Source organism: uncultured Roseobacter sp. (genome assembly GCF_947491795.1).
Classification (GTDB): Bacteria; Pseudomonadota; Alphaproteobacteria; order Rhodobacterales; family Rhodobacteraceae; genus Roseobacter.
The window spans coordinates 560,156-616,442 of the sequence record NZ_CANLKW010000001.1; the positions used below are offsets into that span (position 1 = coordinate 560,156).

Annotated in this window: 55 protein-coding genes, 3 tRNA genes and 1 other RNA gene (1 of these 59 only partly in view); 21 read left to right on the top strand and 38 right to left on the bottom strand. The window is 58.2% G+C overall.

Features of this window, described 5'->3' with window-relative positions:
- The 19 genes from Q1A34_RS02785 to Q1A34_RS02875 form a co-directional block, all read right to left on the bottom strand.
- Window positions 1–1,171 carry the 5' portion of an efflux RND transporter periplasmic adaptor subunit gene (locus Q1A34_RS02785; RefSeq protein WP_300030437.1) on the bottom strand. 74 nt of this gene lie to the left of the window's left edge, so 1,171 of the gene's 1,245 nt are visible here — the first part of the coding sequence; the start codon lies at window positions 1,169–1,171; its stop codon lies beyond the left edge, outside the window.
- 97 nt (window positions 1,172–1,268) lie between these two features.
- Window positions 1,269–1,514: a MoaD/ThiS family protein gene (locus Q1A34_RS02790; protein ID WP_300030440.1), complete on the bottom strand. Its 246-nt coding sequence runs from the start codon at window positions 1,512–1,514 to the stop codon at window positions 1,269–1,271.
- 3 nt (window positions 1,515–1,517) lie between these two features.
- Window positions 1,518–3,761 (bottom strand): xanthine dehydrogenase family protein molybdopterin-binding subunit, encoded by a 2,244-nt coding sequence (locus tag Q1A34_RS02795; protein ID WP_300030443.1) that lies wholly within the window; start codon window positions 3,759–3,761, stop codon window positions 1,518–1,520.
- Window position 3,762: 1 nt separating this feature from the next.
- A complete protein-coding gene (locus Q1A34_RS02800) occupies window positions 3,763–4,239 on the bottom strand; it encodes a (2Fe-2S)-binding protein (protein ID WP_300030446.1) in 477 nt (158 codons plus the stop codon).
- A gap of 3 nt (window positions 4,240–4,242) precedes the next feature.
- On the bottom strand, window positions 4,243–5,100 hold the full coding sequence (locus tag Q1A34_RS02805; protein ID WP_300030449.1) for a xanthine dehydrogenase family protein subunit M: 858 nt from the start codon (window positions 5,098–5,100) through the stop codon (window positions 4,243–4,245).
- Window positions 5,101–5,494: 394 nt separating this feature from the next.
- Window positions 5,495–5,584: transfer RNA gene (locus Q1A34_RS02810), tRNA-Ser, on the bottom strand.
- Window positions 5,585–5,654: 70 nt separating this feature from the next.
- Window positions 5,655–6,377, bottom strand: a complete 723-nt coding sequence (locus Q1A34_RS02815) for an alanyl-tRNA editing protein (RefSeq protein WP_300030452.1) — start codon at window positions 6,375–6,377, stop codon at window positions 5,655–5,657.
- A complete protein-coding gene (locus Q1A34_RS02820; RefSeq protein ID WP_300030455.1) occupies window positions 6,374–8,692 on the bottom strand; it encodes a DUF3772 domain-containing protein in 2,319 nt (772 codons plus the stop codon). The genes Q1A34_RS02815 and Q1A34_RS02820 overlap by 4 nt, the downstream gene beginning before the upstream one ends.
- A complete protein-coding gene (locus Q1A34_RS02825) occupies window positions 8,689–9,717 on the bottom strand; it encodes a cysteine synthase A (protein WP_300030458.1) in 1,029 nt (342 codons plus the stop codon). Before Q1A34_RS02825 ends, Q1A34_RS02820 begins: the two co-directional genes overlap by 4 nt.
- A 54-nt stretch (window positions 9,718–9,771) precedes the next feature.
- On the bottom strand, window positions 9,772–10,881 hold the full coding sequence (locus Q1A34_RS02830; protein ID WP_300030461.1) for an NUDIX domain-containing protein: 1,110 nt from the start codon (window positions 10,879–10,881) through the stop codon (window positions 9,772–9,774).
- 12 nt (window positions 10,882–10,893) lie between these two features.
- A complete protein-coding gene (locus Q1A34_RS02835; protein ID WP_300030464.1) occupies window positions 10,894–11,334 on the bottom strand; it encodes a TrgA family protein in 441 nt (146 codons plus the stop codon).
- Window positions 11,335–11,456: 122 nt separating this feature from the next.
- Window positions 11,457–12,668, bottom strand: coding sequence for a cyclopropane-fatty-acyl-phospholipid synthase family protein (locus Q1A34_RS02840; RefSeq protein ID WP_300030467.1), 1,212 nt, complete (start codon window positions 12,666–12,668; stop codon window positions 11,457–11,459).
- A 65-nt stretch (window positions 12,669–12,733) separates the two neighbouring features.
- Window positions 12,734–14,152, bottom strand: coding sequence for a deoxyribodipyrimidine photo-lyase (locus tag Q1A34_RS02845; RefSeq protein WP_300030470.1), 1,419 nt, complete (start codon window positions 14,150–14,152; stop codon window positions 12,734–12,736).
- Between the two features lie 68 nt (window positions 14,153–14,220).
- Window positions 14,221–15,444: an aminotransferase class V-fold PLP-dependent enzyme gene (locus tag Q1A34_RS02850; protein ID WP_300030473.1), complete on the bottom strand. Its 1,224-nt coding sequence runs from the start codon at window positions 15,442–15,444 to the stop codon at window positions 14,221–14,223.
- Between the two features lie 203 nt (window positions 15,445–15,647).
- Window positions 15,648–16,640: an acryloyl-CoA reductase gene (acuI, locus tag Q1A34_RS02855; RefSeq protein ID WP_300030476.1), complete on the bottom strand. Its 993-nt coding sequence runs from the start codon at window positions 16,638–16,640 to the stop codon at window positions 15,648–15,650.
- An 82-nt stretch (window positions 16,641–16,722) separates the two neighbouring features.
- Window positions 16,723–17,826, bottom strand: a complete 1,104-nt coding sequence (locus Q1A34_RS02860) for a dimethylsulfoniopropionate demethylase (RefSeq protein WP_300030479.1) — start codon at window positions 17,824–17,826, stop codon at window positions 16,723–16,725.
- 1 nt (window position 17,827) lies between these two features.
- The gene (locus Q1A34_RS02865; protein ID WP_300030482.1) at window positions 17,828–18,337 is read right to left on the bottom strand and encodes a DinB family protein; all 510 of its coding nucleotides are present in this window, start codon (window positions 18,335–18,337) and stop codon (window positions 17,828–17,830) included.
- Window positions 18,334–19,041: a DUF1326 domain-containing protein gene (locus Q1A34_RS02870; RefSeq protein ID WP_298835738.1), complete on the bottom strand. Its 708-nt coding sequence runs from the start codon at window positions 19,039–19,041 to the stop codon at window positions 18,334–18,336. Before Q1A34_RS02870 ends, Q1A34_RS02865 begins: the two co-directional genes overlap by 4 nt.
- A 3-nt stretch (window positions 19,042–19,044) precedes the next feature.
- Window positions 19,045–19,833: a DUF2182 domain-containing protein gene (locus Q1A34_RS02875; protein WP_300030486.1), complete on the bottom strand. Its 789-nt coding sequence runs from the start codon at window positions 19,831–19,833 to the stop codon at window positions 19,045–19,047.
- A 71-nt stretch (window positions 19,834–19,904) separates the two neighbouring features.
- Between Q1A34_RS02875 and Q1A34_RS02880 the strand changes: the two genes are divergently transcribed.
- Window positions 19,905–20,642: a GntR family transcriptional regulator gene (locus tag Q1A34_RS02880; RefSeq protein ID WP_300030489.1), complete on the top strand. Its 738-nt coding sequence runs from the start codon at window positions 19,905–19,907 to the stop codon at window positions 20,640–20,642.
- Here Q1A34_RS02880 and Q1A34_RS02885 read toward each other — a convergent pair.
- Window positions 20,634–20,987 (bottom strand): hypothetical protein, encoded by a 354-nt coding sequence (locus Q1A34_RS02885; protein ID WP_300030492.1) that lies wholly within the window; start codon window positions 20,985–20,987, stop codon window positions 20,634–20,636. The two genes, Q1A34_RS02880 and Q1A34_RS02885, sit on opposite strands and share 9 nt — an antisense overlap.
- A gap of 84 nt (window positions 20,988–21,071) precedes the next feature.
- On the bottom strand, window positions 21,072–21,527 hold the full coding sequence (locus Q1A34_RS02890) for a GAF domain-containing protein (RefSeq protein ID WP_300030495.1): 456 nt from the start codon (window positions 21,525–21,527) through the stop codon (window positions 21,072–21,074).
- A 320-nt stretch (window positions 21,528–21,847) separates the two neighbouring features.
- Here Q1A34_RS02890 and Q1A34_RS02895 point away from each other — a divergent pair, with 320 nt between their 5' ends.
- From Q1A34_RS02895 to Q1A34_RS02915, 5 genes are all read left to right on the top strand, one after another.
- On the top strand, window positions 21,848–22,210 hold the full coding sequence (locus Q1A34_RS02895; RefSeq protein ID WP_300030498.1) for a DUF4345 family protein: 363 nt from the start codon (window positions 21,848–21,850) through the stop codon (window positions 22,208–22,210).
- A gap of 78 nt (window positions 22,211–22,288) precedes the next feature.
- Window positions 22,289–22,636: a transfer-messenger RNA gene (gene ssrA / locus Q1A34_RS02900) on the top strand.
- A gap of 147 nt (window positions 22,637–22,783) precedes the next feature.
- Window positions 22,784–23,590, top strand: coding sequence for a sulfurtransferase/chromate resistance protein (locus tag Q1A34_RS02905; protein ID WP_300030501.1), 807 nt, complete (start codon window positions 22,784–22,786; stop codon window positions 23,588–23,590).
- Window positions 23,587–24,834: a chromate efflux transporter gene (gene chrA, locus Q1A34_RS02910; RefSeq protein ID WP_300030504.1), complete on the top strand. Its 1,248-nt coding sequence runs from the start codon at window positions 23,587–23,589 to the stop codon at window positions 24,832–24,834. The genes Q1A34_RS02905 and chrA overlap by 4 nt, the downstream gene beginning before the upstream one ends.
- An 86-nt stretch (window positions 24,835–24,920) precedes the next feature.
- Window positions 24,921–25,436, top strand: coding sequence for a ClpXP protease specificity-enhancing factor SspB (locus Q1A34_RS02915; protein WP_300030507.1), 516 nt, complete (start codon window positions 24,921–24,923; stop codon window positions 25,434–25,436).
- Window positions 25,437–25,439: 3 nt separating this feature from the next.
- On the opposite strand, the gene Q1A34_RS02920 is transcribed toward Q1A34_RS02915, so the two are convergent.
- On the bottom strand, window positions 25,440–25,994 hold the full coding sequence (locus Q1A34_RS02920; RefSeq protein ID WP_300030510.1) for a hypothetical protein: 555 nt from the start codon (window positions 25,992–25,994) through the stop codon (window positions 25,440–25,442).
- A 173-nt stretch (window positions 25,995–26,167) separates the two neighbouring features.
- On the opposite strand from Q1A34_RS02920, the gene fumC reads away from it, so the two are divergent.
- From fumC to Q1A34_RS02935, 3 genes are read left to right on the top strand one after another with little or no spacing between them, the layout of a single operon-like run.
- On the top strand, window positions 26,168–27,559 hold the full coding sequence (gene fumC, locus Q1A34_RS02925; RefSeq protein WP_300030513.1) for a class II fumarate hydratase: 1,392 nt from the start codon (window positions 26,168–26,170) through the stop codon (window positions 27,557–27,559).
- A complete protein-coding gene (locus Q1A34_RS02930) occupies window positions 27,556–27,732 on the top strand; it encodes a DUF4169 family protein (protein ID WP_300030515.1) in 177 nt (58 codons plus the stop codon). The genes fumC and Q1A34_RS02930 overlap by 4 nt, the downstream gene beginning before the upstream one ends.
- Window positions 27,729–27,974: a ribbon-helix-helix domain-containing protein gene (locus tag Q1A34_RS02935; RefSeq protein ID WP_300030517.1), complete on the top strand. Its 246-nt coding sequence runs from the start codon at window positions 27,729–27,731 to the stop codon at window positions 27,972–27,974. The genes Q1A34_RS02930 and Q1A34_RS02935 overlap by 4 nt, the downstream gene beginning before the upstream one ends.
- Here the strand turns inward: Q1A34_RS02935 and Q1A34_RS02940 are convergent.
- Together Q1A34_RS02940 and Q1A34_RS02945 are read right to left on the bottom strand one after the other, a co-directional pair.
- A complete protein-coding gene (locus Q1A34_RS02940; RefSeq protein WP_300030520.1) occupies window positions 27,956–28,846 on the bottom strand; it encodes a fructose bisphosphate aldolase in 891 nt (296 codons plus the stop codon). The genes Q1A34_RS02935 and Q1A34_RS02940 overlap by 19 nt on opposite strands.
- A gap of 560 nt (window positions 28,847–29,406) precedes the next feature.
- Window positions 29,407–30,159 carry a cytochrome c biogenesis protein CcdA gene (locus Q1A34_RS02945; protein ID WP_300030523.1) on the bottom strand — a complete coding sequence of 251 codons (753 nt, stop codon included), beginning with the start codon at window positions 30,157–30,159 and terminating at the stop codon, window positions 29,407–29,409.
- Window positions 30,160–30,251: 92 nt separating this feature from the next.
- Between Q1A34_RS02945 and Q1A34_RS02950 the strand changes: the two genes are divergently transcribed.
- The gene (locus Q1A34_RS02950) at window positions 30,252–30,488 is read left to right on the top strand and encodes a sulfurtransferase TusA family protein (protein ID WP_300030526.1); all 237 of its coding nucleotides are present in this window, start codon (window positions 30,252–30,254) and stop codon (window positions 30,486–30,488) included.
- 48 nt (window positions 30,489–30,536) lie between these two features.
- On the opposite strand, the gene Q1A34_RS02955 is transcribed toward Q1A34_RS02950, so the two are convergent.
- The 6 genes from Q1A34_RS02955 to purC form a co-directional block, all read right to left on the bottom strand.
- Window positions 30,537–33,269, bottom strand: coding sequence for a ribonuclease E/G (locus Q1A34_RS02955; protein ID WP_300030529.1), 2,733 nt, complete (start codon window positions 33,267–33,269; stop codon window positions 30,537–30,539).
- A gap of 454 nt (window positions 33,270–33,723) precedes the next feature.
- Window positions 33,724–35,058 (bottom strand): sigma-54 dependent transcriptional regulator, encoded by a 1,335-nt coding sequence (locus Q1A34_RS02960; protein ID WP_300030532.1) that lies wholly within the window; start codon window positions 35,056–35,058, stop codon window positions 33,724–33,726.
- 4 nt (window positions 35,059–35,062) lie between these two features.
- Entirely contained in the window at window positions 35,063–36,823 is a 1,761-nt protein-coding gene (locus tag Q1A34_RS02965) for an ATP-binding protein (protein ID WP_300030535.1), read from the bottom strand.
- Window positions 36,824–36,859: 36 nt separating this feature from the next.
- Window positions 36,860–37,528 carry a phosphoribosylformylglycinamidine synthase subunit PurQ gene (purQ, locus tag Q1A34_RS02970; protein WP_300030538.1) on the bottom strand — a complete coding sequence of 223 codons (669 nt, stop codon included), beginning with the start codon at window positions 37,526–37,528 and terminating at the stop codon, window positions 36,860–36,862.
- On the bottom strand, window positions 37,528–37,758 hold the full coding sequence (gene purS / locus Q1A34_RS02975) for a phosphoribosylformylglycinamidine synthase subunit PurS (RefSeq protein ID WP_300030541.1): 231 nt from the start codon (window positions 37,756–37,758) through the stop codon (window positions 37,528–37,530). Before purS ends, purQ begins: the two co-directional genes overlap by 1 nt.
- A 25-nt stretch (window positions 37,759–37,783) precedes the next feature.
- Entirely contained in the window at window positions 37,784–38,545 is a 762-nt protein-coding gene (gene purC / locus Q1A34_RS02980) for a phosphoribosylaminoimidazolesuccinocarboxamide synthase (protein WP_300030544.1), read from the bottom strand.
- Between the two features lie 156 nt (window positions 38,546–38,701).
- Between purC and Q1A34_RS02985 the strand changes: the two genes are divergently transcribed.
- The 4 genes from Q1A34_RS02985 to Q1A34_RS03000 all read left to right on the top strand — a co-directional run bounded on the left by Q1A34_RS02985 (window position 38,702) and on the right by Q1A34_RS03000 (window position 41,814).
- Entirely contained in the window at window positions 38,702–39,016 is a 315-nt protein-coding gene (locus tag Q1A34_RS02985) for a DUF1476 domain-containing protein (protein ID WP_300030547.1), read from the top strand.
- Between the two features lie 144 nt (window positions 39,017–39,160).
- On the top strand, window positions 39,161–40,183 hold the full coding sequence (gene bmt / locus Q1A34_RS02990; RefSeq protein ID WP_300030550.1) for a betaine--homocysteine S-methyltransferase: 1,023 nt from the start codon (window positions 39,161–39,163) through the stop codon (window positions 40,181–40,183).
- Window positions 40,184–40,400: 217 nt separating this feature from the next.
- Complete coding sequence (locus Q1A34_RS02995; RefSeq protein ID WP_300030553.1) at window positions 40,401–41,102, top strand: B12-binding domain-containing protein; 702 nt, start codon at window positions 40,401–40,403, stop codon at window positions 41,100–41,102.
- A 73-nt stretch (window positions 41,103–41,175) separates the two neighbouring features.
- A complete protein-coding gene (locus Q1A34_RS03000; RefSeq protein ID WP_300030556.1) occupies window positions 41,176–41,814 on the top strand; it encodes a DUF1638 domain-containing protein in 639 nt (212 codons plus the stop codon).
- Here the strand turns inward: Q1A34_RS03000 and Q1A34_RS03005 are convergent.
- Entirely contained in the window at window positions 41,811–42,221 is a 411-nt protein-coding gene (locus Q1A34_RS03005; RefSeq protein WP_300030559.1) for a SufE family protein, read from the bottom strand. The two genes, Q1A34_RS03000 and Q1A34_RS03005, sit on opposite strands and share 4 nt — an antisense overlap.
- A gap of 112 nt (window positions 42,222–42,333) precedes the next feature.
- Between Q1A34_RS03005 and Q1A34_RS03010 the strand changes: the two genes are divergently transcribed.
- Entirely contained in the window at window positions 42,334–42,858 is a 525-nt protein-coding gene (locus Q1A34_RS03010) for a hypothetical protein (RefSeq protein WP_300030562.1), read from the top strand.
- Between the two features lie 2 nt (window positions 42,859–42,860).
- On the opposite strand, the gene rnd is transcribed toward Q1A34_RS03010, so the two are convergent.
- The 3 genes from rnd to purM all read right to left on the bottom strand — a co-directional run bounded on the left by rnd (window position 42,861) and on the right by purM (window position 45,747).
- Entirely contained in the window at window positions 42,861–44,021 is a 1,161-nt protein-coding gene (rnd, locus tag Q1A34_RS03015; RefSeq protein ID WP_300030565.1) for a ribonuclease D, read from the bottom strand.
- Window positions 44,022–44,107: 86 nt separating this feature from the next.
- Window positions 44,108–44,704, bottom strand: a complete 597-nt coding sequence (purN, locus tag Q1A34_RS03020) for a phosphoribosylglycinamide formyltransferase (RefSeq protein WP_300030568.1) — start codon at window positions 44,702–44,704, stop codon at window positions 44,108–44,110.
- A complete protein-coding gene (gene purM, locus Q1A34_RS03025) occupies window positions 44,701–45,747 on the bottom strand; it encodes a phosphoribosylformylglycinamidine cyclo-ligase (RefSeq protein WP_300030571.1) in 1,047 nt (348 codons plus the stop codon). The genes purN and purM overlap by 4 nt, the downstream gene beginning before the upstream one ends.
- A 128-nt stretch (window positions 45,748–45,875) precedes the next feature.
- Between purM and Q1A34_RS03030 the strand changes: the two genes are divergently transcribed.
- Window positions 45,876–45,952 (top strand) — tRNA-Ile (locus Q1A34_RS03030).
- Window positions 45,953–45,982: 30 nt separating this feature from the next.
- Here the strand turns inward: Q1A34_RS03030 and Q1A34_RS03035 are convergent.
- On the bottom strand, window positions 45,983–47,308 hold the full coding sequence (locus Q1A34_RS03035; RefSeq protein WP_300030574.1) for an ATP-binding protein: 1,326 nt from the start codon (window positions 47,306–47,308) through the stop codon (window positions 45,983–45,985).
- 47 nt (window positions 47,309–47,355) lie between these two features.
- On the opposite strand from Q1A34_RS03035, the gene Q1A34_RS03040 reads away from it, so the two are divergent.
- From Q1A34_RS03040 to Q1A34_RS03060, 5 genes are all read left to right on the top strand, one after another.
- Window positions 47,356–48,270 (top strand): MBL fold metallo-hydrolase, encoded by a 915-nt coding sequence (locus tag Q1A34_RS03040; RefSeq protein ID WP_300030577.1) that lies wholly within the window; start codon window positions 47,356–47,358, stop codon window positions 48,268–48,270.
- A 78-nt stretch (window positions 48,271–48,348) separates the two neighbouring features.
- Window positions 48,349–48,423, top strand: a tRNA-Asn gene (locus tag Q1A34_RS03045).
- 345 nt (window positions 48,424–48,768) lie between these two features.
- On the top strand, window positions 48,769–49,377 hold the full coding sequence (locus tag Q1A34_RS03050) for a thermonuclease family protein (protein ID WP_300030580.1): 609 nt from the start codon (window positions 48,769–48,771) through the stop codon (window positions 49,375–49,377).
- A gap of 182 nt (window positions 49,378–49,559) precedes the next feature.
- Window positions 49,560–50,048 (top strand): hypothetical protein, encoded by a 489-nt coding sequence (locus Q1A34_RS03055; protein ID WP_300030584.1) that lies wholly within the window; start codon window positions 49,560–49,562, stop codon window positions 50,046–50,048.
- A gap of 111 nt (window positions 50,049–50,159) precedes the next feature.
- Window positions 50,160–54,056, top strand: coding sequence for a hypothetical protein (locus tag Q1A34_RS03060; RefSeq protein WP_300030586.1), 3,897 nt, complete (start codon window positions 50,160–50,162; stop codon window positions 54,054–54,056).
- Between the two features lie 176 nt (window positions 54,057–54,232).
- Here the strand turns inward: Q1A34_RS03060 and Q1A34_RS03065 are convergent, their stop codons facing one another.
- The 3 genes from Q1A34_RS03065 to Q1A34_RS03075 form a co-directional block, all read right to left on the bottom strand.
- The gene (locus Q1A34_RS03065) at window positions 54,233–55,441 is read right to left on the bottom strand and encodes a hypothetical protein (RefSeq protein WP_300030588.1); all 1,209 of its coding nucleotides are present in this window, start codon (window positions 55,439–55,441) and stop codon (window positions 54,233–54,235) included.
- 148 nt (window positions 55,442–55,589) lie between these two features.
- The gene (locus Q1A34_RS03070) at window positions 55,590–55,811 is read right to left on the bottom strand and encodes a hypothetical protein (RefSeq protein WP_300030591.1); all 222 of its coding nucleotides are present in this window, start codon (window positions 55,809–55,811) and stop codon (window positions 55,590–55,592) included.
- A 123-nt stretch (window positions 55,812–55,934) separates the two neighbouring features.
- A complete protein-coding gene (locus tag Q1A34_RS03075) occupies window positions 55,935–56,171 on the bottom strand; it encodes a helix-turn-helix domain-containing protein (protein ID WP_300030594.1) in 237 nt (78 codons plus the stop codon).
- Between the last annotated feature and the right edge of the window lie 116 nt (window positions 56,172–56,287).

The following is a 56,287-nucleotide window of genomic DNA, read 5'->3' on the forward strand; positions in this document are numbered from 1 at the left end:
CCTCACCTGCGGAAAGGCCTTCCAGGACGTCAACTTCATCCCCGGCGACATCCCCCAGAGACACCGGCCGCGCGCTTACCGAACTGTCCGTTTCATCGACAATCCAGACAAAAGTGTTTGCACCGGTATCTGTGCCAATCGCGGAAAACGGAATACGCATGGCCGCAGCTGCCTGTTCACCACTGGACACGATAACGGTGCCGACCATACCGGGCAGAACCTGAGCACCCTCAGGCACCGTGATGCCGACGCGGGCGCGGTAGGTCTGTGTGCCCAGATCCGCCTGGGTCGAGAATTCCACCAGTTCTGCCGGGATTGCCTGACCCGGTCTCGCTTCAAGCAGTACGCTTGAGGACACATCCTCCCGCGCGCTCCAGATCAGAACGTCCGGCCCGGGCACATCAAAGACCAGATCAACAGTTTCGAGAGCCTGCAGCAGAACGACACTCTGACCGGCGGATACATTTGTAAAGTTGTCGATATCGCGGCGCGCGATGATCCCGTCAAAGGGCGCGCGCAGAGTTGCATCATTCAGGTTGTCCAGTGCGGTACGCAGCTGACTGTCAAAGCCCCGGATCACGGCTTCGGCGGCCGAGATATCTTCTTCGCGCCCGCCTGCCCGTCCGATTGCGAGTTGTTCCAGCGATGCCTGCAAGGCCGCACGCGCAACCTGGGCTGCCGCATCATCCTGCTCCAGCCGCGCCTCGGAGACGACACCGCGCTCGGCAAGCTGGCGGGTCCGTTCAAGCTGATCCTGGGCCTGGTCGACCTGGGCCTGGGCTGCCGCGACATCGGCCTCAAGGGCTGAAACCTCTTCGTCCCGCGCACCACGGCGCAGGATCTGCAACTGCGCCACGGCCTGGTCACGCTGGCTTTGCAACTGTGCCACAGCTTCCTCAAACGCCCGCTGGTCAAGCCGCGCGATCACATCGCCCTCAACAACGTTCGTGGCACCACGCACCGGCAGCTCCACGACCTCACCCGAGACTTTGAACGACAGAACAGCTTCCTGAGAGGGTTGAACAATCGCGGGATAGCGGCGTTCGATGGTCCGTGCACTTTCCTCAACCGTGATAACCTTGGCCGGTCTTGGTGGCTGGCCGGGTGCGTCCTGCGCCCCACCTGCCGATGCCCAGACCACAGCCATGCTCAGAATTATTGCCAGTCTCATAGATGCCCCCTGTACCTGCTCAAAGAACTACCATGCCTGGCGTGTAAGAACAGAAAAAAACACAAACAACGGTTGCAATGCAGCACGCGCTGCAACCTCAGCCGCCGACCATATAGGGCATCATCACCAGTTCACTGTCTTTGGTGACTTTTGTGAACCAGGCATCACGGTAAATCACCCCGTCCAGCGAGAACGAAACCCCGCGCCTGATCTGTGGCGTGAGACCGGGGTGTTTTTCCGCCAGCTGGTCTAACACCTGGCGGAGATTAGCCGCGTCAACCTCGACGTATTCCTGTCCGTCCGCCAGGCTGCGCAGTGAGCCCCAGAGCTTCACGCGCACCATGGTTCAGCCCTTTTCAGAGAGTGCCCTGAGCAGGCGCGGCGGCGACATGGGCAACTCCGTGAGACGCACACCTGTGGCCCGGGACACCGCATTGCTGATCGCTGCAAGTGGCGGCACAATCGGCGTTTCACCCACACCGCGCACACCGTAGGGGTGTCCGGGGTTCGGGATCTCCAGAATGACCGTTTCGATGGGCGGCAGGTCAGAGGCGACAGGAATACGGTAATCAAGAAAGCCCGGGTTTTGCAGACGCCCGTCTTCTCCATAGATGTATTCCTCGTTCAGCGCCCAGCCGATCCCCTGCACGGCACCGCCCTGCATCTGGCCTTCGACATAGTCAGGATGCACCGCTTTGCCCGCGTCCTGAAAGATCGTGTACCGCAGCACTTTGGTAGCGCCGGTTTCGGGATCAATCTCTGTGTCCACAAGATGCACGCCAAAGCTGACGCCCGCACCGTCTGCATTCACCTCATGATGGCCGGCAATGGGACCGCCTGTGTTGTCGGCCACTGCCGCAATTTCTGCGATGCTCATCGGCTCAAAGTCCCCGGCATTGGGCCCGGAGGGGCGCGCGTACCCGTCCTCCCAGACAACCGCGTCCTCGTCGATATCCCAGATTTTCGCCACACGGCGGCACATCTCGCGGATCGCGGCCCGCGCAGCCTCGATCGTTGCGAGCCCGACGGCAAATGTCACCCGGCTGCCGTCTGTTACGTCGTTAAAGCCCAGTGAGTTGGTGTCTGTGATGACGGTGCGCACCTTTTCATAGGGAATGCCCAGCTCTTCTGCTGCCATCATGGAAATAGACGCGCGCGAGCCTCCGATGTCCGGGTTGCCTTCGACCACGCCCACCGTGCCGTCCGAATTGAGGTTAAGCGATACACAGGTATTCCCCCCAAAGTTGAACCAGAAGCCGCAGGATAGGCCCCTGCCCTGATTTTCTCCCAGAGGTGCCGTGTAGTGTGGATGCGCTTTGGCAGCCTCCAGCGTGGCCACGAGGCCAATCTCGTTAAAGGTCGGGCCATAAGAGGACAGTGTGCCCTTGCGCGCAGCATTCAGAATGCGGGTATCCAGCGGATCGAGATCAAGCGCCAGACACAGCTCGTCTACAACGCTTTCCACGGCATAGATGGCCATGGGAGCCCCCGGAGCCCGGTATGCCACCTCTTTGGGCCGGTTGGTCATCACATTCCAGCCCAGCGTCTGAACCGCCTCCAGATCATAGGCCGCAAACGCTGACTGTGCGCCAAATTCCACCGTACCGCAGGGGAATGCACCGCCCTGATAGCGCAGTTTCGCCTGGGCTGCCGTGATACGGCCGTCCTGTGTCATTCCGATTTTGACGTCTGTTGACGATGAAACTGTCGGGCCGGTTGCGCGGAACACTTCTTCGCGCGTCATGACGATTTTCACAGGCCGGCCTGCTTTGCGCGACAGCGCCAGCGCAACGGGTTCGATAAAGACAGTTGTCTTGCCGCCAAAACCACCCCCGATTTCAGAGGCCGTGACACGCAGCTGGCTGGCATCCATGCCCATCAGCGCAGAACAGATCGTGCGAACGTTGTATTGCCCCTGGGTGCAGCACCACAGGTCACCACGCCCATCCATCCCCATCGACGCCAGACAGGCGTGCGGCTCAATATAGCCCTGGTGGGTCGCAGCTGTTTTAAACGTCCGCTCTATGATTTTGTCGGCTTTGGCAAATCCTGCTTCCAGATCGCCATGCCCGAATTCAAAGTGGCTGGTGACGTTTTCAGACATTCCCGCGCCGACGGATTCGTCCGCGCGCCCGGACTGGACCACGGGTGCATCGGGTTTCATTGCCTCGTCAACATCCGTCACATGCGGCAGCACCTCATAATCGATACTGATCAGCCGGATCGCCTGACGTGCCGTCGCCTTGTCTACGGCTGCAACCGCTGCGACGGCATGACCGTCATAGAGCACCTTTTCTCGCGCCAGACAGTTGTCTGCGATGTCACATAGCCCCTCGTCATCCGGCCGCACCAGATCTTCGGCTGTGACAATCGCCTTGACCCCCCGCAGAGCCTTCGCCGCAGATACATCTATGGACCTGATCCGCGCATGGGCATGCGGGCTGCGCAGAATACGGCCATGCAGCATGCCCGGGGCAGACATATCCGCACCATAGAGCGCTTTGCCGGTGACTTTTTCGATCCCGTCGGGGCGTTCAACACGTGTTCCAACAACCTTGAAACGGCGTTCTGATCCAGCGTCAAAGGCCATGTTAAGCGCTCCTCATTTCAGCGGCAGCAATCTGCACCGCTTTGATTATCTTGTCATATCCGGTGCAGCGACACAGGTTTCCCGCCAGCCAGTAGCGGATTTCCGTCTCTGTCGGATCCGGGTTTTTCTCCAGCAGTGCTTTGGCAGCGACCAGAATTCCGGGGGTGCAGATCCCGCACTGAAGCGCTGCTTTTTCGATAAACACACGCTGCAGTACATGCAGGTTGTCACCGTCGGCCATGCCCTCAATCGTGCCCACTTCTGCACCATCCGCTTCAGCACCCAGCACAAGGCACGAGCACACCAGACGCCCGTTCAGGGTCACAGAACAGGCGCCACAATCGCCGGTGCCACAGCCTTCTTTTGCGCCCGTCAGGTTCAGTCTGTCGCGCAGCACGTCCAGAAGCGTTTCGTCAGGCGCACAGACAAATTCGGTCTCATCGCCATTGATCGTGGTCGAAATATGCAGTTTTTTCATGTCTTATCCCTGCGCCCGGTCCCGGGCAGTCTTTGCGGCACGCACGGCCAGCACACCGGCGGTGCTGGTGCGAAAGGCAACAGTTCCACGTTTGTCATCAATCGGGTTGCAGGCAGCTTCAACCGCAGCCTTCAGCGCCTCAAGCGCGCTGTCCTCCAGGCGGCTGCCAACCAGTGCTTCTGCCGCGGGTGCAACCAAAAGAACCGTCGGTGCAACTGCCCCCACGGCCACGCGTGCGGCTGTTACAATACCATCCGCATCGAGGGTCAGGCTGACCCCGGCGGAGGCGACGGCGATGTCCATCTCTGTCCGTGGAATGAAGCGCAGATAGGCATCTGCTGAGCGTTCAGGCCGCGCAGGCAGGAAAACAGAGGAGATGATATCGCCCGGTTCAAGCGATGTTTTTCCCGGCCCTTTCGGAATTTCGGTCACGGATACTTCGCGCACACCGCCAGTTCCATGAATGCGCACCACAGCGTCAGCAGCAAAGAGCGCGGGAACGCTGTCGGCCGCAGGCGAGCCGTTGCACAGATTGCCAATCATTGTCGCCCGACCCTGCACCTGTGTGGACCCGATCAGATCAAGCGCTTCTGCCACGCCGGGCCACATCGCACAGACGCCCTTGTGTTCATTCAGAGCGGCACCGGAAACACCGGCGCCGATCCGAAAGCCACCATTCTCCGGCGTGATATCGCGCATCCCTGCCAGGTGTTTGACGTCAACGATCAGATCAGGCTCGACAACTTCGGATTTCATCTGCACCAGCACGTCTGTGCCACCCGCGAGTATCCGGGTCAGCCCGGTCTCTGCGACCATCATCGACGACGCCCGCTCCAGACTGTCCGGTCTTTCATATCTCATAGCTGTATTCCTGCTTTGTCACGGGCCACGATGCCCGGTCACAGACCACGCCCCGGGCGTGCCCTGCGGTTTGAACCTTTTTCAACATGGCGAAATCGCTGGTCAATGGCAACGTCGGGAAGTGGGTTTTCTGACAGACTCTGACACCTGGTCGCAGGCCGTTGAACGTATCGCGCCAGACCTGCACCGCGCACCCACAACCGCAAGGTCACATTGCGGACAGTTGCCGTCAAAGCACGGGTTTCAGGGATTTCTGGTGTTGCTGAAACAGGGTTTGTGGCGGAGCGAACGGGATATCGTTCAAACCGTGGACGCTCTCATTGCATCTGAGATGCAACTGCCGCTCCGTTCTCCGATCTGAAGGAAGCAGGCGTTTCTCTTTCAGAAAAGCCTGTGGCGGAGCGACAGGGATTCGAACCCTGGAGACGGTCTCCCGCCTACACACTTTCCAGGCGTGCGCCTTCGACCACTCGGCCACCGCTCCGTTGGCGCGGTTTAACGCGCCCGTGTCATGCTTTGCAAGAGGCAAAATGCGTGCCCGCGCAACACAGCGTTCAGCCGTCCAGATGCAGGTAGATGCGCCGGTTCATCCGGCCCTTCTTTTCCGTCTTGCCCAGACGCACCCGCCCGATTTCGCCGAGACGTGCAACATGTGTCCCGCCGCATGGCTGCAGATCAATCGGTGTGGCCTCGTCACCGATGCGGATCAGACGGATGCGGCCAGAACCGCGCGGCGGCTTTACGGTCAGGGTTTTCACCAGATCGGGCTGCGCGTCGAGCTCTTCTTCGGTGATCCACTCCTCATGTACCCTGGCGTCGGTAGCAATCAGGTCATTGATCGCGCGGGCTATGGCGTCTTTGTCTTCCGGCGGTTCCGCCATATCAAAATCAAGACGACCCTTGTCTGCGCTGATCGAGCCGCCGGTCACGCCGAATGGAATGGCGACTGACATCAGGTGAAGCGCCGTGTGCACCCGCATGTGGCCAAAGCGACGCTCCCAGTCGAGGCGCATCATGACAGTGGCACCAACCGCAGGCAGGATGCTGTGTTCTGCCGGAACGAGGATGATATCCTCGCCCTCGCCTTTGAGGGTCGTTGTGATCTCACACCTGTCACCACCTGCCAGATCCAGCCAGCCACTGTCCCCGGGTTGCCCGCCACCGGTTGGGTAAAACACGCTTTCATCCACGATCAGATGGCCCTGGTCGGTATACCCTGTGACGACGGCCTCAGCCTGCCGCAGGTATGCATCCTCGCGAAAAAGCATGTGGGTCACTTCGGGTCCTCCCTGAGCGCTTCCGGGTTGCGCAACCAGATATCGCGCTGCGCAAAAGGTATCTCGATGCCTTCTTTCGCGAACCGCTCGGCGATGGCGTGATTGATGTCGTTCTGTACGCTGAGCGTCCAGTTCACGTCGCGCAGGATCACCCTGATCTCAAAATCCAGCGAGTCTGCACCAAAGCCAAAGAAAACGATGTTGGGGGGCGGGTTGCGCAGCACCATGGGCTGCGCCTCTGCAATCTCGCGCAGAATGGCATCCACCCGTTTCGTATCCGTGCCATAGGCAACGCCAACGCGGACAATCAGACGGCCCACCGTATTGCCGCGGGTATAGTTTGTGACCGTGCCTGAAATCAGATCAGAGTTCGGCACGATTACATCCGTGCGGTCAAACGTCTCGATCCGCGTTGAGCGCACCGAGATATGCCTGACATAGCCCATCTGACCGCCAACCTCGATCCAGTCGCCCTCGGATATGGGCCGCTCCACCAGCAGGATAATGCCGGACACAAAATTCGACACGATCGTCTGCAGACCAAAACCGATGCCCACCGACAGTGCCCCGGCGACAATGGCAAAAGCCGACAGATCAATACCTGCGCCGGTGATCGCAATAAGGGCCGCAAGAAAGATACCCACATACCCCACGCCGGAGACGAGAGCATTCTGCCCCCCGATATCAATCTTTGTTTTTGGCAGAACGTTCTGGCGCAGCGTGCTCTGGATCAGCCGTGTGATCGTGTAACCAATGGCAAAAATAATCGCAAAAGTCAGGAAATCACCGGGAGAGATGCGCGTTCCGCCAATATCGAAACCGCGCAGGAAAATTGTCCAGAGCTCTGTGAGGTCCGCGACACGGGCACCCCAGGCCAGTGCCAGCATGGGCAGTGCGGCCAGTACAAGAACGAAACCTGCAAAAATGGCGGCGAGGCCTTCCCGGGCCTCGGTGCCCTGACCGGTGACGAGGCCATACACATCCGCAAGGAAGCGCTGCAGGATCATGACCAGGCTCAGAACAACCAGACTGACGATGGTGGGATAGAGCAGCGCATTGCCCGCTTCGGCATAACCCGCAGCAGCCATCACAGGTGCCGTGACCGCAACGACCACCATGATTGTACCAGAAACGCGCAATACGCGCGCGATCCCTGCTCCTCTTGCAGGCTCCTCGCTCTCCGGGTCCGCTTCGACACGGTACCCACGCAGCATGAAGCCCAGCAAAAAGAGAACCATGCCCATCAGCAGAACGATCGGGAAAGCGACGACCGAGAGCGAGGCAGGGGCTGCATTTTCGAGCCCCAGGATCAGATCAACCAGCCCGCGTGAGACGAACAGCAACGACAACAGCAGCATGTAGAACCGCGCACGGGCCCGGTTTTCATCCGACAGAGGGATCAATGCATCGTCTTCGTGCCGCGAAAAGAGCCGTTCGGCCACCCACCGGAACCCCAGCAGAATAGCGCCGAACACCGGAATAAGCTCAAGGATCTGGTCCATCCGGCTGCCTGCCATGCCGGTCAGACGGATCGCATGTGTCAGCAACAACAGACCCAGCAAGGGCAGAATGATCCGGAAAAGCGAAACCAGAAAGCTCCACACCCCGGTACCACGCCCGCCCCATTGCCGCAGCCAGCTCAGCGCCCTGCCCGCCCAGGGGCGTCCGCGGATGATCAGCGTGAGGGCGACAACCATCAAGAGCAGCACCAGAGGCAGTCTGTCGCGCATCTGCTGCTGTCGCACCGGGTCCCCGAGCGAGCGGATCTCGTCGCGGAAATCCGTCAGAACACGCCCCATGTCAGACAGCGCCTGAGGCCAGTGCAGCGGGTTCAGCGGCGATGGCCCCAGCGACAGAAGCCGTCTTGTCTGACGTTCGCGGATGATCGTGTCGATCTCACCGATCAGACCATTGGCCCGGCTGAATGCCTCGTCCGCCACGCGCACCGGTGCCGACAGCGTTTCCAGCTGTGCATTCAGCTCCGCTCGCCTTGACGCTATGTCTTCCGGCTCTTCGCCGCTCTCGGGTACCGGCCCCAGGGCTTCGATCTGCGCCTTCAGCGTTGCAATACGCTCTGCATTGGCAGAGCGGCGGGTCGAAAATTCGGCCCGGAATTCCGCAATCCGCGCACGAAGCTCCTCGAATTCATCGTTGCTGTCGTTTGCGTTCGCCACCCTTTCCTCGGCCTGAGACGCAAAGTTGTCCCAGAAAGGATAGATCGGATTGTCTTCTGCGATGGTACCCTGCGCCGCAGCGGCACATGCCCAGAGCGCCAGACACAACGGCAGCAGTATGCGCAGCAGGATCGTCCTCATGCGTCTTCGAAAACCACAGGAATGTCCGCCGGGGCGCGGGCCAGCCAGTCAGGCACCGGCAGGTCTTTGCTGCGCAGAAACTCCGGGTTGAACAGCTTGGACTGATAGCGCGTGCCATAGTCGCACAGGATCGTCACAATCGTGTGGCCCGGGCCCAGCTCGCGGGCAAGGCGTATGGCACCGGCAATGTTGATACCAGAAGACCCGCCAAGGCAAAGGCCCTCTGTCTGCAACAGATCAAATACGATAGGGAGCGCCTCTGCGTCCGGGACTTTATAGACGACATCAGGCGTAAACCCTTCGAGGTTGGCAGTTATCCGACCCTGCCCGATCCCTTCGGTGATGGAGTTCCCTCCAGCTTCCTGGCCGGTGTAGAGCTTGAAAAGGCCGGAACCCTCGGGATCCGAAAGACCGACTTTGACACCGCGCGGCTGGAGCACTTCACCGACCCCTGCCAGCGTTCCGCCCGATCCCACCGCACAGATAAATCCATCTACCCTGCCCTCTGTCTGCTCCCAGATTTCCGGCCCGGTTGTTTCCACATGCGCACGCCGGTTGGCGACATTGTCGAACTGGTTGGCCCAGATGGCTCCGTTCGGATCAGACTGCGCCAGCCGTTCGGCCAGGCGACCCGAGTACTTAACGTAGTTGTTCGGGTTCGAATAGGGGACCGCGGGCACCTCGATCAGCTCTGCGCCCGCCAGACGCAGCATATCCTTTTTCTCCTGGCTCTGGGTTTCCGGGATGACAATAACGGTCCGAAAGCCCATCGACGCGCCCACCAGCGCAAGACCGATCCCTGTGTTGCCGGCGGTGCCCTCAACAATCGTGCCACCCGGACGCAATGCACCTGTTTCGATGGCATCGCGGATGATGAACAGGGCCGCGCGGTCCTTGACGGACTGACCGGGGTTCATGAATTCGGCCTTGCCGAGGATTTCGCATCCCGTCGCGTCGCTGGCCTGTCTGAGACGGATCAATGGTGTGTTTCCGATGGCCTGTGCCAGATCGCTCATGACATGCATGGATGTGCCCCTTTTGTCTTGCTGTCTGATACCTAGCCTTGCGGACCGGCGACCTCAAGCCATTGCACGCAGCCTTGATCGGTGACGGGCCAGCCAATAGGCCGACGTGATCAGCGGGGCATTCGCCAGTTCCATACGGTCACACATCGCCATCAGCTCCTCAAAGCTGAGGATATGCGAACGGATGTCCTCCTGCTCGCTGATCAGCCCGCCGGTGCCTGATGCTGTATCCGGCAGGTCCGCAAAACCGACATAGATGTAGTAAAACTCAGATGAGTTGCCGGGCGAACAATATGCCTCGGCCACAGAAAACATATCGCCGATCTGCAGCGATGCTTCTTCGAAGGCTTCGCGCCGCGCCGCGTCCTGAGGGGCCTCGCCGGGATCAAGACGACCTGCTACTGGCTCGAGCTGCCACAAAACCCGGTCGCCGCGCGCCAGCGGGCCCATACGCATCTGCTCCACCAGCAGTACCCGGTCGCGTACCGGATCATAGGGCAGAACCAGGGTCGCATCAGGTGCGCGGAAAACAGCACGCATCACTTCCGGCGTTGTGCCGCCATCAAACCTTTCATGCGTCAGATCATATTCATCCAACGCGAAATAATTTGCATAGGGGCGCCGTGTGCGGGCCACAGTGACCTGACCATCCAGCGTGCGGGCACCATGGATACTCTTTTCAGCATTCATGGACGCCCAAGCGCGTGCACGGATCATCGGGAACATCAGACCCACTTCCCCTGGGCTTTTGGTGCCCTGATACGTCATGACCTCAAGCGCGGCCAGAATGCTCAGCCTGCCGTGATCCCGGCTCCAGTCCGTGAGCGACCAGGGACCGTCCGGCGTCCAGAGGTCAGGCTGTGGAAAGTAAACCTGAGCCTGGCGGCCATCATCCAGTGCTTTGCTGTGCAGCGAATAGCCGAAAGCACTCTCATAGTAGTCAAGGCGGGATACGTCTTCCGCCCGCAGCCCCGCGACCAGAAGACCTTCCGCAAACGCTTCCTCATTGGCCAGAATGGTCGGGAAGGGTCCCTCGGCCACCGAACAGACTTCATACCCCGGCAGTTGCGCCGGGGTCAGTGTCACGTGCGAAGAATTACCGATAACGGCATCAAGCAGCGCCGGATCGCGCAGTGTGCCAAAGAAAAAGAAAAGCTGCCCCATAACGGGGGCATATCAGCGCCAGGTGCGCCAGGCAAACTCTGTTGCCAGACCGGCAATAACACCACCACCGACCAGCGTGAATATCACAAGCGGGTCGATCAGCATCAGCGCATATTCAGCCATAAACTGGAAAATCGCGGCCAGCGCAACAAAAGCACCATTGTACCAGTTGTCCATGGCCCGGTCGAACATCTGATAGCACGAGTGGATGAAAAGACCCCACAGCACGAGCATAAAAGCGCCGCTGAAACCGTTGTTGATTGCCGCTGTGATCCCACGTCCGGCGCGCTTGCCCATCACCACCCATCCGGTCATCACGCCAATTACCGCGTTGTACCATGCAAAATTGCCAAAAGCCGTGCTCTCCGGAAACAGAGGCATGACCTGAAAGGACACGATCAGACCCAGAATACCGATCAGTATGCCGGCTATCAGTTTTGCTGCGTCTGGCATGACCACTCCTCTGAAAATCTGCCTGATCCTGGCCGGTGACGCAGGTGTGGCGTCACGGTCCAAACAGCGTTAGCGCAAAGAACTGGCCCAAAAAGGGTCAGTTTGAGGCTTTTTCAGGGAGATTATCCGGCAGGACGCCGCACCGTGATCTGCGTCACGTCGCAATTGGAGCTTTCAAAGGTCGATGCGCAGGAAGTCAGATAGAAATTCCACATGCGCCGGAACCGGTCATCAAAGCCCATGGCGCTGACCTGATCCCATTTTTCATTGAATGTTTCGTGCCAGCGTCGCAGCGTGATCGCATAGCTGTGACCGAATTCCACCGATCGCTCAATGCCCAGACCAGCGCGGTGGATCTGGTGTTTCAGCGCCCCGGGGCTGGGCAGCATACCGCCGGGAAAGATGTATTTCTGGATAAAATCCACACCGCGTTTATAGACCTGCCAGCGGCGATCAGCGACGGTGATAATCTGCAGCGTCGCGGTCTTGCCAGGCTTCAGGCGCTCACGCACAGTCTCGAAATAGGCAGGCCAGTATTTTTCGCCCACGGCCTCAAACATCTCGATGGAGGCAATACCGTCATAGGTGCCCATTTCATCGCGATAGTCCTGGAGCTTGAAGTCTACGACGTCGGAAAGCCCCGCTTTTTCAATTCGTTCCCGGGCGTATTTAAACTGTTCCTCGCTGATGGTAAGACCCGTCACACGCAATCCGCGTTCACGCGCGGCATATTCGGCAAAGCCTCCCCATCCGCATCCGATTTCCAGAATGTGGTCTCCGGGCTCAACACCCATCTGGTCAACCAGGGATTTGTATTTGGCGATCTGAGCCTTTTCCGTGCTTTCCTGACCGGTTTCAAAAAGCGCCGAGGAATAGGTCATCGTGTCGTCCAGCCACAGGCCGTAAAAGTCGTTGCCAAGGTCATAGTGGTAACTGATGTTGCGACGCGCCTGATCCTTGTGATTGCGCTGCAGCCAGAAACGGAATTTTTCATAATTCCGCACCAGCGCCATGCCGGGAAAACCGTCATAGATGTCTTCGTTGTCGGCATGAACCAGATCCATAAAAGCCTGCAGATCCGGCGTGGACCACCAGTTATCCAGATAGGCGTCGCAAAAGCCCAGATCCCCTTCGCGGATCAGGCGCGCGAAAAGATCGTCATTATGGATCTCCATTTCGGCGACAGGCCCGGGCTTTTTACCCTCGGCCCGGAAACGGCGGCCATCGGGCAGCACAAAATCGATACGGCCGTTATTCATCTGCTGAGACAGCGCAAAAACGCGGGCAAAATACCGTGGCAGACCGGACTGGCCGTCAGTGTTGGTGAGGATCATAAATTCGTATTCCGTTCTTGCATTCTGGCGCTCTGCAAAGCCACGTTAACCTGTTGCACAGAGTTTCAGAAGCCCCTGTTTTCATAAGCAGAAAGCGCAATTTTGCGGCCCTCGTCCGCGGGTACAACCGGCGCGGGATATTCGTCATCCGGCGACAGCCCCCATGCGCGCGGCACGGCCTCAAAATAGGACGCTGCGGTCTCGGACGGTGATTTGTAGCCCTCGGCCAGCCAGCGACGCACGTAGGCGCGGTCTTTGTCGAATTTGTCCAGCTGGGTCACCGGATTGAACACACGGAAATAGGGTGTCGCATCGGGGCCCGACCCGGCAGACCACTGCCACCCCATTGCATTGCTGGCCGGGTCCCAGTCGATCAGGCAGTCCTCAAACCATTTCTGCCCGATCTGCCAGTGTGTCATCAGATGCTTGGTCAGGTAGCTGGCCACAATCATCCGGCCCCGGTTGTGCATCCGCCCCGTGACATACATTTCCCGCAGTGCGGCATCCACAAACCGGATACCCGTGCGTCCCTGCCTCCAGGCAACTACTTTTTTGTGCTGCGCGTCGGTGTTCCAGGGAAAGGCGTCCCAGTCTTCTTTCCAGTTTGCATCCAGAATGCGGGGCGTGTGATGCATGAGATGATAAGCAAACTCGCGCCACACGAGTTCCTTGAGGAAAGTCTCCGCACCCTTTTTCCCTTCTTCCAGTGCCCGCCGGCCAGCATGCCAGCACTGATGCGGACTGATTTCCCCAAGTGCCAGGTTTTCAGACAAGCAGGAGGTTCCGTCGACACCGGGCAGATCACGTGTGGTGTCGTAGCCGTCGACAATCCCGGAGATAAACCCGCCCAGCCGGGCCTGCGCCGCCTGCTCGCCCAGACGCACCCAGGGCAGGACGATCCCGGCACCACGGTTCATCGCGGCACCCATCTGCCAGCTTTCAAGCTCATCAGATACAGGCCAGCCGTCAGGAGCTGTCAACACTCCTGGCGCACTGAGAGGGGCATCGACTTCCCTGTTCTTCACCGAATTCCAGAATGGTGTGTAAACCTTGTAGTATCCGCCCGTTTTCGTCTCGACGGTCCAGGGCTCAAACATCAGATGGCCGCCAAAAGAACGCGCGTCTGTACCCGCCTCTTTCAGGGCGCTCTTGATCCGGGCATCCCGTGTCACAGCCGCCGGATCATAGAGCCGCGACCACCACACAGCACCTGCGCCGGTCTCGCGGATCAGGTCCTGCAGAACATCCAACGCATTTCCCTGTCGCAGGACCAGCCGGCTGTTCTTTTCAGCAAGCCGCGCGGCAAAATGCTCCAGTCCGAGACCCAGCCGCCATTTTGGTGCAGCACCAAGCGCCTGCACCTGATCATCATGTATAAATACCGGGAGTACCGGTCTGCCGGATTTGGCCGCTGCCGAAAGTGCCGGATGATCGGTCAGCCTGAGGTCACGCCGGAACCAGACGATAATCGGTGAACTGCTCAAACTACGACCCTTTCCCAAGCCTTAACAGGGATACGTTCATACGTAGCCTGCGGATCAGGAAAATCTGTTCACAGAACCTCATCCAGAGCATTAATCAGCTGATCAATCTCTGCGGCGCTGGTATAATGCGTGAAACTGAGGCGCAACACGCCCAGCTCCGCATCCACGCCCATCGCATCCAGCGCGCGTCCGGCATAGAAATCACCTCCGCCCGCCATGACCCCATGCTCTGCCAGTTCACCGGCAACTGCCTCGCCATCGCGGTTGAGCGCCAGGGCCACAGTGGGCGCGCGTACCGCTGCCTTATCCGGGCCGATCAGGCGTACCGAGTTGCGCGTTTTGACAGCATCCAGCAGCGGCTGAAGCAAGGTTACTTCGTGGCCGCGCATCAGGTCATGCACCGCCCTTCCCCGGGCGACCGGTGTTGCCTCATCAGAAAAATGGTGCGCGTAAAGCATGTCAATATAGTCTGCCATCCCCGCGCAGGCAGCGACCTGGGCGTGATCCGGGCCAGCAGGCGTAAAACGCTTGTAAAGGCTGTCGCCATTGAAATGATGCCCCTGGTTGGGCAGCAGTTCCGCCAGCGTGCGGCGAATGACCATAAGCCCCTGATGCGGCCCATAAGTTTTATAGGCCGAAAACAGATAGATATCCGGTCCAAGTGCGCCTACGTCCGGAAAACCGTGCGGCGCATAGGACACCCCGTCAACACAGGTAAAAGCGCCCGCCGCATGGGCCACGGCCGTGATCTCGGTAACAGGGTTAATCTCTCCGACCACGTTCGAGCAGTGGGGAAAACAGACCAGCCGCACGCTTTCGTCCAGCAAGCCCTCCAGATCGTCAGGGTCCAGATGACCAGTCTCCGGATTGACCTGCCACTCGCGTATGACGATGCCCCGCTCTGCCAGCCGCCGCCAAGGTCCGCTGTTTGCCTCGTGGTCCTGATTGGTGACCACGATCGCCTCACCCGGCTGCATCATCCCGGCAAAGGCCTGCGCAAGCACATAGGTGTTCTGTGTCGTCGAAGGGCCAAAGCTCAGCTCGTCAGATGCAACACCCAGCACCGCAGACATACGTTCCCGTGCCTCGTCCATCTCTGCACCGCCCAGACGACTGGCTTCATAGGGCGCATAGGGCTGTACTTTACGCGCCGTGTAAAACCGCAGGAGCCGGTCTATGACGGGCTTGCAGGTATATGAGCCGCCGGCATTCTCAAAAAACGCCTGACCTGCCAGAGCAGGTTCCGCGAAAGCGGGAAACTGAGCCCGCACAAATTCTGTATCTAGTTTCATAAGCCGCACCGTTGTCCGCCGGACGTCCGGCGTCAAGGGCTCTGATTATCACAGCCCTTGTCTGCGGTCTGATCCCCGGGCGCGGCCTGCCCCAACCGGCGAAGCAGCAGGATGCAATGGCCACCTAAGCCCTGCCATTTCAGGCGATATCGCACCCTCTTAAGCCCCAGGAGGTCAAACCACAGGATCGGACTGCTCAGCGATTACGCGTTCACATCAACCACAACCCGGCCCTTAACCTGACCTTTCAGGATGTCTGCCCCGAGCTTTGGCAGATCAGACAGGGTGGCGGGATTGACCATCGCGTCCAGCCTGTCCATCGGCAGATCCCGCGCGATACGTTTCCAGGCCCGAAGGCGGTTGTCGTAGGGTTGCATCACTGAATCGATCCCCAGCAGATTAACCCCGCGCAGAAGGAAGGGAATGACCGTCGCAGGCAGCCCCGCACCACCGGCAAGTCCGACGGCCGAAACAGACGCACCGTATTTCATCTGGCCCAGTACGCGCGCCAGCATCGCCCCGCCAACAGCGTCCACACAGCCCGCCCAGGTTTCTGCCTCCATGGGTCGCTTGACCGTTTCGTTAATCTCTTCACGTGCAACGATCCTGGACGCGCCCAGAGACGTCAGATAATCAGCAGTTTCCGGACGCCCGGTGACGCCGGCAACCTCATGCCCGAGGGCTGCCAGTATTGCAACCGCAACAGACCCCACGCCGCCCGCGGCACCGGTGACCAGCACGGGTCCGTCTCCCGGTTTCAGCCCATGATCCTCCAGCGCCATAACAGCCAGCATGGAGGTAAATCCGGCAGTACCGACCGCCATCGCCTGGCGGGTATCCAGCCCTTCGGGCAGCGGCACCAGCCAGTCCGCCTTGACGCGTGCTTTTTGTGCATACCCGCCCCAGTGCACCTCACCAACACGCCAGCCTGTCAGAACAACCTTGTCACCGGGTTTGTAGCGCTCATCATCCGAGGCCTCGACAGTTCCGGCAAAATCGATACCCGGCACGTGCGGATAGTTACGCACCAGCCCACCGCCCGGGCCAATGCACAGACCATCTTTGTAGTTCACCGTAGAATACTCCACAGCGACCGTCACATCGCCGGCGGGCAGCTGATCTGTGCTGATTTCTTCTACCGCGGCGGAGGTTTTGCCGCTTTCCTCATCCTTGCGGACCATCAACGCTCTGAACATACTGTCTCCTTTTCCGGGCGCCACGCCCTGTTTCTTCTGGCTCAAAATATCCCCGCCGGAGGCTCCGGCATCGCAATATGCGCTACGCCCAGAACCCTGGTTGCACGGTTGCTTTGCGCATCCCGTCGGAGGTTTCAACTTCCAGCTCTGTGCCCGTGTCCCAATGGGTCATGCGGACCATACCGATGGACACGTTGGTCTGAAAATCGGGGCTCCAGGCCGCCGAGGTCACATGCCCCACACGCCTGCCATTGCCAAAAATCGGCCAGGCGCGGTCAGCCGGCGCCACCGCATCTCCCTGAATGGCAATCGCACGCACCTGCTGAACAGGCCCCTCTTTGGCGACACGCAGCAGCGCATCGCGCCCGATACAGCCAATCGCCGTCTGCGTATCGCAAAACCGCCCCAGACCACATTCATGCGGTGTATTGTCGTCCGTCATATCGTTGCCATAGGACAGCAACCCGCCCTCGATCCGCTCAATATTGTTAGGGCAGCCAGCACGGACATTAAGGTCTTCACCTGCTTTGAAAAGCGCGTTCCAGAGCGGCATGCCGATGTCGCTGCCTTCAACATAAATCTCAAAGCCGCCCTGCTTTGAATACCCGGACCGGGCAATCACAAGCTCCCGCCCTTCGAACTCAAACAGTCCGAACCGGAAAAATTTTACGTCCCGCACCGTTTCACCAAAGACGCGCGCCATCAGCTCATCCGCCTTTGGCCCCTGAACCGCCAGCGGCGAGACGTCAGGCTCATCCACAAGCACATCAAGACGATACCCGTTGGCGATACCTTTGACCCAGAGCAGCAGATCGCTGTCCGCAATCGATATCCACCACCGGTCCTCGGCCAGTTTGACCGCGACCGGGTCATTCAGCATCCCACCGGTTTCATCCACAATCGGCACATAGAAACAGCGTCCGGGCAACATGCCCCGCAGATCGCGCGGGGTCAGCATCTGCATCAGGCGTGCCGCATCCGGGCCGCGCAGTTCCACCTGGCGTTCAACGGACACATCCCAGACCTGAACATGGTTTTTCAGATGGTGATAGTCGCCTTCAAGGCTCTCAAAAACCGTCGGCAACAGCATGCGGTTATAGACCGTGTAGGCTTTGACCCCGGCCGCCTCGACACCGTCGGAGAAAGGGGTCCGCCGCAACCGGCGGGAAGGAGAAATCAACGCCATCTCAGGCATCCTCTGGCATGACAAAAAGGTCAGAAACAGGCGCTTTTGCACCGGCCGCCGTCAGCATGGCGTGGATCTGTCCTCTGTGGTGGGTCTGGTGGTTGAAAAAATGCATGATGGACGGGGCAAGCGGCGCTTTGACATCACGGCCCAGAACGCTGGAATAAAAGGACAACTCGTTTGTCATATCCAGTTGACGCAGACTGTCGGCCCAGTACCGGATTTTGCCGTCCATGCGGAACCTCTCCGCCGCCCAGGACGCAATTGTCGGGTGAATCTGTGTGCTCCCGGCTATGTCCGCCTGTGGTTTTTCAACCGACGGATCAAACCGGCTCATCCACATGGTATCACCCCAAAGCAGATGGTTGACGGTCCCCAGCAGGCTCCCGAAAAACGCGCCCCGGTCCTGTGTCAGCTCTTTGACCGGCATGGCCTCAAGCAGCGGGATCAGCTGGCTGTTCTGCCAGCTGTTGTAACGCGCCATCGTGCGGACATAGCCCGTGTCGATCACGCCTTGGGGCCTTTCCAGTCGATCGGGCAGATCTCAGCTGATTTTCCGCCAAAGTCCCAGACGCGGCCATAGTCGCGCACGCGGCTTTTCAGGCCGGTCGCGGCGATGATGTCAGGGCCCATCCAGTATTTGGAGTTGCTGACCATAACGGGATGCGCGGGATCCTTGCCCGCAACCATCTCGATCTCGCCCTGGATTTTACGCCCGATCATGATGGAACGCCGGTTGCCCTCGCGCACAATCTCGACGGGCGCGCGCTCGGCACCGATGATCTCACTCACCAGCATCGTAAAAAGACCGGTCGTACCGCCCGCAGCACCCGAGAAAATCTGGAGAATACCGTTATAGGCCTTGCCGGTGGCGCGTTCGTCCACATAGGCAGCCACCTTCCAGTTCCCCTCGCCCATACGGCCCGGGATATCGACCAGCAGCCCGATGTTCAGACCGGCAAGGCTCTCGCCCTCATAGTGCCCTTCATCAATGGCAATCGCCATCCAGGCGTGACAGTGCCCTTCGGTTGGCGGGTGCGCGCCGAGGCTGACGACACAGGGACAAAAGACAGTGCACGAGCAGTTCAGAAAAAGCTCACCTTTGATCGCCCATTCCGTCGGCGTCGACTGGCGGCGTTTCGGGTTAGGCATTCTCTGGTCAATGCGCTGGCTGATTTTCAGCCGGTCCGCATCAGGCTTTCTGTTGGTCGCCATGTCTTATCCTCCCGTAAAGATGTGCCAGACCGGCAGGGCGAGACCTGCGAGAACCAGCGCAAAGCCCATTGGCCGTGTCACATAATGCCCCACCTGGGGCAGTTTTTCGATTACCATGAAAAGCGTGGCGAGCCCCATCCAGGCAAGGTTCATGACCCCGCCCACAAATCCCAGCGCCATAAAGCCCCAGCAGCAGCCGACACAATAAGCACCAAGCCCCAGGCCCATGCGCAGCCCGCCCGAAAATCCGGTACGCCAGTGCCCCAGGAAATACATCGCCGGTGCATGACACACACCGTGGCACAGCTCTTTGGTGCGCGTGAACTGAAAAAGGCCAACGGCGAGCAGCAGCCCGCCCGCAAACCAGGGCGATTTCGCAATGCCCAGCATGTCCACGACCCCGCCAAAAAGCAGTGCAAGCTGTGCACCGGTGATGAGTGCCGCAAAGGCAACCCAGACGATGAAATACCCCAGCAGAACCGCCAGCCACCCTGCGCGCGTGCCATTGGCACTGTGGATCAGATCTTCGTAGGCGCGCAGCGTCGGCACCAGCGTGGGCAGCATCATCGCCGCCATCATGACGGCCCACATCACAAAGAGCGGCCCGAAATTAGCCATCGGCATATACATCGGCATACGTGGGTCCATCGCAGCCATGCGCGCGCCCATCTCGCCGGGACGTCCCAGCAGATCAACATCCATGTCGATGCTCATCACATACATGACCCACCACGCGGCCAGAATTGCCGCGAAAAAACCGAGCCAGAGCGTGGAGCGGAGAATTCCGTTCATGGTGAGTCCCTTGTTCTTGCCTTTCAAATGCCAGACAATTAGAAAACGGGCAAACATTAAATGTAAGACATATGAAAATTGATCCCGACAGCCCCGCTGATTTATCCGCCCAGATCGCTGGCGCCATCCGCGATGCAATCGTCGCAGGGACGCTGATTGTAGACGAGAGGCTTCCGTCAGAGGCCGAACTTGCCGAGCATTTCGACGTGTCGCGCCCGACAGTACGCGAAGCGCTCAAACGCCTGGCAGCCCAGTCGCTCATCCGCACACAGCGCGGTGCCACGGGCGGCGCCTTTGTGAACCGCCTGAGCTTTGAAGCCGCCTATCCGCAACAGATTACCACCTCGACCCTCTTGCTGAGCATGAATGCAGTCAGTTTCGGCACTGCCTGCGAGGCGCGTTATGCTCTCGAGCGGGCCTGCGCGCCTCTTTCAGCAGCGAGGCGCACGCCGGATCAGCTGGCGACCATGCGTGCAGAGATTCACCGCCAGGGGCAGCCCGGCCTGACAGATGAGGCGTTTTGCGCGTCTGACGTCGCTTTTCACAGGGCGCTGGTGGACGGGGCCTGCAATCCGGTGCTGAGTTATCAGCTTGCCGGCGCGGTCGAAGCCATGCAGCCGCTGATGAATATGATCACGTTTACAGCCAGATCACGCAGCCGGATCGTTGATATCCATACAGCAATCGCAGACGCGCTTCAGGACAACAATGGCTCTGAGACACAGGATGCACTGACATCTCTGGAGCAGGAAACCCAGGCACTGGCAGCCAGTGTATTCGAAGCCCGTGCCCGCGCCGCCTCAGACTGAGACATTCCGGGTTTTGCCCGATCCGGTGTGCTGCCGGCTTTCCTCAGCTGCTTTTTCATCCAGTGACGCGTCTACAAGGTACTGCAGCGCCTGCCAGATGTTTTTCATATGCCGGGCAGAACCCGGTTTGCTGTGTTTGTCGATCAGTTCACCGATCCGCACCAGGGACATGGAGTCGCTGTGCTCGATGTCATCGCGCACCTCATCCATCAGGGCGTCTGCCAGATCAAAGAAGGCCCGCACAATCTGCGCTTTTTCAGAACTGCTGAGTGTGCGATCTGCTGCAAAAACATCTTCGTTTTCGAGCATTTCGTCGATATCGGGGGAAACAATTTTAGAAGACATTTGCAGCGGGCAACGCCGGGTAAGGAAAAACGGGATCGCGCAATCATCTGCGCTGAAACAATCTTAATGGTGGTATAAACTGTGTCAAGAGCAGCGCATGGTTATGAATTGCTGAAACAAGACTTTCTCAGCAGAACGCGAGGCTTCGAGGATGATCTCTATCTGCGCCGCACTCCACCGATGGATATGAGGCTGCATCGCACAGATCGCGCCGCCCGCCTGCCCGTCGATCCGAAAGAGCGGCGCACCGGCGTATGATCCGATGCCCAGCTCTGTCACCGCAGGGTTGCCGGTCAGCAAAGGATGGTTGAACGCATCATCCACAATCAGCGGAAACCCCATTGCGACGGTATGTTCACACACAGGGTATCCCAGAGGCAGTTCGTGCCGCAGTCTCTGGGGCAACTCAAGACCAATACAGGCATGAACAACGTGCTTGTCCTGCAGGGTTTCTGTAATCAGAACAACCGAAGCCTCAATGTCGCGCTTCAACCGGGCGGCAATACCGCCAGCCGTCTCTGAAATCCGGATTTCCGCCATTACAGCCTCCAGCCCGCAGCGCCTGATACGGCGCTTTGAAAAATGTCAGTCACTCAATACTTTTTGCAGCGCCACCTGAAGGCAGCCCCTGAGTTTTTTCATGCGCATCAGAGACCTGAGCACATCAATTCTCAAAGTTCAGTCAAATACAAATCACAATTGCCGGCTCTCCCTCCGGCGCCAAAACACTAGCACAAAGAACCCGTTGGCGAAAGCAATTTGACACATTTACCTCATTTCAATCTGTGGTTGAATTCTTCGTCATCAAAAGCTTAGAACGCGCTCTTGCACCGCGCGCACGGCCAGCTAGGTCTGGGTGCATGACGGAAATACTGAACATCCTGTGCGCACTTCTGACCATCGGCTTTGGGCTGTTTGGGTTTCTGGCGCCACGCTACACAGCCGGGGCGCTGGACCTGAAAACCGACGGATCAACCATGGGGCTTTCTGAACTTCGGGCCTCTGTGGGCGGGTTATTTGTCATTGCGGGTATCGCAGCACTCTGGCTGGCACATCCCGTCGCCTATGTCATGATCGGCTTTGCCTTTACCGGCGCTGCTCTGGGCCGCGTGGTATCTGTAGTTTTTGACAAGCCACCGCTTGGAAAAGTGCTCTTGTTCGGTGGTATCGAGGCGGCATTGGCCGCTGCACTGATCATCGGCAATTACGGGTCAGCGGTCTGAAAGGACCAGCTGCAGCAGCGAAATACCCCGCATTCGCGCGCGTCACAGACAAGAATTCTTTGCGCTCAAATGTTTTGGCCCCTTGAGCCGCGGCACCCGTCCCACTATGTTAGATCTGTTCTTCGGAACTATGAACATAAACGCGCTCGTAATAAGCGGATCGGACCCGGGGGCGGTACCCGGCGGCTCCACCAACATCCTTCATTTGGGGATCATGGGGCCGAAACAGGATCGACGAACGTCTAAAGGGGTTTGCTTTGTTTCGGCTGTCTGCCACCGTTATCGGCGAAACATGTACAATTGCAAATGACAATCGTGCTCCAGTAGCAATGGCCGCGTAAGCGACCGGAGATACTGAAATCTAAGTCCTCTCGCTTTGCAGCGTTTGGCGGGGTCCGCAGGCACCTGGCAACAGAAGCCTGCACTTTCCAAAATTCAGACAGCGGTTTCTGACCCCCAACAGGCAATTGACCTGCGCGGCTGAAAATGTCATTTCACCGGTATGGGGCCGCGCGATCGCCCCGTGAGGCGACAGCCCAAGCATCGCATCCTGAAGGCTATGAGGATGCACTAATGACCCGCTTCAATACAATTTCTGCACACGCGCTGATGCGCCTGATCGGCACACCGAGGTCGCCCCGCGTGATTGATGTCACGCTGGACGAGGACTTTGCCGACAACCCGTTTCTCATCCCGACAGCGCAGCGTTTCCCGCACGATGACCTGCAACAGCTCGCACCAGCGCTGAGCGGTCAGTCTGTCGTCACCGTCTGCCAGAAAGGGCTTAAGCTCAGCCAGGGTGCCGCCGCTCTGCTGCGAACGCTGGGCATCCCCGCTGAAACGCTCGAAGGGGGTAATCTGGGCTGGCAGGAACTTGGACTGCCCCGCGTACCCGCCACTAGCCTGCCCGCACCGGGGCGCGGGACGCTGTGGGTCACACGGCACAGACCACGCATTGACCGGATCGCCTGCCCCTGGCTCATCAGACGCTTTGTTGATCCCCAGGCCCGGTTTCTTTTTGTCTCACCGTCAGAAGTACAGGGTGTCGCCGATCGGTTCGGCGCCACGGCGTTTGACGTGCCGGGCGCCCCCTGGACGCACATTGGGTCCGCCTGCACTTTTGACAGTATGGTCGCGGGTTTCGGCCTTTCGACCGAACCTCTGGAACGCCTGGCACAGATCGTTCGGGGTGCAGACACAGACCGCCCCGATCTCGCACCGGAATGTGCAGGCCTTTTGGCGCTTTCCGTCGGGCTGTCCCGCACATTCAGCAGGGACCTTGAACAGCTGGAGGCCGGTCTTCCGCTTTATGATGCGCTCTATCGCTGGGCGCGCGATGGTCAGAACGAGGTACACAATTCAGCACAGGTGGCGTCATGACGCCGCCATCTGACCGCGAACTGATCCGGGTTTTCGGGCGGATCGGCCTGTTGTCCTTTGGCGGGCCTGCGGCACAGATTGCGCTGATGCACCGCGAGCTGGTCGAGGAACGCGCCTGGCTGTCCGATGATGCCTTTCTGAGGGCGCTGTCACTGTGCATGCTGTTACCCGGCCCGGAAGCCATGCAGCTGGCAACCTATGCCGGCTGGCGGTTACGCGGCACGTCGGGCGGTCTGATTGCGGGCCTTTTGTTCGTCGTGCCCGGCGCGGTGGTTATTCTGGTACTGGCACTGGGATATGCGCTGTACGGCCAGATGCCGCTTGTGCAGGCCGCATTCTCCGGGATCAAGGCCGCCGTCATCATCATCGTTTTGCAGGCACTGCTGAAGGTCGCCCGCAAATCCCTGCTGTCGCCTGCGTCCTGGGCACTGGCGTGTTTCGCCTTTCTGGCGCTGTTTCTGGCCGGGCTGCCGTTTCCATTGGTTGTTCTGGCAGCTGCCGCTTGGGGCGCATTTACTGCCCGGGCTACAGACCCGCCCCTGGCACCTGTTCACCCCGAAAGCCCGCGAACCCTGCGAACTCTGCTGATCTGGGGCGGGCTCTGGGCAGGTCCGGTGGTTTTGCTTTTGATGTCTGACCAGCCATTTCTGACAGATATTGCTCTGTTCTTTTCAAAGCTTGCCGTCATCACCTTTGGCGGCGCCTATGCGGTGCTCGCATGGATCACACAAACCGTCGTCAATGACTTTGGCTGGATCACGACAGGGCAGATGATTGATGCTCTGGGGCTGGCGGAAACCACGCCCGGCCCGCTGATCCTCGTCACTGAATTTGTGGCGTTGCTTGCCGGGTATGCGCAGGGCGGTCCAGGCATGGCGCTGGCCGCCGGTGCCATAACTCTGTGGGTGACCTTTGTGCCCTGTTTTCTGTGGATTTTTCTGGCCGGGCCCTATCTGGACGTGCTCAGTGCCCGTCCGGTTATCGCCGCCGCCCTGCAGGCCATTACGGCCGCCGTGGTTGGGGTAATCCTGAACCTGGCGCTCTGGTTTGCGATCCATGTGCTGTTTGACAGAACGCAAACGGGTGTGTTCCTGGCGGTACCTGTGCCAGATTTTACGTCGCTGAACGGGCCCGCGCTGGTGCTCACCGCGGTGGCAGCTGTCGTACTTCTGGGCCTGCGATGGAATATGATCGGAACGCTGGGTTTTATGGCACTTGCGGGGCTTGCAGCGCAGGTCGTCTGATTTTGCCGGAATTACGGTGCCTGCCCTCTTTCCTCCGGCAATGAATCGGCTATGCTCGCCAGTGTCTGTATGCGCAGGGGACGCCCATGAGCCGAAGCATCGATTACGGTAACCTTATGCATGACGCCATGCGTGGCCTGATCCGCAAGGTGCTTCAGGACGTGTCGGATAATGGACTGCCCGGCGCACATCATTTCTTTATCACCTTCGACACCAGCCATCCCGATGCGGAACTCGCCGACTGGCTGTCTGACCGTTATCCGGGCGAAATGACCGTGGTCATGCAGCACTGGTATGACAATCTGGATGTCGGCGAAGAAGGCTTTGCAGTTACGCTGAACTTCGGAGACGCGCCGGAGCCTCTGTACATTCCCTATGACGCTATCCGGACTTTTGTGGATCCGTCCGTCGAGTTCGGACTGCGGTTTGAAACCCAGCAGGAAGATGACGAAGAAGAGACGCAGGGTGACGAAGACACCGCAGCCCCTGCAAAACTGCCGGCCACGCGCAGAAAAGATGCAAAGGCCGAAGAGCCCGCATCAGAAGAGGACGCCGAAGCGGGCGAGGCGGAGATCGTCTCGCTCGACAGCTTCCGCAAGTAAACTTCAGATTTTCTTCAGAAACGATGTGACTGTGCGCTGGATCTCTCCGTTGCGCACTGACTGATATTCAAGTTTCAGACCGCCCTCTGTCAGGGTGCGGTTGAACTGCTGAATTTCATAGCCGCCATCCTCGGCGACAAACAGCGAATAGACACTCAGGGTGTCGCCGTCGATCCGGCTCCAGACATAGGGCTCGCCCTTCATCGGATCGAGCTGCACAGAATGCCCGAACACATTGCGTTTCATCGCGGAGGCATAGACATCTGCCCGGTCACTGGGAACAAACTCGATGGAATAAGATTTTTCCTTGGAGGTGCCGTTCGGTCTGTAGGTCGTGGACGTCCAGCTGACCCGGTAGCCGTCATCGGTCGCATCAATCTCAACACTCATGTCCCGCGGGCGGGTGGTGCCATCTGCCGAGACGACGTCAGCGCTGCCTTCATAGCTTCCCGTAAAGCGCGATATGTCTGCCCTGGCCACCGTTCCTGCCAGCACCAGTAACGTCGCGAGGAAAAGATAAAACCCCGCCAGTCGAAGCCTTGTCAGAGAAATATTCATCACCGTTTCCTTTCGGACACATTCAACCCGGGCTGGGCGCCTGTTCACAGGATAGCCCTCGCGGGCAATCATGCAACGCCTTATCGGGCAGCATGCGGACAGAACTGTGAGTTGCACCGCACGCCAGGCAGCGCTACACCCGGCACAACATACATTTTCCAGGGAGCCCCCTCATGTCCCAGACACGCACCGAAACCGACAGCTTTGGCCCGCTGGAGGTTCCTGCCGACAAATACTGGGGTGCACAGACCCAGCGTTCTATCATGAATTTCCCCATTGGCTGGGAAAAACAGCCCGTTGCCATCGTGCGCGCGCTGGGTGTTATCAAGAAGGCCTGCGCCCAGGCAAATGTCGAACTGGGCAAGCTGGACGCACAAAAGGGCGATGCCATTGTCGCGGCAGCCGGAGAGGTAGTTGACGGAAAGTTCGACGATAACTTCCCGCTGGTTGTGTGGCAGACCGGCTCCGGCACACAGTCAAACATGAATGCAAACGAAGTGATTGCGAACCGCGCGATCGAGTTACTGGGCGGGGTTATCGGCTCCAAAGACCCGGTTCATCCGAATGATCACTGCAATATGGGCCAGTCGTCCAACGACACCTTCCCCACCGCAATGCACATTTCCACGGCGATGACAGCACGCGACGTGCTGCTGCCGGGCCTGCAAAAACTGCACAGCGCTCTGGAGGCAAAAGTTGCGGAATTTGACGGCATCATCAAAATCGGGCGCACACATACGCAGGACGCAACACCGCTGACCCTCAGCCAGGAGTTTTCCGGATATACGCACCAGGTCGCGATGGGCATCCGCCGCGTAAACGATGCTCTGGGCCGCATTTACGAGCTCGCACAGGGTGGCACGGCTGTTGGCACCGGCCTGAACACCTCTCCCGGATGGGACGTCATGGTTGCCAGAAACATGGCCGAGATCACCGGCCTGCCCTTTGTCACGGCCCCCAATAAGTTCGAGGCACTGGCCGCCCATGACGCGATGGTTGAAATGTCCGGCGCGCTGAAAACCGTGGCCGCCTCCCTCTTCAAGATCGCGAATGATATCCGACTGCTCGGCTCCGGCCCGCGTTGCGGTCTGGGTGAGCTGATCCTGCCGGAAAACGAACCCGGCTCGTCGATCATGCCAGGCAAGGTAAACCCGACACAGTGCGAAGCGCTGACACAGGTCTGCGCGCATGTGATGGGCAACGATGCCGCCGTCGGATTTGCCGGCAGTCAGGGGCACTTTGAACTGAACGTCTACAAACCGATGATGGCCTATAACGTGTTGCAGTCGATGCAGCTGCTGGGCGATGCGGCATCCGCCTTTACCGACAATCTGATTGATGGCCTGCGGGCAGACGCGGACCGCATCGAAAAACTGATGCGCGAGTCGCTGATGCTGGTGACGGCCCTGGCGCCGGAAATCGGGTACGACAACGCCACCAAAGTCGCCAAGACAGCACATAAGAACGGCACGACGCTGATTGAAGAAGCCGTGAACCTCGGGTTTGTAACCGCAGAGCGTTTCAACGAGGTCGTGCGCCCGGAAAACATGACCGGACCAAAATGAGCAAACCGGTCAACCTGAACAAAGTCCGCAAGGACCGTGCCCGGAAAGAACGCCGGGCACAGGCTGACCGGAACGCTGTGGCTTTTGGCCGGTCCGGCGCAGACAAGCAGCGGGACAAGGCGGAAAACGAGAAATCGATCCGCAGACTGGACGATCACCGGCGGGAGACATGAGCAGACGGCCGGTCAAACGATCTGTGACCCTGAAAGGTCACCGGACGTCCATCTCGCTTGAAGATGAGTTCTGGCAGGCACTGCGCGCCATCGCGGCAGAAAAATCCCTGCCAATCAATGCACTGGTCGCAGAAATTGATGTACAACGCGGCGCAGAGACCGGGCTGGCCTCTGCGATCCGCTTGTACGTGCTTGCTGATCTGCAGGCCCGGCTCAATACCCCTCAGACCGAGGCGCGGTAAATCTTGTCGATGTTGCTGCCCAGAGCCGCGTCGAACTCCGCGTCTGACATCCCCACGTTCAGCCCTTCTGTCAGTGCCCGGCTGAAACTGGCGATCATATGTTTGTTCTGCGCCAGCCGCGCCGAGGCGTCATCTGTCGAATAACCACCGGACAGCGCCACGACCCGCAGTACCCGGGGGTGCTGCGCCAGTTCGTCATACAGACCCGGCTGGTCCGGCAGTGTCAGTTTGAGCATCACGTCAACGCCGTCCGGCAATGCATCAAGATGCGCTGCAATAGCGGCTTCCAGCATATCCTCTGCTTCTGCCTTGGTTTCAGAGTGAATGTTTACTTCGGGCTCCAGTATAGGTACCAGGCCTGCCGCAGTGACAGTCGCGCCGACTTCAAACTGTTGCGCAACAATAGCGGCAATACCCTGTGCGTCCGCCTCATGGACAACCGAACGTTCCTTGGTGCCGAAAATTCCCTTGCCACGCGCTTCTTGCAAAAGCGCTTCCAGCCCGGGCATCGGTTTCATCAGCTGCACACCGTCGGTCTGATCCTCAAGGCCCTTGTCGATTTTCAGAAACGGAACAACGCCCCGGTCATGCCACAGCAGCTCGGCCACTGGTTTGCCATTGATCGTATCGTTCATTGTGCGTTCAAACAGAATAGCACCGATGACCTTGTCGCTGGTAAAATCGCCCGACAGGATGATCCGGGCCCGCATGTCATGCATCGCACGAAACATCTCTGCCTCTCCGGAATAGTCCTCCGGCTCAACGCCATAGAGGCTGAGTGCTTTGGGGGTGGACCCGCCGGACTGGTCAAGGGCTGCGATGAAACCCGCTCCTGACTTCATTTGTTCGCGCATGGTGTTCAGATCTGACATTTCACATTCATTCCTTCTGATTCCGCCCCGTGCCTTTGCATAAATCACAGAACCACAGGATGATATATGTTAGCGCCGGACAATACGCAGACGCATACCATCGCGCGATCTGACCGTCAGATGTGCAACAGGTGCGAGACGGGATCAGTGCCCCACACACGCAGCCTTGCCAGCTGCTTCAGGGGGCTCGAGACAGAGTATTTCTATGGTGTCCGTATAAGCTGAACCGGGGCGCTGGCATAGAGACGGGAGCGTTGTCCCCTGCGGCATCAGGCCGCGCCATGATTTCTGTTTTGTCGGCTGAAAAGTGCCCTTTAGCGCCAATCGGTTCGCGGTGATATTACTCATCACCCGGTCATGGTCACCCAGGCGGACATGGCGGCCCGGAATTTGCTTTTGCGGCGGTTCCATTCCTGGTACGGCCCAGGCGAGAAGGAATCGCAACCGGGTATCCGGATAGTCCGGCGCTGTTTGACTGTCGCGGCCCTGCAGCGCATGTATCCCACGCGAAACGTGCGGGGCGAGACCTCCGGCGATGAACCGCTGTCAGATCACCTGTCTCAACCCAGCAACGCGAGTGCCGGAAATCGTTCGAGAAGCCACCACGAGAATGTCGTGAATGCGCCCGTCAGCATGGCAAGCCCGACGAGCAACAGCAACCCGCCCATAACGCGCTCAATCGTCATCATGTGCTTTTTGAGCCGGTTCATGACGCCCATTGCGCGGGTGATGAACATGGCCGCCAGAAGAAACGGTATCCCCAACCCGGCGGCATATATCCCCAGCAGCAGCGTGCCGCGCGTAACCGATGCCTCGGAGGCGGCAAGGGACAGGATTGCGCCGAGTTGCGGCCCGATGCACGGCGTCCAGCCAAAGGCAAAGGCAAGCCCCAGGATATAGGCGCCAAAGCTCGAACCTCCGCGTTCACCCGCGTCCAGCCGTGCTTCACGGTCCAGAAACGGGATACGGAAAACGCCAAGAAAATGCAGACCAAATACAATAATGACAATTCCCGAAAGTCGCGCGAAAAGCAGCTGGTTTTGCAGGAAGAACGCGCCAAACGCGGAGGCGGTGAACCCAAGGATGAGAAAGACAGTACTGAGCCCCATGACAAAAAACAGCGCTGACACCACAGCACGGCGGCGCGCGGCCCCTTCACCGGACATCTCGTTCAGGCTGACGCCACTCATATAAGCGAGATAAGGCGGCACGATGGGCAACACGCAGGGGCTGAGAAAGCTGATGATGCCGGCAAAAAGCGCAACCGTCATCGCCGGCAAGAGACCTGCATCAATGATTTCAATTCCAAACATATCCGACCCCTAGACCATCAGGTGCACTGCGTCACCCTTGTGACGGTCACAACCTTGTGGACAGAATGAAACATCACGCCTATCTGATTTCTATGACTGACAAAAATACCGAACTCGATGCGACCGGGCTGCTGTGCCCCCTGCCCGTGCTCAAGGCACGCAAACGTCTGCAGGGCCTGTCTGCCGGTGAAACACTGACGGTGCGCGCGGACGATCCGGCGGCGATTGTCGATGTTCCGCACTTTTGTCATGAGGCTGGTCATGAGCTTGTATCGGCGACGAACCAGGGTAAGATCCAGACTTACGTGATCCGAAAGAAAGCCGGATAACGAAAAAGGCAGACCCGCAGGCCTGCCTCTTTTCCGAAAGTGTCGGGTTTATCCGCCCAGGGACCACCAGCCCTTTCTCTTTGGTTTGGCGGGTTCCGATGGCGCTTGCTCTGCTGCAGCGGGTGCCGGCTCGGGAGCGCTGGCAGCAGCCACCGGTTCCGGCTCTGGTTCGGGAGCGGGAGCAGCTTCTGCTTCTGCCTGCGGCGCGGGTTCGGGATCTGCTGCAGGCTCAGGGGCGGCTGGTTCCGCAGAAACTGCCGCAGGTACCTCAGCATCGTCTTTCTTCTTTGCCCGGCTTGCACGTTTGCGCTTGGGCTTGGCGGGCTGCTCGGCTTCCTCCGCTACCGCAGGTGCATCGTCAGATGCCTCTGTGGCCGTCTCCGCCACGGCAGCTTCGCTTTCCACCTGCTCTGCTGGTTCCGCTTTGGGCTTGCGGGTTCTGGAACGCGTGCGCTTCGGCTTTTCAGCCTTTTCTTCCGGCTGGTCTGCATCTGCATCGGATTTGTCCGAAGCCTCGCCGCCGTGCTGGTTCCCGTTTTCATCCGACGTATCACCGCTCGCGGTGTCACCGTTCTCGTCCGAGGCCTGGCCTGCGGTTTCATCCCCGTTTTGCTGATCACCGTTGTTACCGCGATTGCGGCTGCGGCGCCGACGGCGACGGCGACGCTTGGGCTTGCCTTCTCCGTCTCCGTCCTGCTGCTGCGTCGCAGGTGCGGCGGGAGCCTCTTCTGCTTCCTCTTCGACAGCTTCATCCGCGTCGATCTGATCCATCAGGGATGTATCAACCGACACCACAGCCTCAGAGGAGGCTTTGACAACGCGTGTTGCGGTTTTGAATTTCTCCAGACTGAAATCAGGGCTGACCAGTGACGGGTCGCCTTCAATCCGCACGGACAGACCATAGCGCGCCTCGATCTGGGCGATATGTTCGCGCTTCTGGTTCATCAGGAAATTCGCGATGCCAACGGGTGCCCTGATCAGTACCTCGCGGGACCGTTTGCGTGTGCCCTCTTCCTCGATCTGGCGCAGAATAGACAGCGCAAGGTTGTCATCAGACCGGATCAGACCCGTACCATGACAGGCCTGACACGGCTGGGTCGTTGCCTCGATCATGCCCGGACGCAGACGCTGGCGGGACATCTCCATCAGGCCAAAGCCCGAAATGCGGCCCACCTGGATGCGGGCCCGGTCAGTCTTGAGCTTTTCCTTCATGCGCTTTTCGACGGCCGCGTTGTTCTTGCGTTCGTCCATATCGATGAAGTCAATCACGATCAGACCGGCCAGGTCACGCAGACGCAGCTGGCGTGCCACCTCATCGGCGGCCTCCAGGTTGGTCTTGGTCGCGGTCTGCTCGATGGAGCCTTCCTTGGTCGCACGGCCAGAGTTCACGTCAATGGCCACCAGTGCTTCGGTCACACCGATCACGATATAGCCGCCCGAAGGCAGCTGAACGGTCGGGTTGAACATACCCGCCAGATAGCTTTCGACCTGATAGCGCGCAAAGAGCGGCAGGCTCTCTGTATAGAGCTTCACGTTTTTGGCATGCGACGGCATGATCATCTTCATGAAGTCCTTGGCGATACGGTATCCGCGCTCGCCTTCAACAAAAACTTCGTCGATCTCGCGATTGTAGAGGTCGCGGATCGACCGTTTGATCAGATCGCCCTCTTCGTAGATTTTAGCCGGTGCAATGGATTTCAGCGTCAGCTCACGGATCTGCTCCCACAGGCGCTGCAGGTATTCATAGTCGCGTTTGATCTCCGCTTTGGTGCGTTTGGCGCCCGCGGTACGCACGATGAGACCAGCACCCTGCGGCACCTCGATCTCATTGGCGATTTCCTTGAGTTTCTTGCGGTCTGCGGCGTTGGTGATCTTGCGCGAGATACCACCACCGCGCGCGGTGTTGGGCATCAGCACACAGTAGCGTCCGGCAAGGCTCAGGTATGTTGTCAGTGCAGCGCCCTTGTTGCCACGCTCTTCCTTGACGACCTGTACCAGCAGGATCTGACGGACCTTGATGACTTCCTGGATTTTATAGCGACGCGGACGCGGTTTGCGCGCCGGCCGGATGTCTTCCTGGTCGTCCTCGTCGGCAACGGACTCGATGCTGTCATCTTTGGCAGAGGCATCCGCCTTGCGCGGTTTGTCATCATCGTCGTCATCGTCATCATCGCTGTCTGAGGCGTCAGAGTGATCTGCCTCGCCACTGGCCAAGTCGTCACCGTCTTCCCCGGTGGTCCCGGCAACAGTTTCTTCGGCCCCGACATTGTCCACCGGTTCCTCGACTGGTGTCTCAGCCACGCGCTCCATCGGCGAGGAGCCTTCTTCATCGTCCAGATCGATGGTCTGCATGCCTTCGATCTGATCGCCATCGACCTCTTTGCTGGCCGTTGCATCCGCGTTGGCTGTGTCCTCGGCCTTGGCACGTGACCGGCTACGCCGGCGGCGTTTGGGTTTTTCCTCGTCGTCTTCTTTAGCTTTCTGCGCTTCCGCATAGGCGCGCTCTTCCTCGAGCAGCGCCTGGCGGTCCGCAACGGGGATCTGATAATAATCAGGATGGATTTCCGAGAACGCGAGGAACCCATGACGGTTGCCGCCATAGTCCACGAAGGCCGCCTGAAGCGACGGCTCGACCCGGGTTACTTTTGCGAGATAGATGTTGCCAGCGAGCTGGCGTTTGTTTTCAGATTCAAAGTCAAATTCCTCAACCTTGTTTCCGTCAACCACCACGACGCGGGTCTCTTCCGCGTGGGTGGCATCGATAAGCATTTTCTTAGCCATTTTTCCAGATTGCACAGCCGCAGCCTCGCCAGCCCCGGGGGACCAGCCAGTTGCGGAATATGTCTTGTCAGGGCGATCTGAGACACGCGCTGTTCCAGCCCTGGCGGTGCCAGGGGGACTCTGCTCAATGCTGCGGCGCGCGTCATCGCGTTTCTTCTCCGACACGGGTGCGCCTGAGGCGGCCTCGTGTCCATTATATACTGCGCGTTTTGGGGCTTCAGAGCCTTGCACCGCGTCAGTGGTTCGTCAGCCGTTTCCGGCTCAGTCGGCCTGGCATGGCGGCGCGAACTCTCTCACGTCACGCACATGTCAGCGAAACTCAAAGGGACAGCAGGCGCACCTGCGCTCCCATAGTGCTAGATAATGCTACCTGAGGTAAAAACACAATGGGCAAAGTGCACCGGGCGGTTCAGAGCCGGTGTTTCGGCTCCTGACCCGCCCCGTCATTGCAGGATTACAGATAATCCGACCGCTGCAGGCCGTATTTCGCCATCTTCTCATTCAGTGTCCGGCGCGGCAGGCAAAGCTCATCCATGACGCTCGCAATGGAACCGCGATGGCGGCGCATTGTGTTGTCAATCAGCATGCGCTCAAAGGCCTCCACATATTCTTTCAGCGGCTTACCTTCGGTGGTCATAACGGGCTGCATATCCTCATGATCATTCATCAGCAGCGAGGCTATGGTTCCTGCCCCGCGGCGTGATTGCAGCACCGCGCGCTCGGCCACATTGATCAGCTGGCGCACGTTCCCAGGCCAGGGTGCCTGGAGCAGCTGTGCGGCTTCCTGAGCGGTCACTTTCGGCGCTTCGCAACCGTATTCATCCGAGAACTGCTCGCTGAGACGGGTAAAGAGCGTCAGGATATCCTCGCCCCGCATCCGCAGCGGCGGCACAGTGATCCGCAGTGCTGCAAGGCGGTAAAACAGATCAGCCCGCAATGCATCCTCAGACGTGCGCCCGGCTTCCTGCAGGTTCGAGATCGCAACAATCCGGGTTTCGGCCGGCGTTCCCTGTTCGTTGATCACACTCAGCAGACGGGCCTGCATGGTTTCAGACAGCGCCTCAATATCCTCCAGCACCAGTGTGCCGCCGCGTGCTTCCTCGACAGCGGGCAGATGCGCGTCCTCGGGCAGCATCGGGCCGAACAGACGTTTGCTCAGAGCTTCTTCTTCAAAAGCGCCACAGCTGACCAGCACAAATTTCTTGCCAGCCCGGCTGCCCACGGCATGCAGCGCATGTGCCACCAGGGTTTTTCCTGTGCCCGTCTCGCCGTCGATCAGTACGTGACCATCCGCCTGGCCCAGATCCAGAATGTCCTCGCGCAGGCGCTCCATGACCGGCGACTGACCGATCAGCTTTTTCATGATCTGGCCACCATCGCTCAGCTCGCGCCGCAGTGCTCGGTTGTCCATGACCAGCCGGCGCGCGCCCGTGGCCTTTTTGGCCAGCTCATTCATGCGGTCCGGATTGAACGGCTTTTCCAGAAAGTCGTAGGCCCCGACACGCATCGCCTCAACAGCCATCGGCACATCGCCGTGCCCTGTGATCATGATCACCGGCAGGGCGCTGTCACTGCCCATCAGTTTTTTCAGAAACTGCATGCCGTCCATACCTGGCATCCGGATGTCCGAGATCACGATCCCCGGATATTCGGGCCCCAGAACCCGCAGCGCGTCCTCGGCACTGGAAAATGTTTCGGTGTCATATCCTGACAGTGCCAGCCACTGGCTGATCGACTGCCGCATATCCTGTTCGTCGTCCACAATTGCAATTTTCATCGCCTGGGCCATGAGTTCACTCCGCCGCCTGTGTTGCCTCGTCACCGGTCAGGACCGGCAACTGCATTTCAAATACTGCGCCCCCAGCCTGCCCGTTACGGGCAGTGAGCCGTCCCCCAAGGTCGTTAACGATCCCCGAAGAGATGGCAAGTCCCAGCCCCACACCGTCCCCCGGCTGTTTGGTGGTGTAGAAGGGCTCAAAGAGCGAATCGAGGTCTTCAATGCCGGGGCCGTTGTCCCTGACAGTCAGGGTGGCTGTCTCTCCTGCAGAGAGCATAACTTCCACCTTAGGTTGACGTTCAGACTTGGTCGCGTCAATAGCGTTGCGCAGAAGATTAACCATGACCTGTTCGATCCGCAGCCTGTCCCCCATGACCCGGACAGGCGCCTCGGGAAGGACCCGCATGATTTCCACCTGCCGCTGACGCAGTTGCGGCTCCATCATGGACAGGCTGGAAGCAAGCGCTTCGCCCATATCCACAGGGGAAAATGCCTCCTGGCCTTTTCGCGCATAAGACTTCAGCTGGCGGGTGATCCCGCCCATCCGTTCGATCAGATCGTCGATGCGACCAAAGGATGACAACGCCTCTTCCTGGCGGTTCCGGCGCAGCAGCAGACGGGCGCCGGCAAGATAGGTTTTCATCGCGGCAAGCGGCTGGTTCAACTCGTGGCTGACCGCTGCCGACATCTCGCCCAGAGCCGCCAGTTTGCTCGATTGCTCCAGCGTCTGTTCGGCCACGGCGAGGGTTTCCTGCACCCTTTTACGTTCGGCGATTTCCCGCTGGAGCGCCGCGTTCAGAGAGCGCAATTCAGCGGATTCCTGCTGAAACAACGCCATACGCAGCGCGCTGCGACGGCTCAGGGCATAGAAGGTCAGCGCGAGAAGAATCGCAAAACCCATAATTTCGAGCGCCAGAACGCCGTTTACCTTTTCTCTTACAGAGGCATAGGTGGTGAAAGACGCCATTTTCCAGCCACGGAACGGAATGCGCGTATCAAGGCGCATGACCGCCTCGCCCTGCAGATAGGCGTCCGGTGGCAGAGCGGTCCAGTCTGCCGTCGCCTGGATGGCGCGCTGAATGGCGTTCTGCGGTGTCTGGCGCGCAAGCGCTTCTTCTTCGGTGCGCCCGCGCCAGCGCGGCTCTGTGCTCAGGATGATTGCGCCCGTGCTGTCGGTGACGATCACCGCATCCGAAATCCCGGCCCAGGCGCGCTCGAACTTCTGCAGCTCCACCTCGACCACGATGACGCCAAGAACATCAGACCCGGACAGTACCCGGCGCGAATAGATAAAGTCAAAACCGCCGGTTTCCGTGGGCGCGACAGTGAACAACGTGGCGCTGGAGCGGATCGCGTCGACAAAATAGGCCTCTGACCTGAACGATGACCCCAGCCTGTTGCGATCCGTGGCCGCAACGGTTCGCCCGTCAATGTCCAGCAGCATCAGAGAGGCCGCACCGATCTCATCCACAAACGAGATCAGACGCCGTGTCGACGCAGTATAATCCGCAGAATTCAGCGCGTTGATCAGCTCGGCGTCCCGCGCCAGAAGCTGCGGCACAATCGCGTTCTGACGCAGTTCCGACAACAGGTTACCACTGTAAAGCGCCAGTCGCAGTTCTGCGCGGTTGCGGGTGCTTTCGGTAAATCTGTCTGTCAGCAGCCTGTTGGTAACAGAGACCACGGCCACGGCAATCACGATCAGCGTCACAACCGCTGCGCGCACGCGCCAGGAGTTCGTCAGGGCCGGTGGATCAGGGTCAGTATCAGCAGACATGCCTCAGCCTATGCCAAAGCGCGCGGCGGTCTCAAGTCACGCTGTGCTGAGCACGCCACTCAATGCGCGAAAGAGCGCCTGCCCGTCGGTCCCGCCATGGCCGGCATCCGCGGCCCGCTCCGGGTGTGGCATCATGCCGAGGACACGCCGGTTTCCCGACAGAATGCCCGCGATGTCACCACGTGAGCCGTTGGGGTTGTCGGTGTAGCTGAAAGCCACCCGGTCCTCACCGCGCAGCATCGCAACGGTATCGTCATCAGCAAAGTAGTTACCATCGTGATGGGCGATCGGAATGTTGATCACATCGCCCGCGTTATACCCTTCGGTATAAGGCGAAGAGGATGTCTCAACCTTCAGGCCCACCGTTTTACAGATGTATTTGAGGCCTGCGTTCCGCAGCAATGCACCCGGCAGCAGTCCGGTCTCGGTCAGCACCTGAAAACCGTTGCAGATCCCGATCACATAGCCACCCTTTTCTGCATGGGCAGCCACCGACCTGCAGATCGGAGAATTTGCGGCAATCGCACCGCAGCGCAGGTAGTCACCAAAGGAAAATCCGCCAGGCACGCCAATGATGTCGACGTCAGAGGGCAGCGCCGTGTCCTTGTGCCAGACCATCGACACCTTTGCGCCCGCCGCTTTAAATGCGACGGCCAGATCGCGGTCACAGTTGGATCCGGGAAAGACAACGACCGCCGCATGCATCAGGACATCTCCACCGTAAAGGATTCGATCACCGTATTCGCCAGCAGCTTTTCACACATGGCTGTGACGTCGCCTTTGGTGGTACCATCGGCCAGATCCAGTTCAATCACCTTGCCCTGGCGTACCCCGTTCACACCGTCAAACCCAAGGGCGCCGAGCGCATGCCGGACGGCTTCTCCCTGCGGATCCAGAACACCATTCTTGAGCATCACATGCACCCTGGCTTTCATCGTCGGGTCTTCCTTTGCTTTTTGGTCAGTTGATCAGCGTAGGTTTGCTGACCGGTGTGGCTTTGCGTGGCATAACGCCGAGGCGCTGTGCAACTTCGGTATAGGCATCCGTCAGACTGCCCAGATCCCGGCGGAACACGTCCTTGTCCAGCTTCTGGCCGGTTTCGATGTCCCACAGACGGCAGCTGTCCGGACTGATCTCGTCCGCGACGATCAGGCGCTGAAAGTCACCGTCGTACACACGTCCGACCTCAATTTTGAAATCGACCAGACGAATGCCCACGGCCATCATGACGCCGGACAGAAAATCGTTTACGCGCAGCGCCAGGCTGAGGATGTCATCCATGTCCTGCTGGCTTGCCCAGCCAAAGGCGGCAATATGCTCTTCTGTCACCAGCGGATCGCCGAGGCTGTCATCTTTGTAGCAGTATTCGACAATCGGGCGCGGCAGTTGCGTGCCCTCTTCGAGCCCGAGGCGTTTTGACATAGTGCCGGCGGCATAGTTGCGTACGATGATTTCCAGCGGAACAATCTCGGCGCTGCGCACCAGCTGCTCGCGCATGTTCAGACGTTTGATAAAGTGGTTGGGCACGCCGATCTGCGCAAGGCCCGTCATAAAGAACTCGGACAGGCGGTTGTTCAGCACGCCTTTGCCCTCGATCACGGCCTTCTTTTCGGCATTGAACGCTGTCGCATCATCCTTGAAATACTGAACAATCGTTCCCGGCTCCGGGCCTTCATACAGGATCTTTGCTTTGCCTTCGTAGATTTTCTTGCGCCGGGCCATGGGCGTCCTTTCCGCAAAAGGGGGAGTTTGTCCCGCCCCTGTTGTGCTCCTCTTAGTGCAAGGCTGATCACGCTGCAAGACAGGGCCACTTGCGCCAGGCCTTTCAACACCGCATATCTGTAGCAAGCGATAAATAACAGAACGAGGAGACCTTCCATGAGCACTTTTGATGACCGTGAAAATGCCTTTGAAAACAAATACGCCCACGATGCGGAGATGCAGTTCAAGGCCGAGGCGCGGCGTAACAAGCTGCTCGGGCTCTGGGCGGCCGGACTTCTGGGCAAATCGGGCGATGAAGCGGATGCCTACGCCAAAGAGGTGATAAAATCCGATTTCGAGGAAGCAGGCGACGAAGACGTTTACCGCAAAGTGTCCGGTGATCTGGGGTCGCATGCCGATGAACAAACCATCCGCAGCAAGATGGCCGAACTGATGGCAGAGGCAAAAGCGCAGATCATGAACGAGGTCTGACCCGCGCCGTCAGATACCCGGCAGCCCGCCCCGTTCGGGCTGCCGCAAACTGCCATCAATTTCATAACAAAAGTGAATATTATGAGTTTGCCTGAAGAAGGCAATTCTGACAGGTGAAGGCTCGGTTGTACGAAAGGCCCGGGCATGACGAATTCACTGGACGCGCTGCTGCAGGAAAAAGGCACACTGCTTGCCGATGGGGCGACGGGCACGAACCTGTTCAATATGGGCCTGATGTCGGGCGACGCGCCCGAGCTGTGGAACACCCAGCATCCTGACCGTATCAGAACACTTTACAAAGGTGCTGTAGATGCTGGCAGTGACCTGTTCCTCACCAATTCTTTCGGGGCCAATGCCTCCCGCCTCAAACTGCATGACGCCGCAAAGCGGGCGCATGAGCTGAGCAGGGTTGCCGCCGAAATCGGACGGGATGTTGCCGACACGGCTGGCCGGACGGTCATCGTTGCCGGATCGGTTGGACCCACAGGTGAGATCATGGAGCCGGTTGGCGCACTGAGCCATTCCGTGGCAGTGGAAATGTTTCATGAAACCGCGGATGGACTGAAAGCAGGTGGTGCGGATGTTGGCTGGCTGGAAACCATCAGCGCGCCTGAGGAATACCGCGCGGCGGCCGAAGGCTTTGCACTGGCGGGCCTGCCCTGGTGCGGCACCATGAGTTTCGACACCGCAGGGCGCACCATGATGGGCGTCACAAGCGCGGATATGGTCCGCATGATTTCAGAGCTGGGAGACAACGCCCCGCTTGCCTATGGCGCAAACTGCGGCACCGGCGCGTCGGACCTTTTGCGCACTGTTCTGGGGTTTGCCGCCCAGGGGGCTGAACAACCGATCATCGCCAAAGGCAACGCTGGTATTCCAAAATACGTCGACGGGCATATCCACTATGATGGCACGCCCGAGCTAATGGCTGACTATGCTGTTATGGCGCGGGCCTGCGGCGCCCGGATTGTCGGCGGATGCTGCGGCACAATGCCAGAACACCTCGCCCTGATGCGCGAGGCGCTGGACACGCGCGTGATGACATCGCCGCCCTCGCTGGAGGAAATCGCAGACCGGCTGGGTGCATTTTCATCGGCCACGGACGGGACCGGCGACAATGAACAACCGCAGCGCCGCACATCCAGACGCCGCCGTGCCGCACGCTGAGCGCGAACTGCCGCGCCGGATTGCGACCAATGGGCGTCAGCATCACAGCTGGAAGACCTGAAAACACACGCAGCGCCCTGATATGGCCGCAGTTTTCGGGTTGAAAGGTCGCGCCTGGATGGGGTCGTGTCGCTATTGTGACAGTTGGACGCACCCGTTCTGGCACAAAAGACACAAGGAGCAATCACGCGCTGCGTGACGTCAGAGAGGAACATTCATGTCGGACGAAGAAGACGATATCATCCTGGCAGAACTGGACGACGAAGAACTTGTCCAGCAGATGTTTGATGACCTTTACGACGGTCTCAAAGAAGAAATCGAAGAAGCGGTCAACATCCTGCTCGAACGCGGATGGGCCCCTTATGACATCCTGACCAAGGCGCTCGTCGGCGGCATGACAATCGTCGGGCACGATTTCCGCGATGGCATTCTGTTTGTGCCCGAAGTGCTGCTGGCTGCGAATGCCATGAAGGGCGGGATGTTCATTCTCAAGCCCCTGCTTGCAGAAACCGGCGCACCGCGCGTAGGCAAAATGGTTATCGGCACCGTCAAAGGTGACATTCACGACATCGGCAAAAACCTCGTCGGCATGATGATGGAGGGCGCAGGCTTTGAAGTGGTGGATCTCGGCATCAACAACGCGGTCGAGAAATACATGGAAGCGCTGGAAACAGAAGCGCCGGATATTCTGGGTATGTCCGCCCTGCTGACCACGACCATGCCCTATATGAAAGTCGTTATCGACACGATGGTCGAACAGGGCGTGCGCGATGACTATATCGTTCTGGTCGGCGGCGCGCCGCTGAACGAGGAGTTTGGCAAGGCTATCGGCGCAGATGCCTATTGCCGGGACGCGGCGGTCGCCGTGGAAACCGCCAAGGAATGGGTCGGACGCAAGCATAATCAGAAATCCGCCTGATCGCAGACGGAGCTTTGTGAAAGGCCTGTTCCGGCATCCCCGGGACAGGCCTTTGTTGTAAGAGAACGGACCAATGAGCGATCTGAGTGACAGCATCCTGACCGAAAGCGGCATGCCACTGGAGCGGAGCACGGGGCGCGTTCTGCTGATAGCCTGCGGGGCGCTTGCCCGCGAAATCCTGGATCTGAAGAAGGCAAACCGCTGGGACCATCTTGACCTGACCTGCCTGCCCGCAAAACTGCATCTCTATCCCGACCAGATCACCCGTGAGGTCCGCACGGCTGTTGACAGGCATCGCGACAGCTATGCGCAGATTTTTGTGGTCTATGCAGACTGTGGCACAGGCGGGCTTTTGCAGGCGGCCTGTGACGAGATGGGTGTAGATATGATCGCAGGTCCCCACTGTTACAGTTTTTTTGAAGGCAACAGCGTTTTCGCCGAACGGGCAGCGGATGAGTTTACCGCGTTCTATCTGACAGATTTTCTGGTGCGGCAGTTTGATGCTTTTGTAATCCGGCCTATGGGTCTCGACCGGCATCCGGAACTGCGGGACATGTATTTCGGCAACTATGAAAAGCTGGTCTATCAGGCGCAGACCGATGACCCGGCCCTGACAGCCAAAGCGCGGGAATGTGCAGAACGGCTTGGCCTCGACTTTGAGCGGCGCTTTACCGGATACGGTGATCTGCGTTCAGCACTGGAGCGGCTTTAGGCGGCTGCCGCGGCTGTTTCGCGGATACGTTCAATCATCGCGCGCAGACCGTTGGAGCGCTGCGCGGACAGGTGATCGTTCAGACCGAGACGCCCCATCTCTGCCCGGGCGTCAACACCAGCCACATCCGCAAGGCTCAGCCCGTTATAGAGCCGCCGCAGCACAGCAATGAGTCCGTTGACGATCATGGCGTCACTCTCGCCCTCAAACGTGAGGGTGCCGCCGGCCGTGGTCACATGCAGCCAGACCTGGCTTGCGCAGCCATCCACCTTTGTCGCGGGCACCTTGAGCGCGTCCTCGAGAGGGGTCATCGCCTTGCCTTCCTCGATCACCAGGCGGTAGCGGTCCTCCCACTCGTCCAGAAACTCGAAATCCTCAACCAGTTCTTCAAATGCAGCCTGTGCCATGCGTGCTCCTTAGGGGTCGGCCTAGGAGTTAAGTTGCGCGGGCGCAAAGGTCCAGACCCCTCCTTGGCGCTTTTCAAGCCCGGTCGGACAGGCTACACCATGCAAAAGTTAAATGACGGCAGGCTCCATGCGCATCACAGTTTCCGCCCTTCTGGTTTCGACACTTGTTCTCACGGGATGTGGAACCAATCTGAACCCGCTCAACTGGTTCGGCGGTGGCACGTCCGAGCCCCGCGCGCCGGTTGCCGAAAACGACAATCCGCTGATCCCGGAACGCACAGGGCTCTTTTCGAGCCGCCGGGACCGCCTGGCTGTTTATAATGGCACAGCGGTTGAAACAGTAACCGACCTGACCGTCGAGCGTGTACCCGGCGGGGCCATCATCCGGGCAACCGGGGTTGCTGCGGTTCAGGGCATTTACGACGTGCGACTGACACCTGCTAATGAGGATGAGGTGCCAGAGGACGGTATTCTGACGTACCGTCTGGAGGCCCTGCGCAGCGCGGACGGCGCGCGGGCAGGCACGCCTGCATCGCGTGAGGTGACCGCCGCCCGCAAAGTCACCGACCGGCAGCTTGCAGGTGTGAGCAGAATACGTGTGGAAGGCGTTACAAACGCTCAGGTTTCACGCCGCTGACATTAATCCAGCGACACGATCCGTACATCCGAGCCATCCGCAGCGAGCGCAATTTTACCCTCGCACAGGCGCAGCGCATCTGCGCCAAAGACTTCGTGCCGCCAGCCCGACAGGGCGGGCACGTCCCGCAGGCCTGCGGCGATCGCGTCCAGATCGGACGCCGGAGCAATCAGCTTGGCCGCAACGCCCGCACTTTCGGTTTTGGCTTTCAGCAATACGCGCAACAGATCCGCCAGTGCGGGATTGACCTGCAGCTTGTCCCTTGACCGGTCGGGTTTGGGCATCTGGTCGGGTTCGCAGGCGACACCCGCGGCCACAGCCTTCAGAATACCTTCGGCAATATCCCCGCGGCGCGCTTCGCGCAGCAGCAGACGCGCACGGCCCAGTTCTTCGCCGTTTTTCGGTTTGTTGGATGCCAGTTCGACCAGCGCATCATCCTTGAAGACCCGGTTGCGCGGAATGTTCCGGCTTTGCGCATGTTCTTCGCGAAAGGCCGCAAGCTCACGCACGACTGACAAAAATTTTGGAGAATTCGTACGGGTTTTTACCCGGCGCCAGGCCTCACGCGGTTCCACCACATAGGTGCCCGGTGTCGTCAGCACTGTCAGTTCTTCGCGGACCCAGCGGCTGCGACCAGTCTCTTCGAGCTTTTCAGCAAGAAATTCATAGATTTCCCGCAGATGCGTCACATCCGCCAGTGCATAGGTTTTTTGCGCATCTGTCAGGGGCCGGCGTGACCAGTCCGTAAAACGCGAAGTTTTATCGAGCGGTTTTTTGGCGATCCTGCGCACCAGTGTCTCATAGCCTACCTGCTCACCGAAACCGCAGACCATCGCCGCGACCTGGGTATCAAACAATGGCTCGGGGAACACTTCTGCATCGACGTAAAAGATCTCCAGATCCTGGCGGGCAGCATGAAAGACTTTGACGACAGAGGTATCCCGGAACAGATCATAGAGCGGCTCCAGCGACAGCCCTTCTGCCAGCGGATCCACCAGAACGGCGTTGCTGTCATCTTTCCCGGGCATGGCAAGCTGAACAAGACACAGTTTGGAATAGTAAGTCCGTTCACGCAGAAATTCAGTGTCTACAGTGACATAGTCGTGTTCTGCGGCCTGTGTGCAGAATTCTGCGAGGTCCTGGGTTGTGGTGATCGTCTTCATACCGGCAATTCTTTTTTGTTGTCGCGGCCCCACGTCCCGGCACTGTTACACGACTGCTTCGGGAATGACCAGAACCGCATTCCGGCTCATGCCGTCAGGTGAACAGGCGTTCTGTCACCAGCACAAAACCGCCGCAGCACCATCGGGTACAGCCGGTGCTCCTGGACCAGAACACGGTCTGCCAGAGTGTCCGGAGTATCGCCCTCCAGAACCGGCACTTTGGCCTGCCCAAGGATCGGGCCATCATCCAGCGCCGCCGTCACTTCATGCACGGTGCAGCCATGCTGACTGTCGCCTGCCGCGAGCGCACGGGCATGGGTGTTCAGACCTTTGTACTTCGGGAGCAATGAGGGATGGATGTTGAGCATGCGGCCCTGCCACTGGTCCGTAAATCCACCCGTCAGCTTGCGCATGAAACCGGCCAGACAGATCAGATCGGGCGCATAGGGCGCAAGGGCAGCGGATACCGCGCTTTCAAAAGCCGCCCTGTCACCGCTGAATGGCTGGTGCCGGATAATTTCCGTGGCAACGCCGCGCGCCTGAGCCTTGTCCAGACCGGCAGCGGTCGGCTCGTTGGACAGCACGACGCAGGGCCGTCCCGGGTGATCGCCGGTCATACTGTCGAGCAGCTGCACCATGTTTGAGCCGCTGCCCGAGATAAAGACAGCGACGCGTCTGCTCACAGCAGCGATCCTGTATACGCAACACCGGGCTTGTCCGTAACTGTCCCGATCCGCGTGACCGTCTCACCGGCCTCTTCAAGAAGTGCCTTCAGATCCTCCGCCCGGTTTGCATCCACCGACAGGATCATGCCCATGCCGCAGTTAAAGGTTTTCAACAGCTCTGTTTCCTGCATGCCGCCCATCTTCGCCATCCAGGCAAAGACACCCGGCAGCGACCAGCTGTTCAGATCAATCTCGGCGCCCAAGGTGTCCGGCAGGACACGGGGCAGGTTTTCGGTCAGACCGCCACCGGTGATATGCGCCAGTGCATGCACGCCCCCTGCCCGCACTGCGGCCAGTGCCGGCTGCACATAGAGACGCGTCGGCGTCAGCAGAACCTCACCCAGCGACCCGCCGGCCCAGGGGCATGCATCCCCCCAGCCGAGACCAGACATCTCTACCAGGCGGCGGACCAGACTGTATCCGTTCGAATGCACCCCGTCAGAGGCCAGCCCGAGCAGAACATCTCCGCTTTGGACACCGGCAGGCAGATCCGCACCGCGTTCCATGGCCCCGACCGAAAAGCCCGCCAGATCAAAGTCACCCGGTGGATACATGCCAGGCATTTCCGCCGTTTCCCCGCCGATCAGTGCGCAGCCCGCACGGGCGCAGCCTTCTGCGATGCCCTCAATGATCCGCGCGGCCTTGTCCGTATCCAGCGCACCGGTCGCAAAATAGTCGAGAAAGAAGAGCGGCTCGGCCCCCTGACACACCAGGTCATTCACACACATGGCCACCAGATCAATACCGACGCCATCTACATACCCTGTATCAATGGCGATCCGCAGCTTGGTACCGACACCGTCTGTCGCGGCAACGAGGATCGGATCTGTAAACCCTGCATCCTTAAGATCAAAGAGCGCGCCAAAGCCACCAAGACCCGCCATGACCCCACTGCGCGATGTGCGTTTGGCAGCGGGTTTGATACGGTCCACGAGCGCGTTTCCGGCATCAATATCGACGCCGGCATCGGCATAGGTCATTCCGTTTTTCGGCGCTGTCATGATCTGTCTCCTGGCCCCGGCATCCACTGTGCGCGGGTTAGAGCATTCAGTCGCTGACTGCAACGCCTGCAAGGGCCGATCGGCCTCTTGACGAGACCGGCGCGCAGCCTTAGGCACAGGATTGTGGCGGGCCTGTAGCTCAATTGGTTAGAGCAGAGCGCTCATAACGCTTTGGTTGCGGGTTCAAGTCCTGCCGGGCCTACCATATCCCCCGCTTCCCCGACGGTCGCTGTGCTCAGCGCGCGATCACAATATCCGCCTGCAGCCCTCCAAGACGCTCGGATGATCCGAGCCGCAGAACGCCACCATGTGCGCGTGCAATATCAGTGGCAATCGCAAGCCCCAGACCGACACTGCCGCCCTTGTCCTGGTTACGCGCCGGGTCCAGCCTGGTAAAGGGCCGGGTCGCTTCTTCGCGCCTGTCCGCAGGGATGCCTGGCCCGTCATCCTCGACCCTTATGCGCAGTGCTTTCTCGCTCAGCATCACAGAGACCTCGGCGTGCGCGCCGTAGCGCACCGCATTCGAGATCAGATTGTCCAGTGCGCGGCGCATCGTAAGCGCATTGAGCTTGACCGTTCCGGTCCCGTCGCCGTCTGCCTCGGCGATTGTCACATCGCGCCCCGCACGCCGGGCTTCCTGAACGACTTCCTCAACAAGTTCATGCGGATCAACGGGTTCAGGCTCTCCCTCGCCCGATCCCTTGACGAAGTTCAGGAATGCATCCAGCATGCGCTGCATATCATCCACATCGTGTTCAAATGTCTCTCTGTCTTCATCGTCCAGCATGGACAGGCTGAGACGCATCCGCGTGAGCGGCGTGCGCAGGTCATGGCTGACACCGGACAACATCAGTGTGCGCTGCTCGATCTGACGTTCGATACGCGATCGCATATCCAGAAAAGCGTTGCCAGCCGATCTGACCTCAATAGCACCGGTGGGCGTGTAGGGTTCGTGACGGCCACGGCCAAAGGCTTCTGCTGCACGCGCCAGCCGCTTGATAGGCCGCAACTGATTGCGCAGGTACAAAATGGCGATGAACGTAATAAGACCGCCAAAAAACAGCATGTTCACAAACAGCTGATGAGGATTGGAGGCCGAAATCCGGCGCCGGTCAAAACTGAGCATCACTGGTCCGTGGCGGCTGTCTGCGTAAACATGCACCCGGCGGTCGTCTGTCAGATTTATGGACCGGACCGTTTTCAGGTCAGCAGGCAAACGCGCCACAATCACCCGGCCGGAAAAGTCATACCAGCTGCGCATGTGGTCAGCAGGCACATCACTTTCATCGACCGGCACGGCCGTGATCGCCAGCACCCCGGCCTGCGTCACCACCTCCCCCGCGACAGAGCCCCTGTCCGGCGCGTCGCCGACGATGTTGAGGATCAGACGCAATTCGCGCGAGACGGTATCGGTCATCTGCTCCGTGACATCCTCAAAGTGACGCGTCAGAAACAGGACGGTCACGACAAGCTGCAGGAATACAACCGGCAGCAACAGAATGAGGATTGCCCGGGCATAAAGGCTGCGCGGCATATATTGTTTGAGCCAGGCAAAAGACATACACCAGACCCTAGCCGCGCACCTGCCCTTTAGAAAGAGCCAAACCAATGCACCTGCCAGAGGATTTTGAACCGGTCTATGGCCAGCCCGAGACCCTGGCGCCCGGCCTGCGCAGAGTTGTCGCCCCAAACCCATCGCCAATGACCTGGCGGGGTACAAACAGCTATATTCTTGGTGCCAGAGGTCTTGCGGTTATTGATCCGGGGCCGTTGAATGATGACCATCTGGCGGCTCTTCTGGCAACACCTGAACCCGGCCAGCATATCAGCCACATCATCGTAACCCACGCGCACCTCGACCATTCGCCGCTGGCGCCGGTTCTGAGCCGGGAGACAGGTGCACAGGTGCTGGCTTTTGGGCCCGCACATGCCGGTCGCTCGGCCATTATGAACCAGCTTGCGGCCAGCGGACTTGCTGGTGGTGGTGAAGGTATTGACGAGGCATTCAACCCGGACATCACGGTCCGTCACGGCGACAGGATAGATGGCGATGGATGGCAGCTGAACGTGTTGCACACGCCCGGTCACATCGGAAACCATATCTGTCTCGGCTGGCGTGACACCTGCTTTACCGGAGACCACGTTATGGGATGGGCCAGCTCTTTGGTGTCACCGCCCGACGGCGATCTGACCGATTTCATGCAAAGCTGCCGGCTTTTGCAGGAAAACACGTGGCGGGCATTCTATCCTGGCCACGGCGCGGCAATCACAGCCCCCACTGAACGGCTTTCCTGGCTGATCAGACACCGCGAGAAACGCGAAAACGCGATTCTGGCCGCGCTTGGCGATCACCCCAAAACGGCCAGCACGCTGGCGCACGAGATCTATACCGATGCTCCTGCGGTGCTGCTGCCCGCAGCAACCCGTAATGTACTGGCCCATCTTATTGACCTGTATGGGAAATCCCTTGTTCAACCTCAGGGTATTCTGGCAGCAGATACCACCTTTTGTATCGTGCGCTGAGGGGCATCGCAAAATTGGGATTTTTCGGCAAATCCCTCTGGACGTGCGAATCCAGCGCTGCTATATCGCCCAGACCGTTCCGGCGTAGCTCAGCGGTAGAGCAGTTGACTGTTAATCAATTGGTCGTAGGTTCGATCCCTACCGCCGGAGCCAATTTATCATTATTTTTCCATATGTTACGTATGATTGCGGTTTCTGCAATCATGCGTTCCTAAGTTACGGAAGCACTACGGAAGCAGCGCGACACGTATCTTTGAGTGGTGTCTTTGCAACACTCGTTTCTTCAACAGTCAGATGACGCGCCCGCCATCACAGAGAGAAATCGTCTCTGGTGCACCTTTTGCCTATCAAAACCAACTTCGCTGGCATAGTCGCAGATGCTCGTCGCGACTCCTGCACATCTGTTCGTTTACCAATCGCCACACTACCTATGGTTGTTGATGCGCAGATGTGTTTTGTTCCGTCCAGTAGAACAGGCAACTATCGAAGGACGCTAAATTGGAAGCAGCAATAGCAGCGCTGTGCATAATCGGTTTCCTGGTCTTCGCTTTCGTATTGGGCAGAAAACAAGACGACACACAGCAAAGATCGAAACCGGCGACTGAAGAACCGCTTCCACCAACCCGAACACCCGGACTGCGAAGCAAACAAAGGCCAGTGTTTGACTCCACCACCGCCTCATCAACCACCAAGGCACAGGTTTTGACCGGTCCGGCATATGTCGTGGACGGCGACACTATCAAAATCAGAAAAACACAGATTCGGCTGTTTGGTGTAGATGCACCAGAATTGAACCACCCTTACGGACAAAAGGCGAAGTGGGCGATGGTGAAACTTTGCAAAGGCCATAACGTCCGAGCGGAAATCACCGAAAAAGATGACTATGGCCGTACGGTCGCAAGGTGTTTCCTGCCGGATGGCCGGGATTTGTCCGCAGAGTTGGTAAAGCAAGGTCTCGCTATCGACTGGCCGAAGTATTCGGGTGGAGTTTACCGGAACTTTGAAACAATAGACGCACGGAAAAAACTTTGGCTTGCCGACGCTCGCCAAAAGGGGCGAATGGACGTTTGGGAAGAGTATGAAGACAAATGTAGAAAACGAACCTGACGGCGCCTAGCAGCCATTGGGGGCGGTGTTCCGATTTTACGTCGCGGCCTAGCAAAGCGGCCATTCATAAGAATAATGACTTCCGCGTTGGGGTAAGGTCGGCCCCAACGGTTGAACTGCCGCCATCCAACGACCACATGTTGTGGGTGCTCGTTGATGCTGGACGATATAGGGGAAGGCCGATGATTGAATACGCTCAGTACTTGTTGCTGACAAATCCGCTGGAGTTCTACACAGCCATCGTCGCGACGCTTGGTGTCGCATTCTGGATGCTCGATCGCAGATCAATGAAGGCGGCACTCAAAGCAACAAAAGGGGCCGAGATCAACGCATTGCGATTGGAAAGGCAAAAGACTGAAGCAAGCGTTGAACAGAGCTTCGCCACGCTTCAACTAAGGTGCCAAGCCTCTCGAGACGCCTGGCGCGACCACGAATGGCGAAATGGGCCAAAACTTCGTTCACCCTTACGCTCCTCCGAAGAGCAAAAAGAGATACAGCAGCTTGAGCTGGCCGCGAGGGCATATCTGGAGCAGTTCAAAGCATCGGCACCAGACCCCGGTAGCTGCGATATCGAGAAACTGGCAGCTTACTTCTCGGAAGCCAATCGCACATCGTTGGAGTTCGCTAGGCTTGCTTCACAACTGCCTGAACCTAAAAACCGTTTTCACTGACCCGCTAGGAACCGACAACCAAGTACTAATGAGTATGCTGCGTGCGTAGCCTCAAGGTCGACCTTTGCGGAAAACGAAAATGCGTGTGTGTCAACTCCCTGCGAGGGTATTGTGTCTAAAGACGATGATGATCTGTTAAAACTGATCTCTGATTTTATAAAGGGAAAAGCAGGCCCGCCTGATGCAACAATGGCGAGCTTAAATCTTGGCGAGAAGGTCAATCTGGAGGATTTCGCACCTTCTCCCCTCAGCAAAACATTTGGGGATTTCTCAAAAGAATACAAAACAGTCTGTAGGGCACTGAAAAAATTCGGTCGTGTGAATTGTTTGCGCATTATTGGCGCTATGATGACTATCCCTGAATTGCAGGCTAACCACTATCGTTTGGAAGTCCTGATCCACTTAGTGTTCCTTCATGCAGAAGGAAAATCTCGGCCTACGCCAGCGAATGTAACAGCTTGGTTTAACGCACTCGACAAGGGGACGTGCGGAAGGCAAGAAGACGCGACCGAAGATGTATTTGTTGCCCCTGTCACATTTGAAGGGCGGCAATATAGACTTTTTGAGGGAAGTGCTGAAGGCAATCGCTTCCACACTCAAATGTTCTTGACGATCTTACAGGACATGCCGAATGGCGGACCTTACACCATGATGAAAAATGGTGTTCGCTCGATCCTCGTACTATCCGAGCTGATTGCAGAGCGATTTGGTGTCCCGCCTTACTATGTAGGGGCTACAACACCAAAATCGGGGATCGGCAAACCCTCACCAGAGACGTGGCGAGAGTTACGCCGAAGGGTCGTCTTCTCGCAGAACGAGCTTGAAGACCATACGATTGGTCTGTCAACGCTTGAGCCCTTCTTTATTCAGAAAGATCACGCGAAAGGTCTCCTAGACCATATGCCTGGTCATAGCCCTTTGGATTGGCATCCTCTTATCCTGCATAAGGATGAACTGGTCGTCTTCCATCCGACGATGATCGGCACGGCGATCCGTCATATGATGATAACGCTATGTCAAAGGATGGACATGGAAAGAGAGCTGCACGAAGCGCTTGCCAATGCGTACGTGCAACTTTTTGCCAATAAAGGCTTACTCAAGAAAAATCCGCCGCCACTTCAGATGCAGTATTGTGGCCCGTTCCATGCCGCACAACTCGTGCAGGAGCTGGATAAAGGGCGATACTTACACCTCTTGTTCTTTGTTGATGGCTTTGAGGGCTTCGCAGAAGAAACATTTATCGGCACGAACTCAGTAGACCCGATTTCGGATTATGTGGGGAAATCAATCGAAGAAGCGCATAAGAAATGCGTTGAGGCGTCGGACTTCCGCGAGGGCCTGACACTTGTTATTCCATGCGGCTGGGGTCGATATGTCGGATTTAGACCACCTGAACTCCCTCAAAGTTGGCGCGTTGATTTGATGCCCCCTCATGATGCGCTTGCTTTTCATGACATGCCTAAATTCAAGACTACTGACTTATTCAAGATATTGGATGCTCAAGAGGCCGTGTCAGAACAGAATATCGTCCTGATCAATGCAAACGGCATTTTTAATTTGTGGGCGTGGATGATGAATAACGATGGACACATCGTCCAACATGAGAAGTTGGAGCATGATTTTGCTACTGCGGACCATCCCGGAATGATGCATATTCCAACAAATAGCTTGTTGGATGCTCGCATTGAATCCTATCTCGCGTCTGACATTCGGACCTTGGAGCGTCCAGATGGTACATTTGCAGAAGCGCAACGCGCACATGCAACGCCAAGATACGGTACGCGATCTCTATCGCCATTTTACGTTGATGTTACTGGCTACCACGACGGTGAATATCGAAATGTCTATCTTGGTGAAAAAGGGCAATACTGGATAAGCGTGAGCAGCAAGGATGGCTTGGACCGACATAGCGCCTACCAGCTTCTTTCTCTGACTATGCACTGGGCCGAGAAAGTTTTTCGCATGATTGATGCACAAAATGAGACCCCGCAGGGTGTTCAGATGTCTCACCATGTTGCCTTTGGTGACGATGAGATCGCGATTGATGGGACTGCACCAAGACCAACCGATGAAGAAATTACTTCCCTGATCGAGCGACGCTCTGGCACTCAGTCCGAGAGTGTGGACGTTGTCATCGATGTCAAGGAGGGCTTCATGTCGGCAGGTCGTCGTGCGGACAATTTCGGAGAGCGACAACTTGTTGGGGCGCTGATCAGCGCCTGTGCTGAGGTGCAAGGGCGCGAGCTAGACCGAGATGAACTTGAAACGCTGATTTGGTCAGTAGTGAAGTCAGAGAAAGCGCGGCACTTGCACGCGTTCTCTGAGCCAGATTTGCGCGACTATGTTCGTGATCATTTGCCGTCACCTTTGGTCGTTGAACAGCTAGACGATGCCTTCACACGGATCGGACTAGGATGGTCGTGTCGCGACCGCTCGGACGGTCACAAAATTGAAGGCAAAGGCCCGTGTGCCGCTTATCTCACTCAGTTGCTCGATGTGCTTGCTGCGCGGTTCAAGGAACAGGTGGCAACCTTTGATCGCGAAGCTTTACTTGAGCGCGCGTTGCTCAATCACGAGTCTTGTTCGCACGAAAGTGACGTATGGAAGCGCACCTATGGTGCGGTTGAGGCACTGAGCGATACGGACGATTTTGCAGTTCAAGATGCCTCCGAAGAAATCGGACGCCTATTTGCTGGAAGCATGGCATCGAGGATCATTGCTGAGGCTGCCATATGCGAAGCGCCATTAGACAAAGGCTTCGAACCTGGTGATATGGACATCAATAGACTCCTTGCTGATGCCTCACAGATGCATCACCTGGGCGGGTACCGCGCAGCTATGCTTGCGGGCATTATGCCGCCAGAGATCGTGATCTCACCTGCTGGTGAAGTCATGATGGATCACGGGTTCAGTGACGCTGTGATAAGACCGTTTGGTCAGCATTTTACCGCACACTCCCTCGCAGGAGAGAAGAAAAAATACGCCTCTCGCTACGAGTCCAAGGAAGCAAGCCAAACACCGCCCGATCTTTCCGAGAAAGAACAGAAAGATAAGGATGCCTTTGAGACGGCTTGGCTTGATGAGTTCGGCTTCAGCGCCGAAGATTTTCTCAGATTTATCGGCGGTTTTTGGATGATCTTGCAGACCGATGGCAAGCCGATCATCAAAGAGCCACGCTCAGCTCTTGTTAAACGGATCGGGAAGGACATCGAACTTGACGATGAAATAGTCGGTAAGTGTCTCAATAGCTTTACGCTTCAACCGCGCCCATCATGGACTGACGTGCCAGACGGTTATCCTGACCACGCGTGGCATCCGTGGCGATTTCAAAGACAACTGTCGTTGGTGACGAAACCCATTATTCAGTTGAATGATGAAGAAGACCCAACGCTGATGATCGCTCCCGCCATGTGCGTTCTGCACTTGGAACGGTTCTATGCGAATACGCTTGAAGGCGTATTCTCGCATGACATGTTCAGAGCGAACGGGAAGCTTTACAAGCTGATGGACGCGATTAATGGTGAGGTGGGCGAAGAGTTCAATAGCATTGTAGCGAAGAAGTTTGAAGAGATTGGCTGGGAAGCCAAGCCCAATCAATCGGATGGTCAAATCTTCAACAGGCCGAAATCACAGAAATTTGGCGATGTTGATGTGCTAGCGTGGAACAAAGCGAGCAAACGCCTTCTGATCATCGAATGCAAAGATTTGTCGTTTGATAAGACAATCGGCGAAGTCGCAAATCGATTGTCGAAGTATCAAGGCGGTATCAAGAGCAACGGCAAACCAGATGACCTCAAGAAGCACTTGAACAGATGCGAAGAGATTGAGGCGAATCTCGATAAGGTTGGCGAGTATGTTGGCATGGAGATTGAGACGGTGGAGCGTATCTTGTTGCTCAGCCAACCTACGCCTTTGATTTTTGCGGAATTGGCCGATAAGCACTCCGTGGAAGTCATCACATTTACGGGTATTGAAACGAGCTATGAAGAGCCTTCAAAGGGTGAGTGATCGGGCACAATGCCCTGGATGTGTTCCGCCGGTTGTTTGTTCGCCGCTCAATGTCTGCTCCTAACGTTTACGTCCTAATCGTTGGATCTGCAGCGAATGGCCGCTCTCCGCCCCTATCAAAGGAGCCTTGCGTTACAAATAAAACATGGCACTCGTAAGGCTAGCTAAGGTGCCATCTATGTATCGTATCGCATCGGGCTATTCTGCGCTTTGACGAACACATAACGTTCTGACGCCTCGTTCAACTGTCGTGCTGTACGGGCCGGGTCTGCTTTGGTACTGTATTGCATCTTTTCCGCGAGGCCGGTGATGAAATCGGACAGCGCGGTCAATGGCTGACCCTCCAGCGCTGCCAAAGTGATGCACGAGCCCAGAACGTTGCGGTAGATAAGGGCGATATGATCTTCGCGCACCACTTCCTTCAATGGCTCTGGGTCTGTGCCTTCGGACATCTCTTCCAGATCGCTGTTCATCTCCGTCCGCGCCAGCGCCCAGATGGGATGCGCAGGCCAGCGGGCGCGGTTGGTGTCCCTGTCCGAAGGTGCGCAGTACCTGACCACCTCAAACGCCTCGCTGATCACGTCGCCAAACCGGGCGTAAAAGTCAGACCATGTCCGAATGTGCCATCGGTCTTTCAGCAGGTTCTTTCCCGCCCGCACCTCCACCCGCCAGACGCGGTTTGGGCCAATGTTTCTTCGTAACGTACCGTAACGTAGGAGATCGACCGTCGCCGGGTCTGCGTCCGCGTTTCTTCGTAACGTATCGTACCATATGTCCCACCAGTACGGTTTCGCTCTGGCCATGATCTCGGTGGTTTTATCGTATACGATGATTTGCCGGTTCGCGGGGCCACCCACGGTCACCGACGTCACGCGCGACGATCTGCCATTCACCGCTATGTCATCGGCGGTCAGGTGGTCGCGGCGACGACAAGATGAATGCATGACGAAATGATCCGGGTTGAGGCGGAACCCCTGCGCCAGAATATCGACGCAAACATCTGCACGCGCGATGCTGACGTCTTCTTCGCGGTATCGGATGCCCCATGATGCCAGAACAGCGTCAAGGTGCTCACGCACCGCTCCTAGCCCCTCTGTGGCCAGAAAGAACGAGCCCACACTGACACGAATACCCCATGGGTCTTTGGCATTTGGGGTCTTTATACTCCAGTTTGCGCCAGAGTTCCCGCCGCTCAGAAGAAAGCTGTATCCCGCCCCGCCATGGGGTTTCAGAAGGAAGGTGAAGCCCCCATAGTCGAACTGGACATCGCGCCGTTCCTCTTCGGCACGCGCCTTGTCGGCCTTGAGAGCTTCCAGCAGGGTGTCAGTGATATGTGCTTTGACAGAGAGTGCAATCGTATCGAAACCCCGATGCAACACGGTCATATCGGGTTGCGCGGGTGGAGATGTATTTCCAGAGGGGGGTGCTACAATCACCCCCCTCAACTCAGCGGGCAGCGCTTTTGACACCTGACGGAAGCCTCCGGCGGAGCAGCTTCTGTTTTGGGGCCGGGCCGGTTGTTTTGGCGTGTTATTAGCGGTCTGCATTGGCTTGCCTCGCGATCCAGATTTCCGCGCGCTCGGCGCATTTGGCGAGGTTGAGCAGGTCCGACTGCGCGAAACTGGTGGTGTTCTGCCACTGGCCTTCAGCGTTTTTATAGGCGCGGGACAGATCGACGGAATGGAAACCGTCATTGTCCCAGATCGTTGCCGTGATCAGACCTAGTCTGAGCTTATGAGCGGGAGTTTTGGTCATGGAGTTACCTTTCTGCAGACAAAGAAAGGGCGCGCGTCCGCGTTTGGACACGCGCCCGGTTTGAAGACCTTCCGGCCCCAAAATCCCGCGTGGCGCTGCTAACCCCGACGCGGGCAAAAGTGGTTATTTAGAAGTGTGCTTGCGTCTGCGCTCTTCCGCCCATGCGTTCAACTCGCGGCGGCGGTATCGTACAGAACGCCCCGATTTGAAAAATTCAGGTCCCTCGCCAGTGACACGCCATTTCTGCAAGGTCCGCACGCTTTGGCACAAGAAATCTGCGGCGGCGGTCTCGTCGATAAAGCCGTCGAGATATGCGCGGTCATTTGGATCAAGCATTTCGGGTTGGTTTTTTTGCAACATCGCATATTCCTTAACCTATCGATGCGGGAAAGCGCCCGACAATCATAAGTAGAAGTTAGCCGCCGCAAAACAGCGATATCAAGAAAAACATTCTGAAGACTTCAAAAATAAATTAA

Coding starts and splice junctions, on each gene's coding strand:
- Q1A34_RS02920 (WP_300030510.1), bottom strand. CDS start 25,994: ATGAATATTTCTCTGACAAGGCTTCGACTGGCGGGGTTTTATCTTTTC.
- Q1A34_RS02875 (WP_300030486.1), bottom strand. CDS start 19,833: ATGAACGGAATTCTCCGCTCCACGCTCTGGCTCGGTTTTTTCGCGGCA.
- Q1A34_RS03000 (WP_300030556.1), top strand. CDS start 41,176: ATGAGCGATCTGAGTGACAGCATCCTGACCGAAAGCGGCATGCCACTG.
- Q1A34_RS03035 (WP_300030574.1), bottom strand. CDS start 47,308: ATGTCTTTTGCCTGGCTCAAACAATATATGCCGCGCAGCCTTTATGCC.
- rnd (WP_300030565.1), bottom strand. CDS start 44,021: ATGAAGACGATCACCACAACCCAGGACCTCGCAGAATTCTGCACACAG.
- purC (WP_300030544.1), bottom strand. CDS start 38,545: ATGGCCCGGCGCAAGAAAATCTACGAAGGCAAAGCAAAGATCCTGTAT.
- purS (WP_300030541.1), bottom strand. CDS start 37,758: ATGAAAGCCAGGGTGCATGTGATGCTCAAGAATGGTGTTCTGGATCCG.
- Q1A34_RS02935 (WP_300030517.1), top strand. CDS start 27,729: ATGAGCAGACGGCCGGTCAAACGATCTGTGACCCTGAAAGGTCACCGG.
- purQ (WP_300030538.1), bottom strand. CDS start 37,528: ATGCATGCGGCGGTCGTTGTCTTTCCCGGATCCAACTGTGACCGCGAT.
- Q1A34_RS02950 (WP_300030526.1), top strand. CDS start 30,252: ATGACTGACAAAAATACCGAACTCGATGCGACCGGGCTGCTGTGCCCC.
- Q1A34_RS02830 (WP_300030461.1), bottom strand. CDS start 10,881: ATGGGGCAGCTTTTCTTTTTCTTTGGCACACTGCGCGATCCGGCGCTG.
- Q1A34_RS02820 (WP_300030455.1), bottom strand. CDS start 8,692: ATGAGGACGATCCTGCTGCGCATACTGCTGCCGTTGTGTCTGGCGCTC.
- Q1A34_RS03075 (WP_300030594.1), bottom strand. CDS start 56,171: ATGTTGCAAAAAAACCAACCCGAAATGCTTGATCCAAATGACCGCGCA.
- fumC (WP_300030513.1), top strand. CDS start 26,168: ATGTCCCAGACACGCACCGAAACCGACAGCTTTGGCCCGCTGGAGGTT.
- Q1A34_RS02955 (WP_300030529.1), bottom strand. CDS start 33,269: ATGGCTAAGAAAATGCTTATCGATGCCACCCACGCGGAAGAGACCCGC.
- Q1A34_RS02915 (WP_300030507.1), top strand. CDS start 24,921: ATGAGCCGAAGCATCGATTACGGTAACCTTATGCATGACGCCATGCGT.
- Q1A34_RS02800 (WP_300030446.1), bottom strand. CDS start 4,239: ATGAAAAAACTGCATATTTCGACCACGATCAATGGCGATGAGACCGAA.
- Q1A34_RS02790 (WP_300030440.1), bottom strand. CDS start 1,514: ATGGTGCGCGTGAAGCTCTGGGGCTCACTGCGCAGCCTGGCGGACGGA.
- Q1A34_RS02805 (WP_300030449.1), bottom strand. CDS start 5,100: ATGAGATATGAAAGACCGGACAGTCTGGAGCGGGCGTCGTCGATGATG.
- Q1A34_RS02905 (WP_300030501.1), top strand. CDS start 22,784: ATGACCCGCTTCAATACAATTTCTGCACACGCGCTGATGCGCCTGATC.
- Q1A34_RS02930 (WP_300030515.1), top strand. CDS start 27,556: ATGAGCAAACCGGTCAACCTGAACAAAGTCCGCAAGGACCGTGCCCGG.
- Q1A34_RS03070 (WP_300030591.1), bottom strand. CDS start 55,811: ATGACCAAAACTCCCGCTCATAAGCTCAGACTAGGTCTGATCACGGCA.
- Q1A34_RS02870 (WP_298835738.1), bottom strand. CDS start 19,041: ATGGCGACCAACAGAAAGCCTGATGCGGACCGGCTGAAAATCAGCCAG.
- Q1A34_RS03010 (WP_300030562.1), top strand. CDS start 42,334: ATGACGGCAGGCTCCATGCGCATCACAGTTTCCGCCCTTCTGGTTTCG.
- Q1A34_RS02995 (WP_300030553.1), top strand. CDS start 40,401: ATGTCGGACGAAGAAGACGATATCATCCTGGCAGAACTGGACGACGAA.
- Q1A34_RS02840 (WP_300030467.1), bottom strand. CDS start 12,668: ATGATCCTCACCAACACTGACGGCCAGTCCGGTCTGCCACGGTATTTT.
- Q1A34_RS02850 (WP_300030473.1), bottom strand. CDS start 15,444: ATGAAACTAGATACAGAATTTGTGCGGGCTCAGTTTCCCGCTTTCGCG.
- Q1A34_RS02795 (WP_300030443.1), bottom strand. CDS start 3,761: ATGGCCTTTGACGCTGGATCAGAACGCCGTTTCAAGGTTGTTGGAACA.
- Q1A34_RS02890 (WP_300030495.1), bottom strand. CDS start 21,527: ATGGCGGAAATCCGGATTTCAGAGACGGCTGGCGGTATTGCCGCCCGG.
- Q1A34_RS02825 (WP_300030458.1), bottom strand. CDS start 9,717: ATGCATGTCATGAGCGATCTGGCACAGGCCATCGGAAACACACCATTG.
- Q1A34_RS02895 (WP_300030498.1), top strand. CDS start 21,848: ATGACGGAAATACTGAACATCCTGTGCGCACTTCTGACCATCGGCTTT.
- Q1A34_RS03065 (WP_300030588.1), bottom strand. CDS start 55,441: ATGACCGTGTTGCATCGGGGTTTCGATACGATTGCACTCTCTGTCAAA.
- Q1A34_RS02860 (WP_300030479.1), bottom strand. CDS start 17,826: ATGGCGTTGATTTCTCCTTCCCGCCGGTTGCGGCGGACCCCTTTCTCC.
- bmt (WP_300030550.1), top strand. CDS start 39,161: ATGACGAATTCACTGGACGCGCTGCTGCAGGAAAAAGGCACACTGCTT.
- chrA (WP_300030504.1), top strand. CDS start 23,587: ATGACGCCGCCATCTGACCGCGAACTGATCCGGGTTTTCGGGCGGATC.
- Q1A34_RS02965 (WP_300030535.1), bottom strand. CDS start 36,823: ATGTCTGCTGATACTGACCCTGATCCACCGGCCCTGACGAACTCCTGG.
- Q1A34_RS03055 (WP_300030584.1), top strand. CDS start 49,560: ATGATTGAATACGCTCAGTACTTGTTGCTGACAAATCCGCTGGAGTTC.
- Q1A34_RS02880 (WP_300030489.1), top strand. CDS start 19,905: ATGAAAATTGATCCCGACAGCCCCGCTGATTTATCCGCCCAGATCGCT.
- Q1A34_RS03040 (WP_300030577.1), top strand. CDS start 47,356: ATGCACCTGCCAGAGGATTTTGAACCGGTCTATGGCCAGCCCGAGACC.
- Q1A34_RS02945 (WP_300030523.1), bottom strand. CDS start 30,159: ATGTTTGGAATTGAAATCATTGATGCAGGTCTCTTGCCGGCGATGACG.
- Q1A34_RS02960 (WP_300030532.1), bottom strand. CDS start 35,058: ATGGCCCAGGCGATGAAAATTGCAATTGTGGACGACGAACAGGATATG.
- Q1A34_RS03005 (WP_300030559.1), bottom strand. CDS start 42,221: ATGGCACAGGCTGCATTTGAAGAACTGGTTGAGGATTTCGAGTTTCTG.
- Q1A34_RS02985 (WP_300030547.1), top strand. CDS start 38,702: ATGAGCACTTTTGATGACCGTGAAAATGCCTTTGAAAACAAATACGCC.
- Q1A34_RS02835 (WP_300030464.1), bottom strand. CDS start 11,334: ATGCCAGACGCAGCAAAACTGATAGCCGGCATACTGATCGGTATTCTG.
- Q1A34_RS02940 (WP_300030520.1), bottom strand. CDS start 28,846: ATGTCAGATCTGAACACCATGCGCGAACAAATGAAGTCAGGAGCGGGT.
- acuI (WP_300030476.1), bottom strand. CDS start 16,640: ATGTTCAGAGCGTTGATGGTCCGCAAGGATGAGGAAAGCGGCAAAACC.
- Q1A34_RS02885 (WP_300030492.1), bottom strand. CDS start 20,987: ATGTCTTCTAAAATTGTTTCCCCCGATATCGACGAAATGCTCGAAAAC.
- purM (WP_300030571.1), bottom strand. CDS start 45,747: ATGACAGCGCCGAAAAACGGAATGACCTATGCCGATGCCGGCGTCGAT.